66 protein-coding genes, 1 tRNA gene and 2 pseudogenes are annotated in these 53,553 nt (G+C 58.9%); 24 read left to right on the top strand and 45 right to left on the bottom strand.

The genetic code is table 11. The features are described from left to right. Window position 1: 1 nt before the first annotated feature. Window positions 2-172, bottom strand: coding sequence for a NepR family anti-sigma factor (locus O4G74_RS15630; RefSeq protein ID WP_269403472.1), 171 nt, complete (start codon window positions 170-172; stop codon window positions 2-4). Window positions 173-337: 165 nt separating this feature from the next. Between O4G74_RS15630 and O4G74_RS15625 the strand changes: the two genes are divergently transcribed. Both O4G74_RS15625 and O4G74_RS15620 read left to right on the top strand, forming a co-directional pair. After that, window positions 338-1,126, top strand: a complete 789-nt coding sequence (locus O4G74_RS15625) for a response regulator (protein ID WP_119377911.1) — start codon at window positions 338-340, stop codon at window positions 1,124-1,126. Between the two features lie 90 nt (window positions 1,127-1,216). Continuing rightward, window positions 1,217-2,398, top strand: a complete 1,182-nt coding sequence (locus O4G74_RS15620) for a Glu/Leu/Phe/Val family dehydrogenase (protein WP_269403471.1) — start codon at window positions 1,217-1,219, stop codon at window positions 2,396-2,398. 15 nt (window positions 2,399-2,413) lie between these two features. Here the strand turns inward: O4G74_RS15620 and O4G74_RS15615 are convergent, their stop codons facing one another. Next, the gene (locus O4G74_RS15615) at window positions 2,414-3,190 is read right to left on the bottom strand and encodes a Crp/Fnr family transcriptional regulator (protein WP_269403470.1); all 777 of its coding nucleotides are present in this window, start codon (window positions 3,188-3,190) and stop codon (window positions 2,414-2,416) included. 129 nt (window positions 3,191-3,319) lie between these two features. On the opposite strand from O4G74_RS15615, the gene O4G74_RS15610 reads away from it, so the two are divergent. The 4 genes from O4G74_RS15610 to O4G74_RS15595 all read left to right on the top strand — a co-directional run bounded on the left by O4G74_RS15610 (window position 3,320) and on the right by O4G74_RS15595 (window position 5,223). Next, window positions 3,320-3,664: a DUF883 family protein gene (locus O4G74_RS15610; RefSeq protein WP_269403469.1), complete on the top strand. Its 345-nt coding sequence runs from the start codon at window positions 3,320-3,322 to the stop codon at window positions 3,662-3,664. Window positions 3,665-3,676: 12 nt separating this feature from the next. Beyond that, a complete protein-coding gene (locus O4G74_RS15605) occupies window positions 3,677-4,075 on the top strand; it encodes a phage holin family protein (RefSeq protein WP_269403468.1) in 399 nt (132 codons plus the stop codon). 59 nt (window positions 4,076-4,134) lie between these two features. Further along, the gene (locus O4G74_RS15600; protein ID WP_269403467.1) at window positions 4,135-4,791 is read left to right on the top strand and encodes a hypothetical protein; all 657 of its coding nucleotides are present in this window, start codon (window positions 4,135-4,137) and stop codon (window positions 4,789-4,791) included. Window positions 4,792-4,893: 102 nt separating this feature from the next. Continuing rightward, window positions 4,894-5,223, top strand: a complete 330-nt coding sequence (locus O4G74_RS15595) for a hypothetical protein (RefSeq protein ID WP_269403466.1) — start codon at window positions 4,894-4,896, stop codon at window positions 5,221-5,223. 12 nt (window positions 5,224-5,235) lie between these two features. Here O4G74_RS15595 and O4G74_RS15590 read toward each other — a convergent pair. The 5 genes from O4G74_RS15590 to O4G74_RS15570 all read right to left on the bottom strand — a co-directional run bounded on the left by O4G74_RS15590 (window position 5,236) and on the right by O4G74_RS15570 (window position 8,510). Next, a tRNA-Leu gene (locus tag O4G74_RS15590) sits at window positions 5,236-5,322 on the bottom strand. A 69-nt stretch (window positions 5,323-5,391) separates the two neighbouring features. After that, complete coding sequence (locus O4G74_RS15585; RefSeq protein WP_269403465.1) at window positions 5,392-6,606, bottom strand: acetyl-CoA C-acetyltransferase; 1,215 nt, start codon at window positions 6,604-6,606, stop codon at window positions 5,392-5,394. Between the two features lie 98 nt (window positions 6,607-6,704). After that, complete coding sequence (locus tag O4G74_RS15580) at window positions 6,705-7,250, bottom strand: hypothetical protein (protein ID WP_269403464.1); 546 nt, start codon at window positions 7,248-7,250, stop codon at window positions 6,705-6,707. Window positions 7,251-7,286: 36 nt separating this feature from the next. Then, the gene (locus O4G74_RS15575; protein ID WP_269403463.1) at window positions 7,287-7,634 is read right to left on the bottom strand and encodes a hypothetical protein; all 348 of its coding nucleotides are present in this window, start codon (window positions 7,632-7,634) and stop codon (window positions 7,287-7,289) included. A gap of 99 nt (window positions 7,635-7,733) precedes the next feature. Continuing rightward, complete coding sequence (locus tag O4G74_RS15570; RefSeq protein ID WP_018146839.1) at window positions 7,734-8,510, bottom strand: enoyl-CoA hydratase; 777 nt, start codon at window positions 8,508-8,510, stop codon at window positions 7,734-7,736. Window positions 8,511-8,591: 81 nt separating this feature from the next. Between O4G74_RS15570 and O4G74_RS15565 the strand changes: the two genes are divergently transcribed. Beyond that, on the top strand, window positions 8,592-10,277 hold the full coding sequence (locus O4G74_RS15565; protein ID WP_269403462.1) for an FAD-dependent oxidoreductase: 1,686 nt from the start codon (window positions 8,592-8,594) through the stop codon (window positions 10,275-10,277). On the opposite strand, the gene O4G74_RS15560 is transcribed toward O4G74_RS15565, so the two are convergent. From O4G74_RS15560 to O4G74_RS15550, 3 genes are all read right to left on the bottom strand, one after another. After that, window positions 10,264-10,755 carry a hypothetical protein gene (locus O4G74_RS15560; protein WP_269403461.1) on the bottom strand — a complete coding sequence of 164 codons (492 nt, stop codon included), beginning with the start codon at window positions 10,753-10,755 and terminating at the stop codon, window positions 10,264-10,266. The genes O4G74_RS15565 and O4G74_RS15560 overlap by 14 nt on opposite strands. Beyond that, window positions 10,752-11,519: a competence/damage-inducible protein A gene (locus tag O4G74_RS15555; RefSeq protein ID WP_269403460.1), complete on the bottom strand. Its 768-nt coding sequence runs from the start codon at window positions 11,517-11,519 to the stop codon at window positions 10,752-10,754. Before O4G74_RS15555 ends, O4G74_RS15560 begins: the two co-directional genes overlap by 4 nt. A gap of 71 nt (window positions 11,520-11,590) precedes the next feature. Next, window positions 11,591-12,958, bottom strand: coding sequence for a serine hydrolase domain-containing protein (locus tag O4G74_RS15550; RefSeq protein ID WP_269403459.1), 1,368 nt, complete (start codon window positions 12,956-12,958; stop codon window positions 11,591-11,593). A 154-nt stretch (window positions 12,959-13,112) separates the two neighbouring features. Here O4G74_RS15550 and O4G74_RS15545 point away from each other — a divergent pair, with 154 nt between their 5' ends. After that, the gene (locus O4G74_RS15545) at window positions 13,113-13,547 is read left to right on the top strand and encodes an OsmC family protein (protein ID WP_269403458.1); all 435 of its coding nucleotides are present in this window, start codon (window positions 13,113-13,115) and stop codon (window positions 13,545-13,547) included. 52 nt (window positions 13,548-13,599) lie between these two features. Here O4G74_RS15545 and O4G74_RS15540 read toward each other — a convergent pair whose 3' ends face one another. After that, window positions 13,600-14,451 (bottom strand): TauD/TfdA dioxygenase family protein, encoded by an 852-nt coding sequence (locus O4G74_RS15540; RefSeq protein ID WP_269403457.1) that lies wholly within the window; start codon window positions 14,449-14,451, stop codon window positions 13,600-13,602. Window positions 14,452-14,570: 119 nt separating this feature from the next. Between O4G74_RS15540 and O4G74_RS15535 the strand changes: the two genes are divergently transcribed. Then, window positions 14,571-14,783 carry a hypothetical protein gene (locus O4G74_RS15535; RefSeq protein ID WP_269403456.1) on the top strand — a complete coding sequence of 71 codons (213 nt, stop codon included), beginning with the start codon at window positions 14,571-14,573 and terminating at the stop codon, window positions 14,781-14,783. A gap of 93 nt (window positions 14,784-14,876) precedes the next feature. After that, window positions 14,877-15,698, top strand: a complete 822-nt coding sequence (map, locus tag O4G74_RS15530; RefSeq protein WP_269403455.1) for a type I methionyl aminopeptidase — start codon at window positions 14,877-14,879, stop codon at window positions 15,696-15,698. A 5-nt stretch (window positions 15,699-15,703) separates the two neighbouring features. Here map and O4G74_RS15525 read toward each other — a convergent pair whose 3' ends face one another. Beyond that, the gene (locus O4G74_RS15525; protein WP_269403454.1) at window positions 15,704-16,357 is read right to left on the bottom strand and encodes a cupin domain-containing protein; all 654 of its coding nucleotides are present in this window, start codon (window positions 16,355-16,357) and stop codon (window positions 15,704-15,706) included. A 116-nt stretch (window positions 16,358-16,473) separates the two neighbouring features. On the opposite strand from O4G74_RS15525, the gene radC reads away from it, so the two are divergent. The 11 genes from radC (at window position 16,474) to rnhA (ending at window position 27,954) form a co-directional block, all read left to right on the top strand. Next, entirely contained in the window at window positions 16,474-17,211 is a 738-nt protein-coding gene (gene radC / locus O4G74_RS15520) for a RadC family protein (protein ID WP_419715409.1), read from the top strand. Between the two features lie 153 nt (window positions 17,212-17,364). Further along, window positions 17,365-19,353 (top strand): DEAD/DEAH box helicase, encoded by a 1,989-nt coding sequence (locus tag O4G74_RS15515; RefSeq protein WP_269403452.1) that lies wholly within the window; start codon window positions 17,365-17,367, stop codon window positions 19,351-19,353. 104 nt (window positions 19,354-19,457) lie between these two features. Beyond that, a complete protein-coding gene (locus tag O4G74_RS15510; protein ID WP_269403451.1) occupies window positions 19,458-19,928 on the top strand; it encodes a hypothetical protein in 471 nt (156 codons plus the stop codon). 87 nt (window positions 19,929-20,015) lie between these two features. Next, window positions 20,016-20,990, top strand: a complete 975-nt coding sequence (locus O4G74_RS15505; protein ID WP_269403450.1) for a glutathione S-transferase family protein — start codon at window positions 20,016-20,018, stop codon at window positions 20,988-20,990. A gap of 73 nt (window positions 20,991-21,063) precedes the next feature. Then, entirely contained in the window at window positions 21,064-22,011 is a 948-nt protein-coding gene (locus O4G74_RS15500) for a cyclase family protein (protein WP_269403449.1), read from the top strand. A 132-nt stretch (window positions 22,012-22,143) separates the two neighbouring features. Further along, window positions 22,144-23,658: a spinster family MFS transporter gene (locus O4G74_RS15495; RefSeq protein ID WP_269403448.1), complete on the top strand. Its 1,515-nt coding sequence runs from the start codon at window positions 22,144-22,146 to the stop codon at window positions 23,656-23,658. 193 nt (window positions 23,659-23,851) lie between these two features. Continuing rightward, window positions 23,852-25,336 (top strand): spinster family MFS transporter, encoded by a 1,485-nt coding sequence (locus O4G74_RS15490; protein WP_269403447.1) that lies wholly within the window; start codon window positions 23,852-23,854, stop codon window positions 25,334-25,336. Window positions 25,337-25,346: 10 nt separating this feature from the next. Continuing rightward, window positions 25,347-26,312, top strand: coding sequence for a homoserine kinase (gene thrB, locus O4G74_RS15485; RefSeq protein WP_269403446.1), 966 nt, complete (start codon window positions 25,347-25,349; stop codon window positions 26,310-26,312). Between the two features lie 175 nt (window positions 26,313-26,487). Then, window positions 26,488-26,871, top strand: coding sequence for a hypothetical protein (locus O4G74_RS15480; protein ID WP_269403445.1), 384 nt, complete (start codon window positions 26,488-26,490; stop codon window positions 26,869-26,871). Then, a complete protein-coding gene (locus O4G74_RS15475) occupies window positions 26,868-27,452 on the top strand; it encodes a hypothetical protein (protein ID WP_269403444.1) in 585 nt (194 codons plus the stop codon). Before O4G74_RS15480 ends, O4G74_RS15475 begins: the two co-directional genes overlap by 4 nt. Before the next feature lie 49 nt (window positions 27,453-27,501). Next, complete coding sequence (gene rnhA / locus O4G74_RS15470) at window positions 27,502-27,954, top strand: ribonuclease HI (RefSeq protein WP_269403443.1); 453 nt, start codon at window positions 27,502-27,504, stop codon at window positions 27,952-27,954. Window positions 27,955-28,020: 66 nt separating this feature from the next. On the opposite strand, the gene O4G74_RS15465 is transcribed toward rnhA, so the two are convergent. The 4 genes and pseudogenes from O4G74_RS15465 to O4G74_RS15455 all read right to left on the bottom strand — a co-directional run bounded on the left by O4G74_RS15465 (window position 28,021) and on the right by O4G74_RS15455 (window position 34,191). Next, window positions 28,021-29,016 carry an NAD(P)H-dependent flavin oxidoreductase gene (locus tag O4G74_RS15465; protein ID WP_269403442.1) on the bottom strand — a complete coding sequence of 332 codons (996 nt, stop codon included), beginning with the start codon at window positions 29,014-29,016 and terminating at the stop codon, window positions 28,021-28,023. 102 nt (window positions 29,017-29,118) lie between these two features. Next, a pseudogene (locus O4G74_RS16500) lies at window positions 29,119-29,886 on the bottom strand (sulfotransferase family protein); the annotation flags it as partial. 654 nt (window positions 29,887-30,540) lie between these two features. Continuing rightward, window positions 30,541-30,951, bottom strand: a pseudogene (locus tag O4G74_RS16495) (tetratricopeptide repeat protein); the annotation flags it as partial. A 75-nt stretch (window positions 30,952-31,026) separates the two neighbouring features. Next, complete coding sequence (locus O4G74_RS15455) at window positions 31,027-34,191, bottom strand: TonB-dependent receptor domain-containing protein (protein WP_269403440.1); 3,165 nt, start codon at window positions 34,189-34,191, stop codon at window positions 31,027-31,029. Between the two features lie 191 nt (window positions 34,192-34,382). Between O4G74_RS15455 and O4G74_RS15450 the strand changes: the two genes are divergently transcribed. Together O4G74_RS15450 and O4G74_RS15445 are read left to right on the top strand one after the other, a co-directional pair. Next, window positions 34,383-35,111 (top strand): alpha/beta fold hydrolase, encoded by a 729-nt coding sequence (locus O4G74_RS15450; RefSeq protein ID WP_269403439.1) that lies wholly within the window; start codon window positions 34,383-34,385, stop codon window positions 35,109-35,111. 69 nt (window positions 35,112-35,180) lie between these two features. After that, complete coding sequence (locus O4G74_RS15445; RefSeq protein ID WP_269403438.1) at window positions 35,181-36,389, top strand: acyl-CoA dehydrogenase family protein; 1,209 nt, start codon at window positions 35,181-35,183, stop codon at window positions 36,387-36,389. A gap of 79 nt (window positions 36,390-36,468) precedes the next feature. Here O4G74_RS15445 and rplQ read toward each other — a convergent pair whose 3' ends face one another. The 27 genes from rplQ to rpsJ all read right to left on the bottom strand — a co-directional run bounded on the left by rplQ (window position 36,469) and on the right by rpsJ (window position 50,446). Continuing rightward, entirely contained in the window at window positions 36,469-36,897 is a 429-nt protein-coding gene (gene rplQ, locus O4G74_RS15440) for a 50S ribosomal protein L17 (RefSeq protein WP_269403437.1), read from the bottom strand. Window positions 36,898-36,933: 36 nt separating this feature from the next. Continuing rightward, on the bottom strand, window positions 36,934-37,953 hold the full coding sequence (locus O4G74_RS15435; protein WP_419715408.1) for a DNA-directed RNA polymerase subunit alpha: 1,020 nt from the start codon (window positions 37,951-37,953) through the stop codon (window positions 36,934-36,936). Window positions 37,954-38,016: 63 nt separating this feature from the next. Next, complete coding sequence (gene rpsK / locus O4G74_RS15430) at window positions 38,017-38,406, bottom strand: 30S ribosomal protein S11 (protein WP_119377944.1); 390 nt, start codon at window positions 38,404-38,406, stop codon at window positions 38,017-38,019. Window positions 38,407-38,418: 12 nt separating this feature from the next. Then, entirely contained in the window at window positions 38,419-38,787 is a 369-nt protein-coding gene (gene rpsM, locus O4G74_RS15425) for a 30S ribosomal protein S13 (protein WP_269403435.1), read from the bottom strand. Window positions 38,788-38,925: 138 nt separating this feature from the next. Further along, the gene (locus O4G74_RS15420) at window positions 38,926-39,495 is read right to left on the bottom strand and encodes an adenylate kinase (protein WP_269403434.1); all 570 of its coding nucleotides are present in this window, start codon (window positions 39,493-39,495) and stop codon (window positions 38,926-38,928) included. Next, window positions 39,492-40,865 carry a preprotein translocase subunit SecY gene (gene secY / locus O4G74_RS15415; protein WP_419715407.1) on the bottom strand — a complete coding sequence of 458 codons (1,374 nt, stop codon included), beginning with the start codon at window positions 40,863-40,865 and terminating at the stop codon, window positions 39,492-39,494. The genes O4G74_RS15420 and secY overlap by 4 nt, the downstream gene beginning before the upstream one ends. Before the next feature lie 86 nt (window positions 40,866-40,951). Beyond that, window positions 40,952-41,431, bottom strand: a complete 480-nt coding sequence (gene rplO, locus O4G74_RS15410) for a 50S ribosomal protein L15 (protein WP_269403433.1) — start codon at window positions 41,429-41,431, stop codon at window positions 40,952-40,954. 44 nt (window positions 41,432-41,475) lie between these two features. Continuing rightward, the gene (gene rpmD / locus O4G74_RS15405) at window positions 41,476-41,673 is read right to left on the bottom strand and encodes a 50S ribosomal protein L30 (protein WP_182482107.1); all 198 of its coding nucleotides are present in this window, start codon (window positions 41,671-41,673) and stop codon (window positions 41,476-41,478) included. Between the two features lie 17 nt (window positions 41,674-41,690). Continuing rightward, the gene (gene rpsE, locus O4G74_RS15400) at window positions 41,691-42,278 is read right to left on the bottom strand and encodes a 30S ribosomal protein S5 (protein ID WP_269403432.1); all 588 of its coding nucleotides are present in this window, start codon (window positions 42,276-42,278) and stop codon (window positions 41,691-41,693) included. A 9-nt stretch (window positions 42,279-42,287) separates the two neighbouring features. Beyond that, window positions 42,288-42,650 carry a 50S ribosomal protein L18 gene (gene rplR / locus O4G74_RS15395; RefSeq protein ID WP_119377950.1) on the bottom strand — a complete coding sequence of 121 codons (363 nt, stop codon included), beginning with the start codon at window positions 42,648-42,650 and terminating at the stop codon, window positions 42,288-42,290. Window positions 42,651-42,654: 4 nt separating this feature from the next. Continuing rightward, window positions 42,655-43,266, bottom strand: coding sequence for a 50S ribosomal protein L6 (rplF, locus tag O4G74_RS15390; protein WP_269403431.1), 612 nt, complete (start codon window positions 43,264-43,266; stop codon window positions 42,655-42,657). 17 nt (window positions 43,267-43,283) lie between these two features. Then, window positions 43,284-43,679, bottom strand: coding sequence for a 30S ribosomal protein S8 (gene rpsH, locus O4G74_RS15385; RefSeq protein WP_018146803.1), 396 nt, complete (start codon window positions 43,677-43,679; stop codon window positions 43,284-43,286). Window positions 43,680-43,695: 16 nt separating this feature from the next. Continuing rightward, window positions 43,696-44,001 (bottom strand): 30S ribosomal protein S14, encoded by a 306-nt coding sequence (rpsN, locus tag O4G74_RS15380; protein ID WP_119377952.1) that lies wholly within the window; start codon window positions 43,999-44,001, stop codon window positions 43,696-43,698. Between the two features lie 19 nt (window positions 44,002-44,020). Further along, window positions 44,021-44,575 (bottom strand): 50S ribosomal protein L5, encoded by a 555-nt coding sequence (gene rplE / locus O4G74_RS15375; protein WP_269403430.1) that lies wholly within the window; start codon window positions 44,573-44,575, stop codon window positions 44,021-44,023. Further along, window positions 44,568-44,885 (bottom strand): 50S ribosomal protein L24, encoded by a 318-nt coding sequence (gene rplX, locus O4G74_RS15370; protein WP_269403429.1) that lies wholly within the window; start codon window positions 44,883-44,885, stop codon window positions 44,568-44,570. Before rplX ends, rplE begins: the two co-directional genes overlap by 8 nt. Window positions 44,886-44,887: 2 nt before the next feature. Then, a complete protein-coding gene (rplN, locus tag O4G74_RS15365; protein ID WP_018146799.1) occupies window positions 44,888-45,256 on the bottom strand; it encodes a 50S ribosomal protein L14 in 369 nt (122 codons plus the stop codon). Next, window positions 45,253-45,498, bottom strand: a complete 246-nt coding sequence (gene rpsQ / locus O4G74_RS15360) for a 30S ribosomal protein S17 (RefSeq protein ID WP_119377955.1) — start codon at window positions 45,496-45,498, stop codon at window positions 45,253-45,255. The genes rplN and rpsQ overlap by 4 nt, the downstream gene beginning before the upstream one ends. A 10-nt stretch (window positions 45,499-45,508) precedes the next feature. Then, entirely contained in the window at window positions 45,509-45,712 is a 204-nt protein-coding gene (gene rpmC, locus O4G74_RS15355) for a 50S ribosomal protein L29 (protein ID WP_269403428.1), read from the bottom strand. Window positions 45,713-45,714: 2 nt separating this feature from the next. Then, a complete protein-coding gene (gene rplP / locus O4G74_RS15350) occupies window positions 45,715-46,131 on the bottom strand; it encodes a 50S ribosomal protein L16 (RefSeq protein WP_269403427.1) in 417 nt (138 codons plus the stop codon). Between the two features lie 3 nt (window positions 46,132-46,134). After that, entirely contained in the window at window positions 46,135-46,869 is a 735-nt protein-coding gene (rpsC, locus tag O4G74_RS15345; RefSeq protein ID WP_119377958.1) for a 30S ribosomal protein S3, read from the bottom strand. Then, window positions 46,869-47,258 carry a 50S ribosomal protein L22 gene (gene rplV, locus O4G74_RS15340; protein WP_119377959.1) on the bottom strand — a complete coding sequence of 130 codons (390 nt, stop codon included), beginning with the start codon at window positions 47,256-47,258 and terminating at the stop codon, window positions 46,869-46,871. Before rplV ends, rpsC begins: the two co-directional genes overlap by 1 nt. A gap of 3 nt (window positions 47,259-47,261) precedes the next feature. Then, complete coding sequence (gene rpsS / locus O4G74_RS15335) at window positions 47,262-47,540, bottom strand: 30S ribosomal protein S19 (protein ID WP_119377960.1); 279 nt, start codon at window positions 47,538-47,540, stop codon at window positions 47,262-47,264. Window positions 47,541-47,554: 14 nt separating this feature from the next. Then, complete coding sequence (gene rplB, locus O4G74_RS15330; RefSeq protein WP_269403426.1) at window positions 47,555-48,385, bottom strand: 50S ribosomal protein L2; 831 nt, start codon at window positions 48,383-48,385, stop codon at window positions 47,555-47,557. Window positions 48,386-48,394: 9 nt separating this feature from the next. Next, window positions 48,395-48,694 carry a 50S ribosomal protein L23 gene (locus O4G74_RS15325; protein ID WP_269403425.1) on the bottom strand — a complete coding sequence of 100 codons (300 nt, stop codon included), beginning with the start codon at window positions 48,692-48,694 and terminating at the stop codon, window positions 48,395-48,397. A gap of 3 nt (window positions 48,695-48,697) precedes the next feature. Then, window positions 48,698-49,327, bottom strand: coding sequence for a 50S ribosomal protein L4 (gene rplD / locus O4G74_RS15320; RefSeq protein WP_269403424.1), 630 nt, complete (start codon window positions 49,325-49,327; stop codon window positions 48,698-48,700). Beyond that, window positions 49,327-50,124, bottom strand: coding sequence for a 50S ribosomal protein L3 (gene rplC, locus O4G74_RS15315; RefSeq protein ID WP_269403423.1), 798 nt, complete (start codon window positions 50,122-50,124; stop codon window positions 49,327-49,329). Before rplC ends, rplD begins: the two co-directional genes overlap by 1 nt. Window position 50,125: 1 nt before the next feature. Then, entirely contained in the window at window positions 50,126-50,446 is a 321-nt protein-coding gene (gene rpsJ, locus O4G74_RS15310) for a 30S ribosomal protein S10 (RefSeq protein ID WP_018146788.1), read from the bottom strand. 142 nt (window positions 50,447-50,588) lie between these two features. Here rpsJ and cdd point away from each other — a divergent pair, with 142 nt between their 5' ends. After that, window positions 50,589-51,128 carry a cytidine deaminase gene (gene cdd, locus O4G74_RS15305; RefSeq protein WP_331283530.1) on the top strand — a complete coding sequence of 180 codons (540 nt, stop codon included), beginning with the start codon at window positions 50,589-50,591 and terminating at the stop codon, window positions 51,126-51,128. On the opposite strand, the gene O4G74_RS15300 is transcribed toward cdd, so the two are convergent. Further along, window positions 51,115-52,803 (bottom strand): alpha/beta hydrolase, encoded by a 1,689-nt coding sequence (locus tag O4G74_RS15300; protein WP_269403421.1) that lies wholly within the window; start codon window positions 52,801-52,803, stop codon window positions 51,115-51,117. The two genes, cdd and O4G74_RS15300, sit on opposite strands and share 14 nt — an antisense overlap. 210 nt (window positions 52,804-53,013) lie before the next feature. Beyond that, window positions 53,014-53,553: EF-Tu/IF-2/RF-3 family GTPase (locus tag O4G74_RS15295; RefSeq protein ID WP_269402836.1), on the bottom strand; the 540-nt coding region annotated here is incomplete at its 5' end.

The following is a 53,553-nucleotide window of genomic DNA, read 5'->3' as shown; positions in this document are numbered from 1 at the left end:
TCTATTGCTTGTTCTTGGAATTGTCGGCCTGTTCGAGAAGATTCAAGAACTCCTCAGGAACAGCTTCCTCGGTGACCTCATCGTAGAGGCGGCGGAGCTGATCGCCGATCCGTTTCTGACGCAACTTGCGTGCACGGTCGTCGTCTGCGCTCCCTCCTGTCTGTTGGTCCATCGGTGTATGACTCGCTTTTTCGCTCATAAGTCCCCGGTGCTTATCTGAACAGCAGTAAAGCCTTCGGAAACGCAAAGTTCCATTCGACACAAACTTTTTTTCATTGGGTTGCAACTTTCCTGCTCAGCACAAGTTATAGACCGAACGTAATGTGCGAGGGTTAGCATGAGTCTTGTTGAACAATTTGGTCCACACCTGCCGTTTCTGCGCCGCTATGCGCGCGCGCTCACCGGCAGTCAGGAAAGTGGCGATTCGTATATCCGCGCCTCTCTGACGGCATTGGCTGAGGATCCGAGTCAGGTCAGTGACGAGCTGCCAGCGCGCCAGGCGCTTTACCGCTTCTTCCACGTCATCTGGGGGTCCACCGGTGCACGCTTGGAACGTCCGGGCGGTGCAATGACACCGGAAACACGCCTGCAGGCGCTCGCGCCGATTGAGCGACAGGCCTTCCTTCTCACCGCACTGGAAGGATTTCAGGTCAGTGAAGCTGCGACGATCCTGGGCAAGACGGTCCAGCAGGTTGAAGAGCTGATTGCCAAAGCCCACACCGACATCGAAGACACGCTTTCAACCAAGGTTCTGATCATCGAAGACGAACCCGTCATTGCAGCTGACCTCGAGAGCCTTGTCGAGGAACTCGGCCACGAAGTGACCGGCAATGCTACCACGCACACTGAAGCGGTCGCCATGGCCCGTGCCAATCCACCTGGACTGATCCTTTGCGACATTCAGCTAGCAGACAATTCTTCAGGTATTGAAGCTGCACATGAAATTCTTGAAGAACTCGATGTGCCGATCATCTTCATCACCGCCTTCCCTGAGCGGCTGCTGACAGGTGAGCGTCCTGAACCGACCTACCTTATTCCGAAACCGTTCCAGGAAAATACGGTGAAGGCGGCAATTGGACAGGCCCTTTTCTTCCACCCATCTTCGGAATCTGTGGCCGCAGAGTAAGCTCTGTCGCGAATGAAATTCAGTTTGTTTCAGCAAGGGTGACACATGACAGGCTTGCTGGAGCAGGCGGTCCACCGACTGGACCGTATTATGGGAATTGATAAGGAGCTGGCAGATATCTGTCGGCTCCTTAAACTTCCTGCAGAACTTATTGAGCGTGAGCTCGCAATCAGTCGCGACGATGGCAGAACGGACCTCATGCGCGCCTGGCGGTGCCGCTACAACACGCTGAAAGGCCCCACCAAAGGCGGCGTCCGCTTTTCAGCGAGCGCTGACGCCGATGAAGTCAAGCGGCTCGGCTTTCTCATGACACTGAAATGCGCTCTTCTCGACCTGCCTTTCGGCGGTGCGAAAGGCGCTGTCCGTATCGATCCACAGACATTGACGGACGCTGAGCGGCGCCAGCTCGCCATGGCTTATGGTGAGCTGTTCTCTGACACGCTGCGCGAAGACAATGACATCGCTGCGCCGGACGTCGCCACCACGCCTGAGGATATGGGAAATCTGGTCAAAGGCCTGGAGCCAGCGCACAATAGCGGTTCGGCTGGGGCTGTAATGGGGAAGCCCGTGGACATTGGCGGCCTTTCCATTCGCGAGGGCGCAACCGGTCGCGGCGCGGTGTTTCTGTTGCAGAGGCTGGCCGAAGATCTCGGGATCGATTTGTCCAGTGCGCGAATTGCCGTTCAGGGCATGGGCACGGTAGGTCTCGAATTCGCTCGGAATGCCACCAAAACCGGCGCAATCATTGTCGCTATGTCGGACAGCAGCGGCGCGGTCTTAAACGCAGATGGTCTCGATATCGAACAGCTGAGCCAGCAGAAAGCTACCGGCAGGCTGAACTACAACAACGACTGCGATGCCATCCTGAAGGTCGACGCAGACATACTTTGCCTCGCGGCTACATCTGACGTGATCGACGCCAGTAATGCTGGTGGCCTGTCCTGCAGGATGATCGTCGAGATTGCCAACGCTGCCATATCCGTCAACGCCGATGAAGTGCTCTCAAAGAACGGTATAATTGTCGGGCCTGACATCCTGTTTAATTCTGGTGGCGTCGCGGCCTCGCATCTTGAATGGCTCGCCTATCGGAAGGGCGGCAAAGACAAGCTCGGTGATATCGAGGCGATGTGGAAGGACCGACTTTCCGCAGCGGCTGGTTCGGTCTCGTCTACCATCCATGAATGTGACGGAAACTGGCGAAACGCTGCGTTGCTATACGCCCTGCGAGACCTGAACGCGGTCGCAATCGGCCAGGGCCTGTTTGAAAATTGAGGCTTCGCCGATCAGTTAGTCCGCCAGCCCTCTCTGGGGTTCGCCTGGCTCCATTACGCGTCGACCAGCACCGATGATCTGCAACTTCTTGAGGTGAAGATAGTCAGTATCGAAATGTGACAGGCGGGCCAGCTTGTTACGATCGACGATGGTGATTTCGCCGCCCCTTCCTTCCGTTATGAGGTCTGCCCGTCGCATTGCGGACATCGTTCGCGAAACATGTACTGGCGTCAGGCCGAGCGCATCTGCAATGTCGGCGCGGGTGAGAGGCACGGTGAGCCGCTCGACGTCCAGTCCCGTGGCACCCACGAAACGGCGCTGCAACTCGAGAAGCAGATGCCCAATACGTTCACGTGCAGATCGCCGGCCGATCCTGACGATCTGTTCGCGAAGAATCGATTCTTCCTGCACTGCCGACCACCAGAAGGCAGAAGCAAGACTTGCAGAACACTGAAGCATGTCGACGAAGACGTCTGACGCGATGACGAGCACCTTGCATTCAGTAATCGCCGTCAACGAATGGTCTGCCTTCAGATCGGCCAGAGACTGCAGGTCGAACACATCGCCCGGCAGCATGAAATTGACGATCTGCCGGCGACCGTCCTCGAGCAGCCTGTAACGGATCGCCCAGCCTTCCATGACGATGAACACATGGCGAATTGCATCCCCTGCCCGCACGATATCGTCACCTGCCAGAAAGACCTGTTCCTTATGGTCGAGCGCGTCGAACGGTCCCCACTCCTCATCGTCGAGGGTCACGTATTGTCCCAGCCGCTTCTTAAAAACGCTCATGAAAACAGCCTTCTTCCTACCAGTCTCGAAATACAGAAAATCAAAAAGGCAAATTCCATGGGTCGTGGAACGTTTGCAAGGACTTGGCGTTGATTAAATGAGATTAATTAGTAATGCCGGGAGTTACCAATGGCTGGACGAACTGCAACTAAGACAAATGGCGTAAAAGACGTCACCGCGAACGCTGCCGCCAAGGCGGCAGAATCTGACTTCGAGTCCCTCAAAGATGATGTCGCAAAGTTACGCTCCGACATTCAATCGCTCGCGTCGAATTCAGGCAAGTACATTCGCGAACGCACATCCAAAGAATATGACCGCGGCGTGCAGGTTTCAAAGGAATACGCTGACAAGGCTGGCGGCGAGGCAGAAAAAGCGCGCGACTATATCGAGGATAAAGTCCGTTCAAATCCGATTGCCTCAATCGGCATTGCATTTGGTAGCGGCGTTCTGCTTGCCATGCTGAAGCGCAAGTAACACCTTACCTTCATGGATGTCGCAAAACTTAGAATAATTGCAGGCGCTGGCGCGGTCTTTTTTGGCTTCGCCGGCGTCACCACGTTGACGGTCGCTGCCGTTATCGCCCTGATGTCGGTCATAGGTCTCCTCTGGGCAACAGTGTGCGTCGCAAGCGTCTTTCTGTTCATTGCCTGTGTTTGCACAGTCGTGTTTCTCAAACCTGGCAAATCGACGGAAGAGGAACTTGACCAGTTTGAGTCAGCAACCGCCGACATGCTGGCTGATCTGCCTTTCGACGCCATTGAGGCATTAGTCGAAAAGCGTCCAGTTGTTGCGGCCACTGTCGCGCTCGCGGCTGGCTACTTCCTCATTTCCAGCCCCGACAACGCGTCGAAAAGCTTGCAAAAACTGTTCGATCAACTGATCTAGCGGCCTATGGCCCGTCCTTGCAGAACTACAATCAGGCAGCAATTCCGTTCCGTCCTCGCATGTTGAGGACGGCTTTTCTTGTCGTATCAGCCCTTACGACAGGCGTGAGTCTGGGCCGTAAGGCGATTGGCGATGCGGTCAGCCGCAAGAAGCAGAAGATTATTCGCCAGGCTGCCATCGAAGCGCGCGAGCGGATCAGGAGCCATGCAGTCGCGTTCTTTCACGAGAACCTGGTTCACTTTGTGCAATCGGTGTTTATCAAGGCCCTGCTGCTCGTCCTGACATGGCTCGGCTTCCGTATTGGCCTCTATTCCCACACGGTCATGTCGGTCGTGACGGTCCTGCTGTTGATCGCCTTCATTATACGCGATGCGATCGTCATCTTCCCGACCGCAAAACTGGTGCTCAGCAAATTGCATGAACACCACTGGCGCCCAAAACAGGCACTGGGGGAGACTGTGGCCGCTCTTGTCTTTGAGCAGGTCCTTGAAGAAGCGGACACTTTCGACGCCAAGCGTACAACAAAGATCATCCTGTCCCTGTCGGGGCACAAGATGGACAGCATGACCCGCGAGATCGCGTCCGAAGTTGCAGATATTGCCCGTCAGACAAGCTGGCAGGATCTCCGTCCCTTCGTACTGGCAGCGGTAGGCAAGTTCGCGATCCTTTCGGCGCTCTACTCCTTGTTCGTTTTCATCCTGGTGAACACGGGTTAGCCGGCCAGAAAATCTACACTTTCCACCGTCTGTTCGGCAGCCTGTGCGGAACCGCTCTCGCGCGGCGGCGTTTTCCTCTCAATCGAGGAAAGCGGACACACCATGCGCACACCCATCAGATCACTGGCAATAGTTGCAGCAACCACGCTCTTCGCCGCGCCTGCAGTTGCAGACCGCGTGCATCTGACAGCCGTAGAAATGTCTGACGCGGAGACAGCATGCCGTTCAGGCCTGCCGATCATTCCGGTTGAAGTCGATTCTGGTGTCGAGACTGGCCAGTATGCGCTTCCGCTCAAGGGCGAAAGCGGTGAATTCAATTCCGCGCTCATCCTCGACGAAGAAACCCTCGATGCACTTCCGGAATGCCGCGCACGTGTCGAGCAGGCAGACTTCCTGCCAGAGCGCCCAAGACGCCACACGGCGCTCTCCTAAATTAAAGGAATATGGTGCGGGCGGCCGGGCTTGAACCGGCAAGACCATACGGTCGAGGGATTTTAAGTCCCTTGCGTTTACCAATTTCGCCACGCCCGCGAGGCGCGTCTCAGCTGTTTAGTTTGCACCGGCGGCTTGAGGCAAGCACGCTTGCCCGTCAGCTACATTCTAATCTGTGACACGCTCGAAGATGGCAGCAAGACCCTGCCCGCCGCCAATGCACATCGTTTCGAGACCATAGCGCGCATCACGGCGCTCCATCTCATACAGCATCGTCGTGAGAATGCGCACGCCTGTCGCGCCAACCGGGTGACCAAGCGAGATGCCGGACCCATTAGGGTTGAGGCGCTCATAATCTTCTTTCTCAAAGCCAAGCGCCTTGGTGCAGGCGAGGACCTGCGAGGCGAACGCTTCATTGAGCTCGATCACGTCGAGATCAGAGATTTTCAAGCCGGCACGGTCCAGCGCCTTCTGCGTCGATGGCACAGGGCCAATGCCCATGACTTCCGGACCAACGCCGGCCACCGACCACGAAGTGAGGCGCGCCAGCGGCTTCAGGCCATATTTCTCAGCCGCTTCGCGCGTACAGACGATACAGGCGGCCGCGCCATCATTCTGGCCGGAGGCGTTGCCCGCTGTCACGGTCGCATCCGGGTCGACCTTACCGCGTAGCGCGCGCAGCGTCGACAGCTTCTCAATCGAGGAGTCGGCGCGGATATGCTCATCCTTGTCGACGATCGTGTCGCCCTTGCGGCCCTTCACGGTGAACGGCACGATTTCCTGGTCGAACTTGCCGGATTTCTGCGCGGCCGCCGCCTTCATGTGGGAGTTGTAAGCAAACTCATCCTGCGCTTCGCGCGTAATGCCATAGTCGCGGCGCAGGTTCTCAGCCGTCTCGATCATGCCACCCTCTACCGGGTAGAACTTGCCGCCCGCCGTATAGCGCCCGCGTGTCAGGCCATCATGCAGCATCAGGCCGTCGCCCTTGATCTGCCAGCGCATATGCGTGGAAAAGAATGGCGCGTTTGACATGCTCTCTGCGCCGCCAGCAATCATCACATCGCTCGCACCGGTCGCAATCTGCATGATGGCGTAGATCACGCCCTGAAGGCCGGACCCGCAACGACGATCGATCTGGATCCCGCCCGTCCCGGTGGTGAGGCCAGCATCAAGCGCGACCACCCGGCCCAGCGCAGGTGCCTCCATGGACGGATAGCACTGCGCGAAAACGCAATCGTCGACCGCTTCGGCCGGCACATCATTGCGGCTCATCAGTTCGCGAACGAGGAAGGAAGCCAGGTCATGCGCCTGCTCTGATTTCAGGCTGCCGCCGAAGCCGCCGACAGGCAGACGAAGCGGTGAACAGATGACGACATCACGCATGGTATTTCCTCCCGAAACTGGTCCACGCCATACAGCCAATCTCGGCTCTGCGTGCAACCCATGCCGTGGAGAAATGCGTGGGCGCGGGCCACGCGCCGTTATCCAGTAATGATGACACGTCCGCTTTCGATATCGAAGCGCTCGCGCGTCAGCTGGACAAGGTCCGTCGCTGTGCCGCTGGTGATACGTACCCATACAGCATCAACCCGGCCATCCTCTGACTGGACCATCGCCACGGACCCGATCTCGTCGCCATACGCGTCCACAACGCGCATACCTGCTTTCGGTCCAGTCGGCTGAACAGGCGCTGCGCTGCCGCCATCCATTGCATTTGTTGCACTTGCGAGACGCAGCTCAGAACGGATCGCCCCGACTTCCGCGACGGCCGCTCGGCCAAAGCGCGGCTCACCGGGCTTTGCGACAGGTCCGCCGAGCAGTTCGTCGGAGGCCATGTATTGCTGTTCGAGATAGTTCGTCTGGCGTGCCCGCTCGCTATCGGGCCAGGTGCCAACTTCATAGTCGCTCGCATAGCGCCCGTTCGCCACGTAGGTCTCAGCGCTTTGCGCCAGAACCGGAGCGGTCACGGCAAAGCCGGTAGCGAGTATCAGAGCGATTTTTATGGGACGGGAGCGCGGAACAGACATGCCGGATCAACGGCAGGCCGGTCGCCAGAGTTCCCTTTAGTCTTCGACGCGCTCGACTTCGCTGTCAGCGAGGTCTTCTTCGGTGACCGGGTCCGGCAGACCCGTATCGATCAGCGTGCCGGTTTCCTCGGCGCTTTCAGTGTCGCGCATACGCTGCTGACGCTGGCGCAGGCGCTCTTCGGCTTCGCGGTCCCGGTCCACATTGGCGCGCAGATCATCCAGCGCGCTACGCGGGCCAAAGCGGCTCTCGGAGGTAAAGGACGAGTCGATATCGTTTGAATACGCGCCCGTCGCCCCATTCTCGTTACTGGTCGCAATCTGACCGGTCGCCGTCATGGAGAGGGCGAACGGAAGTGAAGCAAGAACAAAAATACGGGCGAGCATCTGTAACTCCGAAAAAAGAACCTTCACGCAGGAACTGGAGCATTTGCAGCATTTTCCAAGATAATGCCAGCAAATTTGCCCTGCTCGCCCGTATGTGGCCTAGCCGTTCTGGCCGCGTCCGCGTTCGGTCACCGCCTTGCGTGCCTGTTCGACACTGTCGGCTGTGACCGACTGGGCATGTTCGGCCGAGCGCTTCACTTCCATCTTCATCGCATCGCCGAATGTCGAGGCGAAACCGTCATCGATCAGCGCCTTGTACTTGCGCAGCAGCACAGCGTCACAGCTTGCCATCTCGTGGCCCATCTTGATCGCCGCAGGCAGCAGCGCATCCGCCTTGTAGACGCGGTTGACGAGGCCCCAGCGCTCTGCGGTCTCTGCATCGAGGAAGTTGCCGGTAAAGGACAGTTCCTTGGCGCGGCTCATGCCGATCATGCGCGGCAGTTTCTGGCTGAGCCCCCAACCTGGCACGATGCCGACGCGCGCATGTGTGTCAGCGAACTTCGCATTCTCTGATGCCAGCAAGACGTCGCACATCAGGGCGAGTTCAAAGCCACCGGTAATCGCAAACCCGTTGATCGCGCCAATGATCGGCCACGGGAAAGCGGCAAGACCTTTTGAAAGGTCAATATCGCCGCCATCAGCCCCGAGCGCGAAGCCTGTCTGCCCCGCTTCCTTGAGATCCACCCCCGCGGTGAAGGCGCGGCCCTCCCCCGTCAGCACGGCCGCGCGGACCGTATCGTCCTTTGCCAGCTCCGTGAACACTTTCACCAGCTCGGCACGCAGCGCGCGGCTGAGTGCATTCAGCGCATCCGGCCGGTTCATCGTTACAATGGCCACGGGGCCGTCTCTCTCCACGCGCACGATATTCTCGGACATCTCGCTTCCTCTCCATGGTCTTTGTTCTGCTTCGTCGCTAGAGACTTAAACTGCCCCACCGACAAACGCCAAGGCCAGACCATGGGTAAGCCTCCTGCCGACATAAACTTCACCTTTTCGGACGAGGAGCTCGAAGCGCTGAAGCCTTTTGGCGAAGTGCGCACCCATACGGCAGGCGCCCCTCTCGTGGATGAGGGCGATGCAAATGTAGATTGCCTCATCACCCTCTCAGGGCACACCGACATCCTCGTTGAGACGCCCGACGGCGAAAAGCGTCTTGGCTGGATGGAGCGCGGCCAGTTTGCTGGCGACATTTCCATCCTGACCGGTCAGGCGTCGCTTTCGCGCGTCGTGATGGGCAAGGGTGGTGAGGTCCTGCACATCTCGCATGACAGCTTTCAGCGCCTGCTGGTCGAGAACTCGCACTTCTCTGACATCTTCGTACGGACGCTGACGGCGCGGCGGATCTTCTCGCACAACGCCGCCCATGGCGCCGTCATCGTGATCGGTGATGCGCATGACCGCGACGTGTTCGTCGCACGCGACACCCTTTCCAAACACATGATCGCCCATCGCTGGCTCGACCCGGACAAGGACCCGCTGGCCAAGCGGATCATGGAGGCGCGGGAGATTCAGCCAGACGACCTGCCTGTCGTCATCCGCGGGCGTTCCCGCATCATGTCGCGTCCCGGCGTCAGTGAACTGTCCGAAGCTTTCGGCCTCGACCTCGTGCCCGACAATAGCTGCACGGACCTTGTCGTCGTTGGCGCAGGGCCTGCCGGACTTGCGGCATCTGTCTATGCTGCCTCCGAGGGCCTGACCGTCGTCACGCTCGACAGTGATGGCCCCGGCGGACAGGCCGGCACATCGTCAAAGATCGAGAACTATCTCGGCTTCCCGATGGGCGTGTCTGGCCGCGAGCTCGCTTCGCGTGCCTCCATCCAGGCGCAGAAATTCGGCGCACGCATCGCCTCGCCTGCGACTGCCGTCGACCTCGCCCGCGATGGCGACAATTACTGCCTGTCCCTGAAGGACGGCCGCCGCCTGAAGGCGCGCGCCGTGGTCATCGCAACAGGCGCACAGTACAGCCGCCTGCCGATCGAGAACCTCGAACGGTTTGAAGGACGCGGAATTTATTACGGCGCAACGCCGATGGAGGCGCAGCTTTGCGGCGGCCAGGATGTTTGCATCGTCGGTGCAGGCAATTCCGCCGGTCAAGGGGCGGTCTTCCTAAGTCAGGCCGCCCGCAATGTGCACGTCCTGTTCAGACGACCCAATATTCGAGACACAATGTCGGAATACCTCGTTCGCCGGCTTGAAGAGACGCCGAACATCCACCTCCACGCGGAAACAGAAATCGAGACACTTCACGGCACGGGCAGCGAAGATCAACTCAATGACCGGCTCACCCGGCTCAGCTTTCGCCACCGCACCACAAAGGATATAAGCGAGCACGATATCGGCTTTGTCTTCCTCTTCATCGGCGCCCAGCCATTCACTGACTGGCTGCCCCAGCATATGAGCTGCGATGAGAAAGGGTTCGTGAAAACAGGTCCGGACCTCTCCAATCTCGACCTCGTTCGCGCAGGCTGGACGCTGGACCGGATGCCGACCCGCTATGAAACCTCATGGCCGCGCGTCTATGCCGTCGGCGATGTTCGGATCGGATCGGTCAAACGGGTCGCTTCGGGCGTTGGCGAAGGCTCAGTCGTCGTGAGCGACATTCACAAGGCTCTTGCAGAAGCAGACCCGCCTAGCGGTTCCTGAGCGCAAACCGCGCAAGCGCGACGAGGCCGAGGACGCCGGCAAGTAGCGCCGCAAAAGCGAACATGCCGAACTTCGCCGGCGTGAGATACGTCTTTAGCCAGAGGTAATTGCCTGCGTCCTGTAGCGCGATCATCTGGACCGTGTTCTCTGCGAGATCCAGAATGACGATCAGGAAGGCCGGGACCATGGCGAGCCGAGCAAACCGCACCGGCGCGAAGCGCGCAGCCAGCCCAGCCAGGAATGCGCCATAAGCCAGCGGGTACGCCGTATCGATGATCAGTGTCGTCCAGAAGTGCACCGTCCGGGCGTCGGCATTCATTTCAGCAAGGCGGGCTTCCGCCGCCGGGCCGGACCAGATCATGTCGAGAAGTTCGCCATCAATGACCGGTGCGACGAGGCTGAAACAAAAACCGATGGCGACCATGGCGATCCCCGACAGGATGATCACCGGCGTCCTTGAGAGAGTGGGCCTGCTCAACTTGCTTCTCCTTCTATGACTTCGCCGTCACCACCGACGGAGGCGGCCAGTTCGACAAGCTTCTGCGCTGCAATGGTCAGCGCGGCTTCATCAGCAGAGCGAGCGATCAGCGACACACCATGATCGTTCACTGACCTGAACCAGGGATAGGAGCCGAAGCTCACCTCTTCGAATGATTTGTCGAGTTCGCTGAGCGCCTCGGCGATATCGCCTTCGCGCAGGCCCGGTACACGTACCGTCCGTGCATGGACCACCCTGCCATGCTCCAGCCTGTGACCGACATCCTGAAGCATGCCCTGAACAATGGAAGGCACACCCGCCAAAGTGAAGACATTCCCGGTCTGAAAGCCTGGCGCCCCCGATACCGGGTTCTCGATCAGGCTTGCGCCGTCGGGAATGCGCGCCATGCGCTGGCGCGCCTCGGTGAATTCGGTGCCGATCTCGTCATAGCGTTCCTGTAACATCGCCATCACATCGGGATGCTTGTCGATCCCGATGCCGAAGGCGGCGGCAATCGCATCCGCCGTAATATCGTCATGGGTCGGCCCGATCCCGCCCGTCGTGAAGACATAAGCATAGCGTTCCCGAAGCGCATTGACCGCCTCGACGATGCGCGCCTGAACGTCGGGTACGATCCGTACTTCTTCGACTGGAATGCCGAGCGGACGCAGATATCCCGCAATCTGCTGGACGTTGATGTCCCGCGTGCGTCCTGAAAGAAGCTCGTCCCCGATGAGGCAGATAGCGGCGGTAGGTGCTGTCATAGATATGTCCTGCGAATGACTGACCTGTCTCTCTAGCCGATAGGCTAGCGAGGAGTTGGCCAAATTATGTACTATTTCTGCAAGGCATCGTAGACCAGCGCCATTGACTGGGCGCGCGGCTCAAACGGCATATCGGGATTATCTCCAAATCGCTGGATCATTCCAATAAAGTACAGATCGTTCACCGGATCGATCCAGAACCATGTCCCGGCTGCGCCGCCCCAATAATAGGTGCCAGCCCCTGCAGGGCTCGCCATGCCTTCAGGGTCTGAGATAACGCCCCAGCCCAGACCAAACTTGTGCGGCTCTGCCGTCATGGTGGCCCGCGCCGTACCGTTGAACCCAATGCCCAGATCTTCGGGCAGCTGGTCGCTCGTCATCAGGTCGACTGTCTCTGGCAAAATGATCTCTGCGCCATCGAGGCTCCCTGCATTCAGCATCATCTGGCTGAAGCGGGCATAGTCATCAATTGTCGCGACAAGCCCGTGCCCACCCGACTCGAACGGTACGGTCTCCTCACGATAGAGGTAAGGCAGTGCCCCCTGGCTTTCTCGGGTCTCCGGAACCGGCACGAAGCGACCTGCTTCGGACGACCAGACCATCAGGTCAGCGAAGCGCTCATAATCGCCGTCTGGAACAAAAAAGCCGGTGTCATCCATTCCCAGCGGGGTGAAAATGTTGGCGTCGAGATACTCGCCAAGGCTCACCCCGGAGAAGTGCTCGATCAGATAACCCTGGATATCGACGCTGACTGAGTAAGACCATTGCTCGCCCGGCTGGAACAGAAGCGGCACGTCGGCGACCTTGTCGACCAGCATGTCGAGATCCTGCGAACGAAGGATGCCGGTCTCCCGGAACTGGCGGTTCGCATAGTCCTGTCCGAACAGACCATAGGCGAACCCTGCCGTATGGCGCATGGCATCGCGAATAGTCGGCTCGCGTTCCAGCTGTTCAAGGACAGGCGTGCCATCCTCATTCTCACCGGCCAGCACCTGCAGGTTCTCGAACTCTGGGATATAGTCACTTAGCGGATCGTCGAGGTCGAACTTGCCGTCTTCATAAAGCTGCATCAGAGCTACACTGGTGACCGGCTTCGTCATGGAATAGATGCGCCAGATCGTGTCCTCGCCGAGAGGGGTCTGCTCTTCGACATCGCGCAGTCCATGGGCAGCGGAATAGACGACCTCGCCATCCTGAACGAGCAGGGCTTCGATGCCAGCCACCTGCCCTGCCCCGACATAGCCTGCGAGAAGATCGTCGAGCGCGGCGAGCCCCTCTTGGCTGAACGAAGCACCCGCTTCTGCGGCGGCATCTTCGCTTTCGGGCGACGATGCAGGCACGTTTTCTGCCGGATCAGCTGCATTTGTGCAGGCCGCCGCCAGAAACACCGCCAGTACACCGCCCATACACCGTGACAGCACCATGATTTCGTTCTTCACGACGATTTCCTCCCAGGACTTTCCGACTTTAACAAGCGCTAGTTTCCGCCTGCAGGCAACCTCTTCGGTCGGCCCAACGTTTCAGACTTGACCCGACACCTCGCCGCTCAAGGTGAGAGGTATCAACAGCTTCCCCAAAGGAAAGGACTTCAGCATGAAACGTCACGCCACAGCCCATTGGTCAGGCCCCCTCAAGGACGGCAAAGGCACCATCGACACCCAGAGCGGCGCGCTCTCAAGCCATGGTTATTCCTTCAAGGCCCGCTTCGAAGACGAAAGCGGCAAGGCCGGGACGAACCCGGAAGAGCTGCTCGGCGCGGCCCATGCGGGCTGTTTTGCGATGCAGCTTTCGGCCTTCCTCGCCATGAACGACACGCCGGCCGAGGACCTTGAAGCGAAATCCGTCGTCACGGTTGAGGAAGTGGATGGCGGCTTTGAAGTGAAGTCGTCCGCCCTGACCCTCACCGGCAAAGTGCCGGGGATCGAGGAGGCGAAATTCCAGGAGCTTGCCAACAAGGCCAAGGAAGAATGCCCACTGTCCAAGGCCCTCGGCGCCATTAAAGTGACGCTCGACGCCAAACTCGCCTGATCTTGTTCAGGGATAGTACAGCGGAAAGCGGGGCCCTCGCGGCCCCGTTTTCTTATGACTCAAAGTATGGTCGGTCGCCTGCAATCGTCACACGCTCCATGACCCGCACATCCGGGAAATAGTCGCTCGCGGCATAATGCTGGCAGGCGCGGTTGTCCCAGAAAGCGATGGAGCCAACCTCCCAGCGGAAGCGGCATTGATACTCTGGTACGGCCGCCTGACTGTAGAGATGCTGTAGAAGCCAGTCGCTCTCTTTTTCCGACAAGTCCTTGATGTGGCTGGTGAAAGCCGTGTTCACATAGATCAGGCGCTCGCCAGTTTCGGGATGCGTGCGGATCACCGGATGCTCCTGCGGCGGGAACTTGGCGTGCAGCTCTTTCGGGTCCTTGCCAAGGCGTTTTGCGAAGACCCGGGCGATGTCGTGAACCGCCGTCAGGCCACAACAGAATTCCTTCATCTTTTCTGACAATCCCTCATAGGCGGAAACCATGTCTGAAAAGAGCGTGTCACCGCCAACCTGCGGAAGCTCGACCGCTCGAAGCACCGAGCCAAGCGAAGGCTCTGTTCGCCAGGTGACGTCAGAATGCCAGGCGTTCTCCTGACCCTTATTGCTGGCATTGTGCGTGATCCGCAGGACTTCAGGGTCTTCCTGGTCCTTTGGTGTGGCAGGATGGATTTCCAGCTCACCAAACTTGCGCGCGAATTCGATATGATGGCTGCGGGTGATGGACTGGTTCCGGAAGAAGATAACCTTGTAACGAAGCAGCGCCTCCCGGATCTCGGTGACCATAACCTCGTCCATCGGCTGTGAGAGATCGATCCCATGCAGTTCAGCGCCAATCGCAGGCGATAACCGCCTTGCCTCGAAGCGTGCAAACGCTTCGGCTCCAACATGTATGTTCATTCCGCGTCCTCCCGGTTCTCTTGTTTTTCGCAGTCTACGCCCAAAGCCACGAAACCGGAAACAAGCGGAACGCGAGGGGCGCCCCAGCATTGTTCTCTAATCAAGTACTGGAGTTCAAAATGGGTATCGAAATTCTCTATTTCGTCGGCGCGATCATTCTGTTCGTCGTCCTGATATGGGCCGTCACACGGTCCAGGCTTAAATCGCCAAAAGCGCGTGCAATCCGCGAAGAGGCCGCGCGCGAGGAGTACAAGAATCCTGAACAATTTGAGCAAGACAAGGACAAGCTCGCCGCGAAAGCCGAGCAGGCAGAGAAAGACGCACGCAAATAGGCCAGCAAGTGCTGCAGTCTGGCACCGGCTCGAGGTGGAAACTCGCGCAGAACGCTGCCATATTGCGGGCCTAGCTAGTCCTGAGGCCGTTCCATGTCCGAAGCAGACCTGATTACACCCGTGCGTAACGGCGAAATCCGCATCCATGATGAGGCGGGCTTTGAAGGCATGCGCAAGGCAGGGCGGCTGGTTGCCGAATGCCTCGACATGCTGGTGCCAGAAGTCAGACCAGGTATTACGACGGCGCGGCTCGATGATCTCATCCGCGAATTCGTCTATGATCATGGCGCGCAGTCGGCGACGATTGGTTATCGCGGCTACCGTCATGCCTCATGCATCTCGCTCAACCATGTCATCTGTCACGGCATCCCGGGCGACCGCCCGCTGAAGGATGGCGACATTGCCAATATCGACGTCACCGTCATCGTCGACGGCTGGCATGGCGACCATTCGCGGATGTACGCCGCCGGCACGCCAAAGCGTAAAGCTGAGCGCCTGATGGACGTCACGTATGAATCGCTGATGGCCGGCATCGCTGCCGTAAAACCCGGTAATCGGTTCGGCGACATCGGCGCCGCTATCTCTAAGGTCGCCGCCAAGAACCGCCTGTCCGTTGTCGAGGACTTCTGCGGCCACGGCCTCGGCCAGCTTTTCCATGATGAGCCGAACGTTGTCCATTCCGCGCGCGCTGGTACAGGCCCGGAGCTGAAGCCCGGCATGTTCTTCACAATCGAGCCAATGCTCAACCTTGGCCGCAAGGATGCAGCAATTCTGCCCGATGGCTGGACCGCCGTCACGCGCGACCGCCAGCTTTCGGCTCAGTTCGAACACTCAATCGGTGTGACGGAAGACGGCGCCGAAATTTTCACGACCTCACCAAAGGGTTGGCACACCCCGCATACGGTCGAGTTTTAGCCTCCCTACTCCGGTTCGGGCGGGGCGTAATAAGGCGCCGCGGCCGCTGGCATCATTTCCATTGAAATCTCGATGCCGTGTTCAGCGGCGAGCTGTCCGATCACAGCGCCGACAGCCTCAGGCGACGTCGGCTTGCCTTCAGCGAGGCGTGGGCTCACACTTTGCAGAAACTGCTCGAATGAAGCCCCGGTGGTAATCATGAGAAGCTGCGTCTCTGTGTCAGAGCCATTCCAGAACATGTGAGCGTTGCCGCGTTTCAGAGCCGCAAAGTCACCGTCAGAGATGCGTTTGACAGAGCCCTCAGAGAGAAGATCGAGCGTACCTTCAAGCACGTAGAAGTACTCATCTTCCTGAGAGTGCGTGTGCGGCGGTGACCCAGGACTTTTGGGCGGCAGGATGAACTCATAAATCGTCACCTCGCCCATGCTTTCTTCAGACGATAGCAGCAGGCGCACTGGGTGAAACGGGTTTTCTACCGTCGCGCCTGTCTCGGCCGACACGAGTTTATCAGTGTGATGATGCTGATGATTGGCGGCGTGCTCCTCATGCTCACTATGCTCGTCATGCGCCTGATGCTGAGCATGCGCGCTATGGTCCTGCGCTGCCGCCGACATGCCGGCCCCAAAAGCAAGCACGCCACCTAGAATAATCCTGAACATAAGCCCCCCTCTTTCTGTTCTGTGCTCAGTTTTATCGGCCTTTCGAAAGTAGACAAGCTTGACGGGATGGCACGACCGGAACATTATAAGAACAAGCAGTATGACGGAGACCCATGATGCGCGCTGTCGAAGAAGCTCCGCTGTTTGGACTTTCTCAGTCCAGGTCAGTTGCAGTTACAGCAAAGCCGCACTGGCAGGGCCACCGTGACCGGCTGCGGACAAAGCTGATCGAGCGCGGCGCGATTGCGCTGGAAGACTATGAGCTTCTGGAAACGCTGCTCTTCGCTTTCATCCCTAGGCGGGATGTCAAACCCATATCGAAAGCCTTACTAGCACGCTTCGGGTCGCTCAGCGCCGTCCTGTCCGCTCGCCCGGCGGACCTTATCAAGGTTGCAGGCGTCGGCGAAACGGTCGCTGCATATCTGAAGGCGACAGCAGAGATCGGTGCGCGTGCCTCGCGCGAAACGCTCGCCGCGCGAACCGTTATTTCGAGCTGGTCCGCCTTGACCGACTATGTAAAGCGCGAGCTCCAACATGAGGGCCGCGAGCAGTTTCGCGTCCTTTTTCTCGACCGAAAGAACCAGCTGATCGTCGATGAGATCATGGGCCACGGCACGGTCGATCACGCCCCTGTCTACCCGCGCGAAATTGCGCGGCGCGCGCTAGAGCTCCAAGCGTCCAGCTTGATCCTTGTTCACAATCACCCTTCAGGTGACCCCACGCCATCGCGCGCAGATATTGATATGACACGGGCCATCATCGATGCGCTCGATGCCCTCGAGATCACGGTTCATGACCATCTTATCGCTGCCAGGGCAGGTGTTACCAGCTTCAAGGCGCAAGGCCTTATCTGACGGCGTTGCATCCCTGCTGCTGCAAGGGATGGCTGTAGCCCCTAAAAAGCGTTATGACCTGCCCATCGGCCCATGATGTGCACAAGGTACACTCGACTGCGGCCGGGCCGCGATTTGGTTGCGGCCGACGATATTGACCGAAAGCCCCCTTAAATGACCGACCAAACTGCCATTGTCCCTGCGCTGGGCCAGGCTCTTGCTGCGCGTGGATATGACCAGCTGACCCCTGTGCAATCTGCCATGCTCGACCCGGAAATCGCGGCGGCAGACCTGCTCGTCTCCGCACAGACAGGTTCCGGCAAAACGGTCGCTTTCGGCATCGCCATGGCCCCTTCCCTGCTGATGGGCGCCGAAAAGCTACAACGTCCCGGGTCACCACTCGCGCTGGTTGTTGCGCCGACGCGCGAACTCGCCGTGCAGGTTCACCGGGAATTGAACTGGCTGTATGCGGAAGCTGGCGCGCGTGTCGTGTCCTGCGTCGGCGGGATGGACCCGCGCGAGGAGCGCTCTGACCTGATGAAGGGCGCGCATATCGTTGTTGGTACGCCGGGCCGCCTCGTAGATCATCTCAATCGCGGCAGCCTTGTGCTCGATGACATTCGCGTCGTCGCCATGGATGAAGCTGACGAAATGCTGGATCTCGGCTTCCGCGAAGAACTGGAAACCCTGCTGAGCGCCGCACCGGAAGACCGTCGCACGCTCCTCTTCTCCGCGACAGTGTCAAAGCCGATCGCGCGCCTCGCAGCGACGTTTCAGCGCGACGCGATCCGCATCAACACCATTTCAGATTCAGACCAGCACGCCGACATTGATTACCGCGCGCATGCTATCGCGCCATCCGATGTCGAGAACGCGATCATCAATGTCCTGCGCTTCCACGAAGCCAAGAATGCGCTCGTTTTCTGCAAGACGCGCGCGAATGTGAACCATCTGCTCGCACGCTTCCACAATCGCGGCCTGAGCGTTGTTGCCCTGTCTGGTGAGCTTAGCCAGAGCGAACGCACGCACGCACTGCAAGCCCTGCGCGATGGCCGCGCCAATGTCTGCGTTGCCACCGATGTCGCTGCGCGCGGCCTCGACCTGCCCGACCTGAACCTCGTCATTCATGCGGACCTGCCAACCAATCGCGAAGCCCTGCTGCACCGCTCTGGACGTACGGGCCGCGCAGGCCGCAAAGGCGTCAGCGTTCTGATCGTCCCGTTTAAGGCCCGCCGCCGCATCGAGCGCCTGCTGCAGGATGCCCGCGTCGAGGCAAGCTGGACCGACGCACCGGGCGCCGATGACATTCGCAAGCGCGATGATGAGCGCCTGCTCAATCATCCATCCCTGACTGAGACAGCAAGCGCCAGCGACCATGAAATGGCGCGGATGCTGATCGACATTCACGGCGCCGAACAGGTGGCCGCCGCCTTTGTTGCACATCATCGCGCCCGCCGGTCTGCCCCTGAAGAACTGATGGCCGTTCCCGAATACCGCCCAACCGACAAGCGCGACCGGCCGCCCCGCGGCGATGGTCCTCGAGGTGATGTGCCACGCCGTGAGCGGAGCGATCGCCGTGAGCCGCGCGCAGAACGCAACGACTTTGACGACAGCGTGTGGATCAACCTTTCGGTTGGCCGCAAATCGGGCGCAGACCCGCGCTGGCTGCTGCCAATGCTCTGCAAGGCTGGCGGCCTTCACCGGACCGACGTGGGCGCGATCCGCATTGAGGACGCCCATACGCGCGTCGAGCTGAAAGCAGAAAGCGCGCAAGGGTTCCTCGAACATGTCGGGCCTGACGGCCGGCTCGAGAAATCGATCTCTGCCTGGCGCGAAGGCGACAAGCCAGCCGGCTGGACTGAAGGCTCTGCCCCCGCCCGCCGGGAACGCCGTGACGACCGCGATTCAGACCGCCCGGCAAAGAAGCGTTCCGGCCCGCCATCCGGCCCACGTTCTGACAAGCGCCCTGGCGGCAAGTTTGCAGGCAAACCGCGCGCTGAAGGCAAGCCAGCCCGCAAGCCGCGGCCAGTCCCGCCATCGCAACTGGAAGACCGCGCACCTGAACGGCCAAAGTCTAAAAAGCCGGGAAAACCAAAAGCTCGCCGCTTTGATCCAACGGCTGAAAAGCCCCCGAAACGCCGTAAGCCAAAACAAGGCGAGTGATGGTCGGGTTGGCGCTGCGCCAATGTGACGGCGCTGGCTTTCTATTGGCTGGGACAAACAAACGGGTTCATAGTCGAAACTGACAGGCAGGCAGGACTTGGCGCATGAACTGGACGGTGTTGGACTTTGTAATTGCCGGACTTCTAATGGCGGCCCTCGGCCTGGCCCTCGTTCTGCTTTTCCGCCTGAAACGTAGCCGCGCCTACAGGGCCGGACTGTTCCTGTTCATTGTAACCTCTGTGCTCCTCATCATCGTAATTGGCGCCGTCGGTATTATCGGCGGATCGGAGAACGACGCGAACATGCTCTATGTCGCCGCACTCGGCGCGGCCTGGCTTGGCGCTCTGATGATGAGGTTTCGCTCCAGCTGGCTAGCCCGATTCTTGAGCGTGCTGGCCCTTGCCTACATTTTCGTCGCCGCGTCGGCGGTGATACTCCGCTGGGGTCAGGCGGGTGCCGCCTGGCCGTGGGATATCCTGATCGCAAGCGCCGTGTATGCCATTCTCTGGCAGGTCAGCGCCTGGCTGTTCGGCCTCGATGCGGACATCCGCACTTTAAAGGGCAACCGTCCCTGAAGCTGCGCTGGAAAACCGGCCCCTGCCCCATAGTTTCCTCTTCGAGACGCGCAGAATGGCGCGCCATATCGATGACAGGAGACACGAATGGGCCTGCTGAATAACGGCATCTGGCAAGACAAATGGTACGACACTGACAGCACGGGCGGACGCTTTGAGCGTCATAAGAGCCAGTTTCGCAACTGGATCACGCCGGATGGCTCTGCTGGCCCTGAGGGCAAGGCGGGCTTCAAGGCCGAAGCAGGTCGCTATCACCTCTATGTGTCCTATGCTTGCCCGTGGGCCCACCGCGCGCTGATCTTCCGCAAGCTCAAGGGCCTAGAGGACATGATCGGTGTCTCCTACACGCACTGGTTCATGGGTGAGAATGGCTGGACGTTCAGAAACGACCCTGACGGCATTGTCGGCGACAAGCTGTTCGGCTCAGACTTCATGTATGAGATCTATCTGAAGGCGGACCCCCACTATACCGGACGCGTGACGGTGCCGACGCTCTGGGACAAGCAGCAGAACACCATCGTCAGCAATGAGTCCGCCGACATCATCCGCATGTTCAATTCAGCTTTCGATGGCGTTGGCGCAGCTGAAGGCGACTGTTACCCAAACGACAAGAAAGCCGAAATCGACGAGGTCAATAAACGCGTCTACCACACTGTAAACAATGGTGTTTACAAGTCAGGGTTTGCGACCGCCCAGGCCGCCTATGAAGAAGCGGTCTTTCCGCTGTTTGAGTCGCTGGACTGGCTGGACGAGAAGCTCGGCAAGTCGCGCTTTCTGACCGGCGACACGCCAACCGAGGCTGACTGGCGTCTCTGGACGACGCTCTACCGCTTCGACCTCGTCTATTACGGGCACTTCAAATGCAATATTAGACGCCTCGTCGACTACCCAAATCTCTGGCCCTATGCGCGCGACCTCTATCAATGGCCGGGTATCGCCGAGACGGTGAACCCGATGCACGCCCAGCGCCATTATTATGAGAGCCACGATATGGTGAACCCGACCCGCGTTGTTCCGGCCGGGCCTGACATCGACTGGGAGAAGCCGCACGGGCGCGCCTGACCCGGCGTCCTGCTGGACAGGGCGAAGGGCAATCGCCACACTTCCGGATATATAAAAACTCCGGGAGGTTCTCATGAAATCGATCTGTCTGGCACTCGGTGCCGTTGCCCTGTCCGCTGCGCCGTCTTTCGCGCAGGAGACAGCTACGGATGCGGATTGGTACCCGTCGGAGTATGGCGCGGATGACCGACTTGGTGCCGTCGCCAATCTTAGCGAAGAGAAGACGGCGGCCGCCGCCAGGCTGATCGAGACCGGCAAGACGTATGCGCTGGGCCAGATCACGAGCCGTGAGACGCCGGCCTATGCGCCGCGCCGCTACGACGTCTATGTCATGCAACCGTCTGACGGATCGGGCACGCCACTGGGCGAGAACAAGGCCGTCGGCAATGACGATCTCGTCCAGACCTTTGTCGGCATCGGAAGCCAGATCGACGGCCTCGGCCATATGGGCATTGATCACCTCTACTATAACGGCCTTCACGTATCCGAATTCGTCACGCCAGCGGGCCTGACGCAATTGGGCACGCAGGACATTCCACCGATCGCGACACGCGGCGTTCTGCTCGACATGACGGCCGTCTTCGGACAGAGCCCGGTGCCTGACGGCACCGCTTTTAACCGCGCCGAAATTGAGCAGGCTGCTCAACGCGCTGGGGTAAACATTGAGAAAGGCGACGTCGTTCTCTTCCACACGGGAGCCATGGAAGCGCATGGCGATTCAACCGAGCTGATGGCGACCCATCCCGGTCTTGGCGTGGAAGGCGCGAACTACCTCGCTGACCTAGGCGTCGTTGCCATCGGCGCCGACTCGACCGCGCTTGAAGCCATTCCTTTTGAGAATCCCGCGCGCCCATTTGAGGTTCACCAGACGCTTCTGGCCAAGCGCGGCGTCTATATTCTCGAAAACATGGTCACAACCGAACTGGCCGCTGATGGCGTGACCGAGTTCTTCTTCTCACTCGGTATTCCGCGCCTCAACGGCACCGTACAGGCCATAATCAACCCGGTCGCCATTCGCTAGATCATGTCCATCTGCAATGCCTGCCGCCGCGGCCATGACGTCCACTCATGGTCCGGCGGCACTTGCATGCACGGTACAACTGCACGACAACACGAATGAAGCGTCCGCACAGAGGCGATACGGGAGGTCTATATGAGCGATACGACAGCAACGGCTGGCCAAGGCCACATTACGGGTTTTGGCACTAAGGGTTACAGGTCCTTCGTCCTGATCTCGCTGATGCTGGTCTATACGCTGAACTTTATCGACCGAACGCTAATCACCGTTGTCGCGCAGCCGATCATCAACGAATTCAATCTGTCGGATACCCAATGGGGCCTTCTTGCGGGGCCTCCTTTCGCTTTCTTCTATGCCTTGATGGGTATTCCCATCGCGATGTGGGCCGACCGGTCCAACCGGGTCATGATCATCGTGATGTGCATCATCATCTGGTCGCTGATGACAGCGCTTTGCGGTGTGGCAAGCGGCTTTATCTGGCTGCTCATATTCCGCGTCGGTGTCGCAGTCGGCGAGGCAGGCTGTACGCCCCCGGCCAACTCGATCATCACAGACTATTTTCCGCCCAAAAGCCGCGCTGGCGCGCTTGGCATCTATTCGATGGGCGTCACAATTGGCGGTGTGCTGGCCCAGCTTTTTGGCGGCACGATCGCGGGCATCTCCGGTGAGGACTTTGGCGCATGGCTTGGATCGATTGGTGTCGGCGGTCTCTTTTCCGGCATCGACTGGAGCACGGTGGGCGGCTGGCGCATCGCGTTTGTCGTCGTTGGTTTGCCAGGCGTTCTGATCGCGCTGATCCTGCTTTTCACCATTAAAGAGCCACCACGCGGCTATTCAGACCCACCTGCGGAAGTGGACACGACGAAAAAGGTCGGCTTTTTCGATGCCTTCCGCGAATTCGGCGTGAAACCCACCTTCTGGTGGCTTTCCATGGGGGCCGCACTCGTGGCTTTCGTCGGCTACGGCCTGATCAGCTTCCAGGCCCCTTTCTTCCAGCGGGTCCATGGTATCGGTGTACGTGATGCGGCCGTCCTCTATGGCGCCCCGCTCGCAGCTGTTGCCGCCGGCGGCACCTTCCTGGGCGGCTTCCTTTCCGAAAAGCTTGAGGGTCGCTTTCCTAGCGCCGCAGCCTGGGTGCCGGGCATTGGGCTGCTCATCTCCGTGCCGACCTATGTCGGTGCATTCTTCGCGCCGACCATTGGCCTGGCTTTCATTCTCTGGATCGTCGCCGCCATTGCGCACTACGCCTATCTCGGCGCGCAATACACGGTGGGCACAGGCATTGTGAGCCCAAAATCGCGCGCGACAACGATCGCTGTCCTGCTGCTCATCGTCAGTCTTATCGGTAACGGTATCGGGCCGCTTTTCGTGGGCTTGATGTCTGACTTCTTCATGTCGGGTCAGATTGCAGCCGCGGGTCTCAGCGATATGGCAGCTGCATTCAATCCGCGCCTTTGCGGGACCGACCCTGCCGCTCTTGGCGAGAATGGCCCGGCGCTTTGTCAGGCCTATGCGGACGGTCTTCGCTACTCGATGGCGGCCACGGCCTGTTTCATGGCCCTGGCGGCGCTCTGCTACTTCATGGCCGCGCGTTACTTCGGGCGCGACCGGTACAATCCTGCTGTACCTGCTGCCGGTATGCATACCTGAGGCTGGCATGCAAAATTCGGGCTGCCCGCTGGCTTGCTGGCGGCCCGAAAAATGCTTCACCTGTGAAATTTCTTCAGCGACTCCTCCGAATTTTCTGGAATCCGGACGCCCATTTTGCTTTTGTGGCGCGAATCGAGAGCAGGCCTGTCCATCTGAATAATGGGGGCAGAGATCAGCGATGAGGGAGAAAGCTATGTCGACAGTTGACCAGGCGGCCGGCGCCGCGAGCGTGCCTAATTCCGGTTTTGGGACAAAGGGTTACCGATCCTTTGTGCTCGGCTCCTTGCTGCTTGTCTATGTTTTCAACTTCATCGACCGCTCAATCATCAACATCCTGACGGAGCCGATCAAGGCGTCCTTCGGCGTTGAGGACTGGCAGATGGGCCTTCTCGGCGGGCCAGCCTTTGCAATCTTGTACACAATGCTGGGTATTCCAATTGCCCGGTTTGCCGAACGCTTCCACCGGGTCTGGATCATCGCGATCGCTGTCTTCGTCTGGAGCCTGATGACCGCTCTCTGCGGCGTGGCAACATCATTCATTGTACTGTTCCTTTTCCGCGTCGGGGTCAGCGTAGGTGAGGCTGGCTGTACGCCGCCTGCGCAATCGCTCATTGCCGATTATTTCGTGCCCAAGAGCCGGGCGACGGCCGTGTCGATCTATGCGCTCGGCGTGCCACTTGGCGGCATGTTTGCAGCTGTTTTCGCTGGGTTCATCGTGGGCAATCTGGACGGTCCATCGCTTGCGGCCCTCTTCGAGGCCTGGGGCTGGAACTGGATGCTTGGTCTTCTCGACTGGCAAGCGGTTGAAGGCTGGCGCGTTGCGTTCATCCTCGTCGGCATACCCGGGATCATCCTTGCCTTCGTGGTGAAACTGGCAATCAAGGAACCACCGCGCGGCTATACGGATCCGGCCAGCGTGCAGACGCTGGCAAAAGCCAGCATGAAGGATGTCTTCAAGATCCTGTCTGAGAAGCCGACCTTCTGGCACATCGTCGCCGGGGCAACGATCGCCTCATTCGTAGGCTATGGGGTGGCACAGTTCACGACCTCATTCCTCGTGCGGACCCACGGCCTGAGCCTTGAAACGGCAGCGATTCTATTCGGCGTGATCATTGGTCTGATGGCGGCGATAGGCGTCTTCCTGTCAGGCTATCTCGCTGACCAGATGGCTGTGCGCCACCCCCGCGCACTTTGCTGGATGCCTGCGCTCGGCATGGGCCTTTCGGTGCCACTCTATGCCATGGGGTATCTCGCCCCAACCGTCTGGCTCGCACTGCCACCCCTTATGGCTGCCGCCACGCTCCATTATTTCTATCTCGGCCCAATGTACGCCATTGTCGGCGGTGTCGTGGACAGCCGGATGCGGGCGACGTCTGTTGCGGTCACACTTTTCATCGTCAACCTGCTTGGCTATGGTCTCGGACCGCCACTGATCGGCGTCCTGTCGACATTCCTCAAAAGCATTTTCCTGTCCGGTAACGACCTCGGCATGACACTTGAGACCTGCAAAGTGTTCACGGAACTGTCTGCTGATGCAGTCGCGACCTGTGCCTACGCAAACAGCGAAGGCCTGCGCTGGTCAATCATCGCTTTCTGCTCGCTCTATGGCTGGGCAGCGATCCACTATCTGCTGGCAGGCAAGACGCTCGTGCGTGACATGATGGCGAAGGAGCTCTAGCCAGCTTGCCATGGCGGTATACACCCAGGTCTCCGACGATGCGCTTGAGGCTTTCCTGGACGGCTATGACATTGGCCGCCCTCGAAGCTTCAAGGGTATCGCGGAAGGGGTAGAGAACTCGAACTACTATCTCGAGACTGACCAGGGCCGCTTCATCCTGACCCTGTTCGAAAGAAGGGCAGATCCCAAGGACCTGCCCTATTTCATTGCCCTGAAGCAGCACCTCGCCGCCCGCGGCTTCCCCTGCCCGGCGCCGGTGCCAGCCCGCGATGGCGCGCCGCTTCAGACGCTTGAAGGGCGCCCTGCCCTTGTCGTCACCTTCCTCGACGGCCTGTCGCCCAGACGCCCCAATGCTGCGCAATGCCGGTCCATGGGCGAGGCCCTCGCCGGTATGCATGCCGCCCTCTCTGATTTTGATCAGGTGCGCGAGAACGCGCTCGGTCCTGCAAGCTGGCCGCTTCTGTGGGAAGGCCGCAGTCAGACCGCAGAAGAGCTGCAGCCTGGTCTCGCAGCGCTCATCGAGGAGGATCTGGCAGAGACAGCAAAGGCGCGGCCGCAAAGCCCGTATCTGCCGCGCGGGACGATCCACGCCGACCTCTTCCCGGACAATGCTTTCTTCCTCGACAACAAATTCTCCGGCGCCATCGACTTCTATTTCGCGTGCACGGATGCCCTCGCCTATGACCTTGCGGTCTGTCTCAACTCGTGGGCCTTCGAGGATGGGCGCGAGTATAACTACTCCAAGGGCGCGGCGATGATCGCAGGCTATGAAAGCGTCCGACCGCTGAAGGAAGCCGAGCGCACCGTTCTTCCGCTCCTCTGCCGGGGCGCCGCGCTGCGTTTCTTCATGACGCGTCTCGTCGATTGGACCGATACGCCGGCCGATGCGCTGGTACGCCCCAAGAATCCGCTCGAATATGCCGACCGGCTGACCTTTCACCGCCAGGCGCAAACGGTCGCCGATTATGGTGGCTGATTCTCAATTCGATGAACTTCGGGTCGTGAGGCATGGCTGAAAATTTACCGTCCAACAGTGTTCAGAGAGCGATCAGCGGGCGTCTTGTGGCCGCCGTTCCAATATCACCCGTGCTTGGCGGCTTGGTCGCAGCAGAACTTGTCGCGATGATCTTCTTCCCCAAGGAGATTTTTTCGTGCTGCTAAGCGACTCGGTCACTTACCGGCCCGCTACGCCTCCTGAAATCTTCGAAACGCTTGGCTCTATAGCGATCTTGGGCAGTACCCTTGGGGCAGTTTTGGGATTTCCAGCAATGTTACTTGTCGGCCTCCCCGCGCATGTATGGCTGATTTCGACGCGTCGAACAGCCTTGGCTTATTATGCGAGTTTCGGCTCCGTGGCTGGAGTTATCGCCAGCTTCGCCTTCGGCTATATCCAAGACCCAAAAATGTGGACCTGGATTTTTTCGGAAATCCACTACGTGCTCGTGGGGATCGTTGCGCCCGGGGCGATGGCAGGCGCTGTATCCGCCATAACGCTCTTTCTCGTCTCTCGACCTGATAAAGCTCTCGCAGAATGAAAAGCGCGGCCTCTGACCTTCATTCAAAAGCAAAGCCTCACCGGTCCGAGTCTCGCGACTATGGCTCGGCAGCGCCAACTAAGATCAAACGCGTTCTCCTGGGCGTCTTTCTGTGCGGGATCGCAGCGAGCCTGCTCGTTGCTCTGATCGCAGGGATCGCTCTCTTCGGGATCACCATTTCCGCCGACATTGCTGGATCGACGACCTATGGCATGTCTTCAGGAGACGGCTTTCTGGCCGGAGCATTCCTGAGCCTCGCATTCTGTAGCCTCAACTGGTTCGTTTTTTACATCGTCGTCCCGGTAACTTGGATCGTGCTCGCTTTCTCCATAGGCCGGTTTCCCAGACGAGCAATTGGGCGGCCAGCCGCCTATCTGCGATGGAGCGCTATCTGGGGCGCTTTGCTGGCAGGCGGCGTCTCGAGCCTGTTCACGCTCAACATCTCGCTCACTGCCTGGATAGGCGCATTGACCACCGGAGGAACCGTCGGTGCCCTCGCCGGTATCATCTGCGGGTGGTTGTTCATTGCAATCGTCCAGCCTGCGCGTCAGTTGGCCGACAGCACAGCGGATGTATTCTAGCGCCACTGGCGGATTGACCGCGCCAGCGAAACACGCAACCCAGAGCGCCATGTCAAAGCTCGTAGAAATCTGGACAGACGGTGCCTGCAGCGGCAATCCCGGCCCTGGTGGTTGGGGCGCTCTGCTTAAATCTGGCGACCATGAAAAAGAGCTGATGGGCGGCGAATATGAGACCACCAATAACAGGATGGAGCTTATGGCCGCGATCGAAGGGCTCAACGCCTTAAAGCGTCCGTCCAAGGTCCGCCTGCACACTGATTCGACCTATGTGAAAGATGGCCTGACCAAGTGGATCCATGGCTGGAAGCGCAATGGCTGGAAGACAGCATCGAAAAAGCCGGTCAAGAACAAGGATCTCTGGCAAGCTCTTGAGACAGCCTGCAAGGCTCACGACATCGAATGGATCTGGGTGAAAGGTCATGCAGGCGACGAGGGTAATGAGCGCGCCGACGAACTGGCCCGCCTCGCCGCACGCCAGAAGAAAGACGCCTCAGCGCTTTAAGCGCTTCAAAGAAAGAGGCGGCACCGGATACCGGTACCGCCTCCAATCCGTTGGCTTTCATGACAATCAGGCGTTCGCCGAAGCTTTCGTGCCGAGGAAGCCGCGCAGGCGGTCCTCAATGATGTCATGCGCTTCCTGCATGATACGGTCGATCAGCTCCTTACAGGTCGGGATGTCGTAGATCAGGCCTGCAACCATGCCGCATGACCATGCGCCGGCATCCATCTCACCTTCCTTCATGATCTTCGGATAGACGCCAGCGACTTCCTCAATGATGTCCTCGAACTTGATGTCGGAGCCGAGGCGCTTTTCCTTCTCGAGGAGGCGCTCAACGCCAGCATTTTTCAGCACGCGCTCTGTGTTGCGCAGCGGGCGCATGACGAGGCGCGTGTCGAGTTCGGTCGCAGCCACGATAGCCTGCTTCACATTCTCATGCACAGGCGCTTCCTTCGTCGCGATGAAGCGGGTGCCCATATTCATGCCCTGCGCGCCCATGGCGAGCGAGGCAACCAGCGAACGGCCATCAGCCTGACCGCCGGACGAGACGAACGGAATTTCCAGCTCATCGGCGGCGCGCGGCAGGAGGATCATGTTCGGCACATCGTCTTCGCCGGGGTGACCGCCGCACTCAAAACCATCAACGGAAACCGCGTCACAGCCGATGGACTGCGCCTTCAGCGCATGGCGGACAGCGGTACATTTGTGGATGACCTTGATGCCATTGTCCTTGAGGATCGGCAGGACCTGCGCCGGGTTGTTGCCCGCCGTCTCGACCGCTTTGACGCCGCCCTCAATGATGGCCTTGATATAGCCAGGATAATCCGGCGGGTTGACCGATGGCAGGAAGGTGAGGTTCACGCCGAACGGCTTGTCGGTCATGTCCTTGCAACGGGCAATTTCATTGGCGAGATCGGCAGGCGTCTTCTGGGTCAGCGCCGTGATGATGCCGAGGCCGCCGGCATTGGAAACGGCTGCCGCCATCTCGGCGAAACCGACATAGTGCATCCCGCCCTGGATGATGGGATGCTCGATGCCGAACATTTCGGTGATGGCTGTCTTCATGGGTGTTTACCTCCGGCAAAATCTGGTTCTCGCAACCTGCCAAATAAGCACGGGCCGCGGCAAGCCTGCCGAAGGGGAAAGACGCAGCCCCTGCAACATTCTTCAACCGAGGCGACTGAACCGCGCCAACGTTTTCTCGCCAAGGCTGTCCTTTAATTCAGTCAGATAACTCTCAACCGCGCGCCACTGCCCGATGCCGGCGCTGTTGAGCGGCTGGCGGACCTGCTCACTGCTTGCTGTGCGGACCGCGCGCTCCGTCTCATGGAAGGACAGGCAGGCTGACTCAAAGCCGAGGCCGATACTTTCGAGCAGGCCGCGGATAACGCGGTCGGGCTCGGTCACCAGTTCCTCATAGTTCACACGGTGCACCCTGCCCGGCAGCACCTTATCCCAATGATCCATCAAGGAGAGATAACCATTATAGTAGGCGCCGATATCTCCAAGGTCGTAACTAAAGCCAACTCCGCTCGCGAAGTACTGCTTGTAGAGGCTGAGGCCGCAATCGAGCGGATTTCGCCGGACGTCGATGATGATGGCGTGCGGCAGCATTTTGTGGATCAGTCCGACATGCTCAAAATTATGTGGCAGCTTGTCGGTAAAGTATGGCGCGCCCTCCGCACGAAACATGGCACTGTCATTGATGTATTGCTGACCAAGTACGGTAAGGTCGGCTGCAGGGATCTGTCCTATCTTGTCGAGATAATCGCCGCCGAGCGTGTCGGCGCACACTTTGTGGGCGCGCCGCTTGATGGATGGCAAAACGGGCAGTTCCATTGTGCCCTCGACCTGTGAATGGCTGGCGAGGATTTGTTCGAGCAGGGTCGAGCCTGAGCGTGGCAGACCAAGAATGAAGATTGGTGTCGGGCCTGCCGCTGTCCGGCCAGCTTGCACCTTAAGCGCCGCCCGATCGAACCCTTGCTCCAATCGCTTGATGGCAGCAGAGAATTGAGCGCGATCGAACCGGGGCCCGAGAGCGCGACCTTCATTCTGTGCGAACGACGCCTGTAGAGTATTCGCGCTGGTGTATGCCTTCATCGCGCGGGCTTGATCGCCGGGCGTATCGGCTGCCCGGGCGAACGCAAATGCCATCTGCGCCTTCTGCTGCCGGTTTATGCCGGATGAGGTGAGAAGTTCGCGCATCGCAGCCTTCTCATTGTCGGTGAACCCATAGGTCTTCAGATCGGCCAGTCCCCACCAGGCCGCTGCCTGCGCTGGGTAAAGACGAAGGCTCTCATGAAACGCCTCAATAGATGCACCCTTGATCCCGAGTATCCTTAGAAGTTGCCCCCGCATCAGAAAGACTTCACTCAACGCTCGCGCGTCGTTTGCCGCGAGCACCTCGGCACGATCACACAAGGCAAGCGCCTCCTCGTTCTGGCCATAGCGCAGGAGGACAGTGAGTAACCGATGGATGGTCCCAAAGCTGTCATCCAGCTGAGCGAGATCGCGTGCCGCCTCTACAGCGGCCGCATAGTTGCCAGAATCCTCCAGCGCACTGATATGAAGCTCACGGAGTACAGGGTTGGCGGGGGCGTGGCTGAAACTGTCCGACAGCTGAGCCGCCGCTTTCTCGTGATCGCCGCGAGCGCGCGCGAGATGCGCGAGCGTGAACACAGCGCGCGGATGACCGGGGACTTTTTCAAGCATGGCTTCAGCCATAGCGCGCGCATCTTCATAGCGTCTGGACTGAATGGCTTGCTGTATTTGCGTAAAGCCTTCCGGCATCGGATCGGCCCGCTCAGCTTTTCGCATAGCGGTCAGGGCATCGCGGAATTCACCCGCCTCGTAATGCAGCCTCGACAGGCGAAGCCATAGAGAGAAGGCGCGTGGCTGACGTGCCAGGGCGGCCTTCAGCTGCGCAATTGCTTCAACCCCCTGACCCTCATGGGCAAGGCGGTCTACAGTCTCCAGCAGCGCTTCATTCGTTTCAGGCATGACATCCCGAATAACAAGAAATGCGGAGGCTTTCGCCTCCGCATCCCGATTTTATCTTCAGATCAAACCTGAACCCTAGTGGGTGTAGGTCAGGCCAAGGAAGAAGAAGCGCCCACGTGGACCGACCGGCCAGGCCGTCTGCGTCGAGAATGGGTCCTTGTCAGCAATGTTGTTCACACCGCCATAGAAAGTGAACTGTTCGCTGAACTCATAGGAGGCGTTCACGTCGAAAATATAGCTTTCATCAAAGAAGCCTGCATTTCCGTAGAGCGCCTGATTGTCGTTGAGGCCAAGCACGTCTTCGATCTCGTCAACGGCCTGACGGCTGAGATACTGGGTCTGGAAGCCAACAGCCAGCGGACCGCGTGCCCAGGTCAGGCTCAGATTGCCCGAAAGCTCTGGCAGGAACAGTTCTTCAATTTCCGGGTCGACATCATCAGGGTCGAGCGGGTTGAAGTAACGGTCCAGCTTCTCCTGATAGGAGCCGACCAGCGTCGCACCGAACGTGTTTTCGCCGACATCGAAGGTGTAATTAGCGGAGAAGTCGACACCGCTTGCTTCCACCTGGGCGAAGTTGATCTGACCGGTTTCGAGACCGTTCAGGCCACCATCTGCACGCCGCGTGTATAGGTTACAGAAGTCGAGGCCCGGATAGTTCGTGGAGTCCAGACAGCCATCGAGGATATCGCCGGAGGCAACAGCAGAGATCGCGTCTTCGATGGACACGTCCCAATAGTCCACGGTCATCGAGAAGCCCGGCAGGAAGCGCGGCGTGAAAACTGCACCAATCGTGTAGGTTTCAGCCGTTTCCACATCGAGATCAGGGTTACCGCCTGACACGCCAGAAAAACGGCCGGTGAGCGGGTTCGTCCAGATATAGTTGCCTGATCCATCAAGGATCTGCCCCTGCGGGACACCCGCTGCTAGCAGGTCCGCCACGCAGTTCGCCTGCCGCACGCTGGAGCCGGCGCCCACATTTCCCGGATCACATGGGTCGGCGGTTGCAGAAACCGTGATCGGTAGACGCGGGTCGAACAGCTCCGAGATGTTCGGCGCACGCACAGCTTCAGAGACGGTACCGCGGAAGCTGATATCTTCGATCGGCGCCCAGGTACCACCCACTTTCCACGTGGTCGCTTCGCCCAGCGTGGAATAGCTGGCGAGGCGAACAGCACCGTCCAGTGTCAGCTCTTTCGCGAAAGGCCGGTCTTCGAAAACCGGCAGACGGACTTCTGCAAACGCATCATAGACGTCATAGCCGCCACCCGTATTGAACTGCTGGGTGTTATCGATGCTCGTGAAGGAGAAAAGCCACGGGCTGATCTGGCTAACCTGCGCGCCCGGCGTAAAGGACGTTGTTGGCGGCAGGATGCCGAGCGTAAGAGGGTCGAGCGTGCTAGTGCTGCGCTCGTCGCGATACTCAAGACCGGCGGCATAGCCGAGCGGGCCGTCGAGGACGTAGTCCATGACGTCGAAATTGCCGGTTGCGATGAGCGAGACCACCGTCTGCTCGAGCTTCAGCTCATCTTTCAGGTTCGATGTAACGAAGTCGCGCGCGGCCTGGCTCGTCGAGTAGGTACCGAACGGGTTGAGCGGCGCACAGGAGCCATCGCCCGGCGTGAACGAGTAATAAGCATTCGACGAATAGAAGCCGTCCGCATAGCCATTGCCACCTGCGAAATAGTCGATTTCGTAGAAGGCATTGGGGTCGAGATCGGACCGACAGACAATGTTGCCATTACCATCGTCGACGGCGTCAATCGCCGCGAAGACGCGATCAAGATAAAGGCCGGTATACTCATCGCGGCGCGTAAACTCACCGCGGTTTATCGAGCCTTCGATGAAGTGGCCGTCTGCAGGCTCCCATTCAAAGCCGGCGACGAAGCGCAGCGTTTCGCGCTCATATGTCGATGGGTTGTCATCACTCCAGTCGAGCGGGTCCTGCGTCAGAAGCAGACCGCCCGTGACTGCCACGACCGGATCAAGCTGGCTCGGGATGAACGGGTTGTCTGGCAGGATGAACAGCGTGTCGTAGAAGCTGTCTTGCTCAGCGAAGGTCGTGGATTCGGCGTTCACATACTTGCCTTCAAAGAAGACAGAGAAAGTCGGTGCCAGCTCATAATTGGCATTCAGGTTCAGAACGACTTTATCCGTGGCCGGATAGAGCGTGTCGCGGTTGAAACTGATCGCACCTCCATCACCACCAATGCCCCAGAGACCGTTAAGTACGATTCCGTCCTGGTTCACGCGCACCGATCCGTCAGGATTGGTCAGCCAGCAACCGGCAAGAAAGCCCACGCGGCCACCTTCCGACTCCTGACAGTCGGGGGTGCCATTGCCATTGATGTCGACATAGAGGGTGTTCCGACCCCCGAAGGTCGGCGCGATGGAGCCCTCCTGCGAGGTCAGCCAGAACCGGGGATCATTGATAACGGCGCGCGGCGGCGCATTCGGATCCGTCAGGGCAGCCGGGTTGGCTCGCGGCTCGACGCTGGCAATGCCGTTGTCGCGGGACCAGTCACGGTCGCCATAGGTGATGGCAGAATCGTCTTCATAGGTAAGCGCAAGGACAACATTACCCTTGCCATTGTCGAAGTTCTGACCGGCCAGAAGGTCAAAGGCGAAGTTCTCGGCATCGCCTTCGCCCGATACACCACCGCGAAGGTCTAGCTGAAGCCCCTCGAAGTCATCCTTGAGTACGAAGTTTACAACGCCAGTCACAGCGTCGGCACCGTAGACTGCGGACGCTCCGCCGGTCGTCACTTCGACGCGCTCTACGAGTGAACGCGGAATTGTGCCGACATCGACGGCCTGCGTACCGCGGAAACCAGCAACATGACGCCGGCCATTCACCAGCGTCAGCGTCCGCTCCTGGCCCAGGCCGCGAAGGTTCAGCGCGTTGGCGCCAGTATCCGACTGTTCGGCCGTCAGAGATGAAACGAGAGCTGGAATGTCATTGACGACATCGGCGAGGTTAAGCTCACCGGAAAGCTTGATCGCGTCTTCACCAAGTGACTGGACCGGAACCGAAGAGATAAGATTGGGGTCGGATGGAATACGCGACCCCGTGACGGTCACTGTCTGCTGGACGGCTGCTTCCTCCTCAGCTTCCGGTACTGTTTCAACTTCATCCTGCGCAAATGCGACGGGACCGGCAAAGGCCAACAGTGTTGTTGCGGCAACTCCAGACAGCAACAGACGTTGGAAACCTGCTTCTGTTCCCTGACGAACAAGTCTCATACTCTCTCTCCTCACACTCTCGAGAGATCGTACGGTGCTCGGCTATATTAATTTCCGTCAATGAAACTGGACAAATTCACGCCCGAAACGGGTTACTGTCCAGATTCTGGTCATTCGAGCCTTTATTATGGACAGTTCAATGCAGCAGTATTGAATGTTTCCTGATATGGTTTCAGCAGGGGAAACTGATCTTGAAGACAATTCTCGTTCACGGCGTGCCTGACACGCCGCAGATGTGGCAGCCATTGATCGACGCGCTTGCGGAGGATGGTCACACAAATTTGTCTGCCCCTGCCCTCCCCGGCTTCACATCTCTTCCGCCCTCCGGTTTTGATTGCAGCAAGGAGGCCTATGTCAGCTGGCTCATCTCCGAGATGGAACGTGCTGGTGCCCCAGTGAACCTCGCTGGGCATGACTGGGGCGCCCTGCTGGTCGTTCGTGCCGCTTCTCTGCGCCCCGACCTCGTCAACAGCTGGGCGGTCGCTAATGCCCTTCCAGAGCGCGATTACAATTGGCATCAGACCGCCCGCATCTGGCAGACGCCGCTATTGGGTGAGTTGTTCATGGCGCTGACAGGCAAGGACAGGCTGGCGTCCTCTCTCTCGTCTGCAGGTATGCCGCAGCCGCTTGCCAGGCATGAAGCTAACCAATGGTCGCCGCATATGCGCAGATCCATCCTGCGCCTCTATCGCTCAGCTAAGAATATTGCCGAAGAATGGACGCGCAATCTGGATAAGCTGCCCGAAAGGGGCCTCGTCTTCTGGGGGGATGACGACCCTTTCGTTCCGGTCGAGACGGCTCAGCGTTTTTGCGCGACCACCGGAACGCCCCTGCATCGGAACGCCAACACCGGCCATTGGTCTGTCGTCGAGAAAGCTCCAGAGTTTGCGGCGCTTCTGAAAGACCTCTGGAAAGGCTGACGCGCGGTCACGGCTTGCACGCAGGTTTCGCCTTGCGAAGATGCCTGTCATCCATGACCGGAGGCTACCATGCAGCTCACTTTCAGCCGTGACGAAGAAGCGTTTCGCCAAGAAGTCCGTGACTTCCTGGCCGAAAAGCTGACGCCAGAGCTGCGTCGCTACGCGTCGCGTATGACCAGCGTCTATGCCGACAAGGAAACAGCGCTCGTCTGGCAAGCGATCCTAGTCGATCAGGGCTGGGCTGCTCCATCCTGGCCTGTCGAATACGGCGGTTGCGACTGGAGCGTCGCCCAGCACTATATTTTCGACGTTGAAATGGCGCGCGCAGGTGCGCCGCCCCTCTCGCCCATGGGTATTGGTATGTGCGGCCCTGCCCTGATCGGCCATGGTTCGAAAGAGCAGCAGGACTACTACCTTCCTCGCATCCTTTCCGGCGAAGATTTCTGGTGCCAAGGGTATTCAGAGCCTCATGCGGGATCCGACCTGGCTGCGCTCACCATGAGCGCAGAGGATGATGGCGACGCCTTCATCTGTTCGGGGTCGAAAATCTGGACCACGCACGCCCACGAAGCGAACATGATGTTCTGCCTGGTGCGTACAGATGCGACGGGTAAACCGCAGTCCGGTATCACCTTCGTGCTGATCGACATGAATGCGCCAGGCGTCACTGTTGATCCGATCATCATGCTGTCCGGCGAGCATATCCAGAACGCCGTCTTCTTCGACAATGTGCGTGTTCCGAAGGCCAGTGTCGTCGGCGAGATCGACAAGGGTTGGACCGTCGCGAAATACCTTCTCGAATTTGAGCGGGGCGGTTCCTCCTATGGCCCGCGCCTTCTTCAGCGCATCTCAAGTCTACGACGGAAGGCGCACGCACTGGAGCGAATGACACCAGACCTCGATGCGCACCTCACCCAGGCCGAGATAGATGCCTCCACGCTTGAGGCGGCCGAACTGATGATGATGGCGGAACTGGCCGGTGGCGGGACGCCGGGTCTAAAGGCCTCAATGATGAAAGTGCGCGGCACCGAGCTTAGCCAACGCCTAACAGAGATTGGTCTCGACCTCGGCGGCCTGCATGTTCAGCCATTCCAGCCAGAACACACAGAAACGGGAGGGCCGGTTGTTACGCCCGCTACCTCGAATCAGGGGCTGGTCGGACCCGAAGGCCTTGTCACTGTGTCTGCGAAATACCTCAACGACCGGGCTGGCTCTATCTATGCCGGCTCAAACGAGATCCAGAGGAACATCCTCTCCAAGGGACAGCTTGGCCTCTAGTCACAGCGATACAATCCGCCAAAGAAAAAACCCCGCCGGCGAACCAGCGGGGTTTTCGTATTTCAAGTGAACGAAAGACCTATTCGTAGTCTTCCATCGCCTCAAGTTCAGCCTCGTGGCGGGCGCGGTCGTCCTTGCCCTTGGCTTCCTCGTCGCGGTCAACCAGTTCGATCACAGCAACCGGTGCGTTGTCGCCATGGCGGAAGCCGGCTTTCAGCACGCGGGTATAACCGCCATTGCGGTCCTTGTAGCGCTCACCGAACACTTCAAAGAGCTTTGCGACGGCATCCTTGCTGCGGACCTGGGCAATTGCCCGGCGGCGCGAAGCGAGGTCGCCTTTCTTGGCAAGCGTCACGAGCTTGTCCATGATCGGCTTCAGCTCCTTTGCCTTGGGGAGCGTCGTCACAATCTGCTCATGCTGGATCAGCGAAGCCGCCATGTTCGCGAACATCGCCTTACGATGCGCGCTGGTGCGGTTCAGCTTGCGGTGTGCAATTGCGTGGGCCATTTGCTTGGTCTCCTGCGCGCCCTCCCGGGCGGACGTTTAGAGGTGATCGTCGTATTTCTTGGCAAGTGCCTCGATGTCTTCTGGTGGCCAGTCCGGCACTTCCATGCCGAGATGCAGCCCCATACCAGCGAGGACTTCCTTGATTTCATTCAGCGACTTGCGGCCGAAGTTCGGGGTGCGAAGCATTTCGGCTTCCGACTTCTGGATGAGATCGCCAATGTAAACAATATTGTCGTTCTTCAGACAGTTTGCCGAACGGACAGACAGTTCGAGCTCGTCGACCTTCTTGAGAAGGACCGGGTTGAAACCAAGATCGGTTTCTTCGCTCGAAGAGGTGCTCTCGGTCTCAGGCTCATCAAAGGTGATGAAGAGCTGGAGCTGATCCTGGAGAATGCGGGCGGCATAGGCCACGGCGTCTTCCGGCGTAATCGCGCCATCCGTCTCAACTGAGAGGGTGAGCTTGTCATAGTCGAGCACGGTGCCTTCACGCGTATCTTCGACGCTGTAGCCAACGCGACGAACCGGCGAATAGATCGCGTCAACCGGGATGAACCCGATCGGGGCATCTTCAGGACGGCTTTGATCGGCAGGCACATAGCCTTTCCCGGTCGCAACCGTGAATTCCATGCGAACAGAAGCACCATCGTCGAGCGTACAGATAACGAGATCCGGGTTAAGGATCTTCACATCGCCAGACGTTTCAATCTGACCGGCTTTCACTTCACCCTTGCCATCAGCCTTGAGGATCATGCGCTTCGGCGTATCCGAAACCATGTCGATGGCGATTTGCTTCAGGTTCAGGACGATCGTCGTGACGTCTTCGCGGACGCCCGGAATGGACGAGAACTCGTGAACGACACCATCGATCTGGACACCGGTAATCGCGGCGCCCTGGAGCGAAGAAAGAAGAACGCGGCGAAGCGCGTTACCGAGCGTCGTGCCGAAGCCACGCTCGAGAGGCTCGATCACCAGCTTGGCGTGGCGGCGCGGGTCGCGGCCTGCCTCGACCTTCGGGCGGTTCGGGCGGATCAGTTCTTTCCAGTTACGGTCATTCACACTGGTCGCAGTATCGGCCATTCATGGCCTCCTTGGTCTTGCTACAGGACAGTCGCTAAAGGCCTAGACGCGGCGGCGTTTAGGCGGGCGGCAGCCATTGTGCGGAATTGGGGTCGTATCGCGGATGGACGTGATGGTCAGGCCTGCAGCCTGCAGCGCACGAAGCGCGCTCTCTCGACCAGAACCTGGTCCACGAACGTTGACTTCAACAGTCTGGAGACCGTGCTCCTGCGCCTTCTTGGCAGCATCTTCAGCAGCAACCTGCGCAGCATAAGGGGTCGACTTACGCGAACCCTTGAAGCCCATCGTACCTGCGGAAGACCAGGAAATAGTATTTCCCTGAGCATCGCTGATGGTGACCATCGTGTTGTTGAAGCTGGAGTTCACATGCACGACGCCCGAAGAAATGTTCTTACGGGCGCGGCGGCGAACGCGGGTCGTATCACGAGCCATATCGGTCCTGTCCTATTTCTTCTTGCCGGCAATCGGCTTTGCCGGGCCCTTGCGGGTACGGGCATTGGTATGGGTGCGCTGTCCGCGGACCGGGAGGCGTTTGCGGTGGCGCAGGCCACGATAGCAGCCGAGATCCATCAGGCGCTTGATATTCATTGAAACTTCACGCCGCAGGTCACCTTCGACGATATAATCGCCGTCAATCGTCTCGCGAATCTGGATGACTTCTGCGTCGGTCAGGTCAGCGACACGGCGATGCGATTCGATACCAATCTTGTCGGTAATTTCGCGTGCCTTCGCCGGACCGATGCCGTGAATGTAACGAAGCGCGATTTCGACACGCTTGTTCGTCGGAATGTTTACGCCTGCAATACGGGCCATTGGGCCTCTCTCCTGAACTGCCGAAAGCGGGTCCGGCGCGAAACGAAAAACAACGCTCCGCGCGCGCGAACCCGACCTCTTAACGAAGTGCGTCGTTATAGACGTGCAATTCCCCGCGTCAACTGGGGAATTGCGGCTTTATGCGGTCTCTTTCAGCGCCTTTTCCACGCCTTCCGTAACCGTCTCTATACTGGCCATTCCATCGACTTCGCGAAGGATTCCGCGCTCTGCATAGAAAGGCAGAAGCGGGGCCGTATCCTCATTGTATTTCTCGAGCCTGGCGGCAAACGTCGCCGGGTTATCATCCTTGCGGCCCTGCTCTTCGAACCGTTTGGTCACGCGGGCCATCAACTGGTCCTCATCGACCACAAGACGGATCACACGATCAAGCCGCGTACCGCGCGAATCAAGAAGCTGGTCGAGCGCTTTGGCCTGCCCGAGTGTCCGCGGGAAGCCATCGAAGATGAAGCCCGCAGCGTCCTTGTTCTGATTCAGCTGATCATCGATCAGGTCGATGACGATCTCATCGGAAACCAGCCCGCCCTCATCCATGATCTTTGCAACCCGGTTGCCGAGTTCTGAACCCGACGCGCGAGCTGCGCGCAGCATGTCACCAGTGGAAAGTTGTACATAGCCATGTTCCTCGACGAGGCGCTTGGCCTGGGTACCCTTGCCCGCAGCGGGTGGTCCGAAAAGAATGAGATTCATCGTCTGCGTTTGCCTCCCAGCCGCGATTTCTTGATCAGCCCCTCATATTGGTGCGCGATCAGGTGCGACTGTATCTGTGTCACTGTATCCATCGTCACCGATACAACGATCAGTAGCGACGTGCCACCGATGTAGAAAGGAATTTCCGGCATATATCGGCGAAGCACTTCAGGCAGCAGACAGACGAAGACGAGATAGATCGCACCGATCGTCGTCAGACGGGTCAGCACATAGTCAAAATAGGCTGCCGTGTTCTTGCCCGGGCGAATCCCGGGGACGAAACCGCCATACTTTCTCAGATTGTCCGCGGTCTCCTGCGGATTAAACATGATCGACGTGTAGAAGAAGCAGAAGAATGCGACCAGCACGCCATAAGTGATGATGTAGGTCCAGCTGCCCGGCGAGAAATTGATCGCCAGCCACTGGAGAATGCCCGGATCACCCGCAGCAACCATCTGACCGTCCGGCCCTACCCCGGTATTACCGCCAACAAGGCCAACAGCGGTCATGGGAAGCATCAGGATCGCGATCGCGAAGATCGGCGGAATAACACCGGATGTGTTGAGCTTCAGAGGCATGAATGACGACTGGCCCTGGCTCATCTGGTTGCCCTGCTGGCGCTTCGGATACTGGATCAGGATCCTGCGTTGCGAGCGCTCAATGAAAACGATGAACAGGACGAGCGCGATAACGAGGACCAGGATGCCGAGCACGAAGACGACGTTGATTCCCTGCTCGCGTCCGCCGGAGAACAAGTTGAAGATGGCCTTCGGCATTTCAGCGATAATACCGGCAAAAATGATCAGCGAGATGCCGTTGCCGATGCCACGTGCCGTGATCTGTTCACCCATCCACATCAGGAACATGGTGCCGCCAACGAAGGTCGATACGGCCGTCAGGATAAAGAACCATTGGGCAATGCCGTCATAGGCAACGCTGGAAAGACCCATTGCAATGCCGAAGCCCTGGAAGAAGGCAAAACCAACCGTGAGATAGCGGGTATACTGGTTGATCTGCTTGCGGCCCGCCTCGCCTTCCTTCTTCAGCTTTTCAAGCGAAGGAATAGCCGATGTCATCATCTGAACGATGATCGATGCGGTAATGTAGGGCATCACGTTGAGCGCAAACACGCTCATCCGCTCAACCGCGCCGCCTGCAAACATGTTGAGCGAGCCCAGCATGCCGCCCGACTGTCTCTGAAAGAGTTGCTCAAACTGGGTAGGGTCGACGCCTGGCACGGGAATGTATGTGCCGAGACGATAGAGGACCAGGATGAAAAGCGTGAACAGGATGCGCGCCTGGAGGTCCTTTGCCTTCGCAAAGGTACCGAAGTTCATATTGCGCGCCATTTGCTCTGCGGCTGTGGCCAAAGGACCCTCCTACCCGAAATGAAATCGCCGCCAACATTGGCGGCGAGATCGTGTTTGTGAAGGTGTATAGACGAAAAAGACCCGCCTTACTCAGCTTTTTCAGCAGCTGCCGCCCCGGTTACCGTAACGGAGCCGCCCGCTTTTTCGATCGCTTCGATCGCCGCTTTGCTAGCGCCTGTGACGGTGATCTTTGCATTCTTGGGCGCATCACCCTTTGCAAGGAGACGGATACCGTCTTTCGTGCGGCGGACAACACCGGACGCAACCAGCGTCTCTTCGGTAATGTCGTCGGCCTTGATCTTGCCGGCTTCGATCGCCTTGGTCAGACGGCCGAGGTTGACCCAGGCATGCGTCTTGGAGTTGCGAGCCGTAAAGCCACGCTTTGGCAGACGCATATAGATCGGCATCTGGCCGCCTTCAAAGCCGTTGAGGGCGACGCCGGAGCGTGCCTTCTGACCTTTGACGCCACGTCCGCCAGTCTTGCCCTTGCCGGAGCCGACGCCGCGGCCAACGCGATGGCGGCTGTGGGTGGAGCCCGCATTTGGAGAGAGTTCGTTGAGTTTCATCGCTCTATTCCTGACTGGCGTTTGAAAGGGTCGCCCCTATACGCCTACTCTTCTACGACTTCAATAAGGTGTGACACCTTGGTGATCATGCCCTGAACGGCCGGGGTATTCACGAGCTCGCGCTCGCGGCCGATCTTGTTCAGGCCGAGGCCGATCAGCGTTGCGCGCTGCTCGGGCTTACGGCGGATCGGGCTCCCGACCTGGCGGACCTTGATCGTGTCTGCTTGCTTCTTGGCCATCATCAGATTCCTTCTCTAAATCAGGCGGTCTCGGAAATGCCGGCTTCGGACGCACCATCGGTGCGGCGGCCAACAATATCCTGAACCTTCAGGCCGCGCTTCGAAGCGACGGAACGTGGGCTAGCCTGTTCCTTGAGCGCCTGGAAGGTCGCACGGACCATGTTGTAAGGGTTCGACGAGCCGTTGGACTTTGCAACGACGTCCTGGATGCCAAGGACTTCCATAACAGCGCGCATCGGACCACCAGCGATCACGCCTGTACCTGGAGGCGCTGCGCGGAGGATCACCTTGCCTGCGCCCCAGCGGCCTTTGCCATCATGATGCAGGGTGCGACCTTCGCGAAGCGGAATTCGAACGAGGTTGCGCTTTGCTTCCTCGGTTGCCTTACGGATCGCTTCTGGCACCTCGCGGGCCTTGCCCTTGCCGAAGCCAGCGCGGCCTTTCTGGTCGCCAACGACGACCAGGGCTGCGAAACCGAAATTCTTACCGCCTTTAACCGTCTTTGCGACACGGTTGATGCCGACGAGCTTGTCAGTAAGCTCGCTCTGCTCGTCTTGGCGGTCGTCTCTGCGCCCGCGTCCGCGGCCGCGTCCTCGTTCTTCTGCCATACTGGCCTCCTAGAACTTCAGGCCGCCCTCACGGGCGGCGTCTGCCAGGGCTTTCACCCGGCCGTGGAACATATAGCCGCCGCGGTCGAAGACGACGTCTTCTACACCGGCCTGCTTGGCGCGCTCTGCGATGAGCTCACCGATTTTCTGTGCCGCTGCAACGTCGCTCGTCGCCTTGAGCTGCTCACGCAGGTCTTTCTCAAGCGTCGATGCTGCCGCAACCGTCAGACCCTTTTCATCATCGATGATCTGGGCAGAGATGTTCTTGTGCGAGCGGGCGACCGACAGACGCGGCTTGCCCTCTGCAACCTTGCGGAGCTTGGCACGAACGCGCTGGGCGCGGCGGAGTGTCTTTTCGCGTGTCGTCTTCATGGCGTTACTTCTTCTTGCCTTCCTTGCGGCGGACGTATTCGCCAGCATAGCGCACGCCCTTGCCCTTGAATGGCTCTGGCTTGCGGAACTGGCGGATCTCAGCGGCAGCCTGGCCAACGGCCTGCTTGTCAGCACCCGACACGATAACCTCGGTCGGTTTCGGCGCTTCGAGCTTGATGCCGTCTGGTGCCTTGAAGATCACATCGTGGGAATAGCCGAGCGACAGTTTCAGGTCATTGCCCTGCATCTGTGCACGATAACCAACGCCGACGAGTTCAAGTGACTTGGTGAAGCCTTCGGCCGCACCGTGGACGACGTTCGCAGCGTTTGCGCGCGCCGTGCCCCACTGGGTGCGAACCTTGGGGTCCAGAGCCTCAGCAAAGGTCATCTTCTTGCGGCCCTTGGCATCGTTCGCCTTGATGCGCTCATTTGCTTCCGCGACATAGTCTTCGCGCGGCATGATCGACAGCTCGCCGTCTTTCAGCTCTGCGGAAACCAGCTCCGAAACCGTGAACGCAAGGTGACCCTTCGGGCCCTTCGCTTCGATCTTGTTGCCGTCCACTGTAACGGTTGTGCCGTTAGGGACAGGAATTGGGAGTTTTCCAATACGGGACATATCAGTTCATCCTCGTCCTAGAAGACCCGGCAAAGGATCTCGCCACCAACATTCTCGTTACGTGCGACAGCGTCAGAGATGACGCCCTTCGACGTGGAGAGAATGGAGATGCCCAGCCCGTTGCGGACCAGCGGCAGATCATTCACCGAAGAATAGACGCGACGGCCAGGCTTCGAGACCCGACGGATCTCGGAGATGACCGGTGCGCCATCGAAATACTTAAGCTCGATCTCGACATTGCGATGACCGTCTTTCTCCACTTCCGTGTAACCACGGATGTAACCCTCGCTCTGCAGCACGTCGAGGACGCGCAGACGGAGTTTAGAGGATGGAGAGACAACCTTCGTCATGCCACGCATCTGCGCATTGCGGATGCGGGTCAGGAGATCGCCAAGGGGATCGGAAATATTCATCTTGGTTCCTCCTTTCCTACCAGCTTGACTTGACCAAGCCCGGGACCATGCCGAGCGAGCCAAGCTCGCGCAGCGCGATACGGGACATTTTCATCTTGCGATAATAACCGCGCGGACGGCCTGTGACCTGGCAACGGTTACGAACGCGGTTCGGTGCGGAGTTGCGTGGAAGTTCCGCCAGCTTCAGGCGAGCCTTGAAGCGGTCTTCCAGCGGCAGATCCTCATCCATCGCCATTGCTTTGAGCTTCGCGCGACGGGCCGCATACTGGGCGACCATCTTGCGACGCTTCTCGTTCTTCTCGATTGCGCTTTTCTTAGCCATATCGTTTCGTCCTCAAGCGCTAGTTACGGAACGGGAAGCCGCAATGCGCGAGCAGCGCCTTGGCTTCTTCGTTCGTCTTGGCGGTGGTGCAGACAATGATGTCCATACCGCGAATGTCCTCGATGTCGTCATAGTTGATCTCGGGAAACACAATCTGTTCCTTGAGACCCATGGCGTAATTGCCGCGCCCATCGAAGCTCTTGCCGTTCAGACCACGGAAGTCCTTCACACGCGGAAGAGCCATGTTGGTCAGACGGTCCAGGAACTCGTACATACGGTCGCGGCGAAGCGTGACCTTTGCACCGATGATCATGCCTTCGCGAAGCTTGAAGCCGGCAATCGACTTGCGAGCCTTCGTTGGCACTGGCTTCTGACCAGAGATCTTCTCGAGCTCAGCGAGCGCGGTCTTGATCTTCTTGGAGTCAGCGACAGCTTCGCCAACGCCCATATTGATCACGACCTTGTCGAGCTTCGGTACCATCATCTCGTTGGAGTATTTGAACTCCTCAAGAAGCTTCTCGCGAATCTCATCACGATACTTGGATTTGAGACGGGGTTTGTAATTATCAGACATCGATCGATTCCCCTGAACGCTTGGCATAGCGCGTCTTGCGGCCATGCTCGTCAGTCTTGAAGCCAACACGGGTAGCCTTGCCGTCGCGCGGGTCCACAATCGCCACGTTGGAGATGTGGATCGGCGCTTCAAATGTCTTGATGCCACCTGGGTCCATTTGCGACGGGCGCTGATGACGCTTTACAACGTTCACGCCCTGGACAACGACACGGTTTTCAGCCGGGATAACCTTGAGCACTTCGCCCTTGGCACCCTTGTTACGGCCTGCCGTGACGATGACGCGATCACCTTTTTTCACTTTGGCAGCCATGACTACAGCACCTCCGGAGCCAGCGAGACGATCTTCATGTGGTTCTTGGCGCGAAGCTCGCGCGGAACCGGGCCGAAGATACGTGTCCCGATTGGTTCGCCATTATTGTTCACAAGCACGGCGGCGTTGGTGTCAAACCGGATGACAGAGCCGTCACGGCGCTTGATGTCCTTGGCGACGCGAACCACGACAGCGCGGCGAACGTCACCCTTCTTCACGCGGCCGGTCGGAATTGCTTCCTTGATCGACACCACGATGATGTCGCCGACAGACGCATAACGACGGCCTGCGCCACCCAGCACCTTGATGCACTGAACACGGCGAGCGCCGGAATTGTCAGCCACGCGAAGGTTGGACTGCATCTGAATCATGAGTCAGCTCCTTCGCTAGCAACAACTTCCCACGTCTTCAGCTTCGAGCGCGGCGGGCATTCACGGATCGTGATGCGCTCGCCCTCGACAGCGACGTTGCCCTCATCATGGGCGTGATACTTTTTTGAGCGGCGCACGATCTTCTTCAGAACAGGGTGAAGAAAGGTGCGGTCGATGCGGACCACAGCCGTCTTGTCCTGTTTCGTGGACACCACAACGCCTTCCATTACGCGCTTTGGCATGTCTCTTCTCCTACGCCTCTGCTTCCGCTTTGGCCTGTTCGGCGAGAAGAGTCTTCACACGCGCGATATCGCGGCGGACTTCCTTCACCCGGGCCGTCTTTTCCAGCTGGCCAGTCGCCTGCTGAAAGCGGAGGTTGAACTGTTCCTTCTTCAGCTGAACAAGCTGCGCTTGTAGCTGGTCGGCACTCTTGGAACGCAAATCACCGGTTTTCATGACTAGATCCCCTCAATGCGTTTGATGATCTTGGTCTTGATCGGCAGCTTTGCGGCGCCGAGTTTCAGAGCCTGGATCGCAACTTCGTCTGGGACACCGTCTATCTCGAACAGGATACGGCCAGGAGCCACCCGAGCGACCCAACGGTCGATCGAACCCTTACCCTTACCCATACGAACCTCAATCGGTTTCGCCGAAACTGGCGTGTCCGGGAAAATGCGGATCCACACCTTGCCCTGACGCTTCATTTCACGCGTCACAGCACGGCGGGTCGCCTCAATCTGACGGGCAGTAACCCGCTCTGGCTCAAGCGCCTTCAGACCGAACGAGCCGAAGTTAAGGCTGTAGCCCCCCTTCGCAGTCCCGCTGATACGGCCTTTGAACGCCTTGCGGTATTTCGTACGTTTTGGCTGCAGCATGTTTTACGCTCCCGCGCCTTGCGGACCGGAAGCCGGGCCACGCTGATTGGTCGAACGCGCACGTGCCTGGCCTGAATCTTCGGCCTTGCGGTCTTGCGCCATCGGATCGTGCTCCATGATCTCACCTTTGTAGATCCAGACCTTGATACCGATGATACCGTAGGTCGTCTCTGCTTCGGCGGTGCCATAGTCGATGTCGGCACGGAGCGTGTGCAGCGGCACGGAACCTTCTGCATACTGCTCGGTCCGCGCGATTTCTGCGCCGCCGAGACGGCCGGCAACCATGATACGCACACCAAGCGCACCGAGACGCATCGAGTTCTGGATCGAACGCTTCATCGCCCGGCGGAAAGAGCCGCGGCGCTCAAGCTGACGCGCAATGTCCTCGGCGACGAGCGTGGCGTCGATCTCCGGCTTACGGATCTCGACGAGGTTCACGCGAACTTCGTCTTCGGTCATCTTCGACAACTTCTTGCGAAGCACTTCGATATCAGCACCCTTCTTGCCGATCACCAGACCCGGACGGGCCGTGTGGATCGTAACGATGCACTTCTTGTGCGGACGCTCGATAACAATGCGGGAAATACCCGCCTGCTTGAGCTCCCGCTTGATCGTGTTGCGGATTTTCAGGTCTTCATGAACCAGACGGCCATAGTCTGCCGTGTCGGCATACCAGCGGCTGTCCCAGGTCCGGTTAACACCTAGACGAAACCCGACGGGATTGATCTTCTGACCCATTACGCGGCCTCCGCTTCAGCTGATGTATCGCGCAGCACGACGGTGAGCTGCGAGAAAGGTTTCACGATACGCGCCGCGCGGCCACGGGCGCGGGCACGGATGCGCTTCATGACCAGGTTCTTGCCAACATGCGCTTCAGCAACGACGAGGCTATCGATATCGAGACCGTGATTGTTCTCAGCGTTCGACATCGCCGAATACAGCACCTTGTAAACGTCCTTGGCAGCTCGCTTGCGCGAGAACTGCATCTGGTCCATCGCCTTCTGCACCGGAAGACCGCGGATCTGCTGAGCCAGAAGGTTCAGCTTCTGCGGGCTCGAACGGTACATGCGCAGTACTGCGCGCGACTCGTTGGAGGCCTGTTTCGGAGGATTCTTTGCCTTACCCATGGCTTACTTCCTCTTGGCTTTCTTGTCGGCGCCGTGGCCATAGTAGGTGCGGGACGGCGCAAATTCGCCGAACTTGTGACCCACCATTTCCTCGGTGACGAGAACGGGAACAAACTTGTTGCCGTTGTGAACCTGAAAGTTCAGGCCCACGAATTGCGGCATGATGGTCGAGCGGCGCGACCAGGTCTTGATGACTTCGCGGCGCTCTGAAGCTTGTGCAGACTCTGCTTTCTTGAGCAGATAGCCGTCGACAAACGGACCTTTCCATACGGAACGTGGCATATCTCTCTCGCTCCCTAGCGTTTCGCGTTACGGCGACGGATGATCAGACGATCCGAAGCCTGTGTCTTACGGGTTTTAGGACCGCGGGTTTTCTTACCCCACGGAGTGACCGGGTGACGGCCGCCCGAAGACTTGCCTTCACCACCGCCGTGCGGGTGGTCGACCGGGTTCATTGCGACACCGCGGACCTTAGGACGCTTGCCGAAATGGCGAGCGCGACCGGCTTTCGACAGCACGGTGTTCATGTTGTCCGGGTTGGACACAGCACCAATGGCAGCAAGGCAGCTATCCGGAACCATGCGAAGCTCGCCAGAGGAAAGCTTGATCTGGGCATAGCCTGCATCACGACCAACGATCTGGACGTAAGTACCGGCAGAACGTGCGATCTGAGCGCCCTTGAGCGGCTTCATCTCGACATTGTGCACAATGGTACCGACCGGAATGTTCTTCAAAGGAAGAACGTTACCTGGCTTGATGTCCGCAGTCTTGGACGTCATCACCTTGTCACCAACAGCCAGACGCTGCGGCGCAATAATGTAGGCCTGTTCGCCATCGGTGTAGCGGATGAGCGCGATGAATGCGGTCCGGTTCGGATCGTATTCCAGACGCTCGACGGTCGCCTCGATATCCCAGCGCTGACGCTTGAAGTCGATCTTGCGGTAAAGACGCTTTGCGCCGCCGCCGATACCGCGAACGGTGACGCGACCACGGTTGTTACGACCGCCGGACTTCGAAAGACCCTCGGTCAGAGACTTCACTGGACGGCCCTTGTACAGCCCCGACTTGTCGACGATGACAAGCTGACGCTGACCGGGCGACGTTGGATTGAATGTCTTGAGTGCCATATCGCTCTCCTACAGTCCGGTCGTGATATCGACGGACTGGCCGTCTTTCAGCGTGACGATCGCCTTCTTCGTGTCAGAACGCTGACCGAGCTTTCCGCGGAAGCGCTTGGTCTTGCCCTTCTGGACGATCACGTTGACCTTGGTCACGTCGACCTTGAAAAGGTTTTCCACGGCGTCCTTGATCTCAGCCTTGTTGGCCGTGACAGGAACCTGGAAGACGATCTTGTTTTCTTCAGCGAGCAGCGTTGCCTTTTCCGTGATGTGCGGAGCGAGCAGCGAGTCGTAGTGGTGTGCTTTCACGTCAGCCATGACCTATTTCCCCTCGAAACGCGCGCCGATACCATCGAGCGCATCCTTGGTTACAACCAGTTGGCGACGGCGCATCACGTCATAGACGTTAAGACCAGCAACTGGCAGAACGTCGATATTCGGAATGTTGCGAGCCGCTTTCGCGAAGTTCTGGTCGACTTCGGAGCCACCGATGATCAGCGCGTTCTCAACGCCGAGTGCCTTGAACTTTGCCGAGAGCTCTTTCGTCTTCGCTTCCGACAGTTTCGCTTCGTCGAGCACGATGAGCGAACCGTCCTTCACCTTGGAAGACAGAGCGTGTGCGAGCGCAAGCTTGCGCACCTTCTTTGGAAGATCATGCGCATGGCTGCGAACGCGCGGGCCGTGCGCGACAGCGCCGCCAACGAAGATGTTCGCGTTACGCGAACCGTGACGAGCGCCGCCCGACCCCTTCTGGCGGATGAATTTCTTGGTCGTAACCGAGACCTCACCACGTTCCTGGGTCTTGTGCGTGCCAGCCTGGCGCTTCGCGAGCTGCCAGCGGACGGTACGGTGCAACAGGTCAGCACGAATATCGGTCAGGCCAAAGATGGCCTCATCGACACTTGCCTTACCAGCCGACTTGCCGTCGAGATTTTTGACGTCGAGTTCCATTATTCACCAGCCTCCGCATTGTCGGCTTCAGCAGATTGGGCTGCAGCGCCCTTGCCACGGAACGAACCTTGAGCAGGCGCATCTTCATGGATCGCCCTTTTCACCGCATCGCGAACTTCGACGTAAGACCCATCGTGACCCGGGATCGAACCCTTGACGAGGATCAGGCCGCGCTCTGCGTCAGTGCGGATGATTTCGAGATTCTGGATGGTCACGCGCTCGGTGCCGTAATGACCCGCCATCTTCTTGCCCTTGAACACCTTACCCGGATCCTGGCACTGACCAGTCGAACCGTGGGCACGGTGAGAGATGGAGACACCATGTGTCGCGCGAAGACCACCGAAGTTCCAGCGCTTCATGGCGCCAGAGAACCCCTTGCCGAGCGTAATGCCCGCAATGTCAACACGCTGGCCAGCTACGAAGTGATCGGCAACCACTTCCGCACCAAGCTCAGGAAGCTCGTTAGAGGTCACACGGAACTCGACCAGCTTGCGCTTTGGTGCAACGCCTGCCTTGGCAAATGCTTCGCGCTGGGCTTTCGCCGTCCGCTTGGCTTTCGCCTCGCCAACACCCATGACGACGGCATTGTAGCCATCATTCCGGGTGACGGTGACTTTCCCTTTCTTCTTGCCGCGATTGACGCTGACGTCGCGGTCAGCATCGGTGCGGTGACCGACAACCTGACAGCCGTCAAGCGACAGAACGGTGACAGGAACGTGACGCCCCTCGTCGTTGAAGATTCGGGTCATACCCAGCTTCTGGGCAACAACCCCGGTACGTGACGCCGGAAGTGCCATCTTAGCGCGCTCCCTCAAGTTTGATCTCGATGCCAACACCAGCCGAGAGGTCGAGCTTCATAAGCGCGTCGACGGTCTGCGGGGTCGGGTCGACAATGTCGAGAATACGTTTGTGCGTGCGGATCTCGAACTGGTCGCGGGACTTCTTGTCGATGTGCGGCGAGCGGTTCACCGTGAAGCGCTCGATACGTGTCGGCAGCGGGATCGGGCCACGCACATCAGCGCCGGTGCGCTTTGCGGTGGACACGATCTCTTTCGCCGACATGTCGAGGGCGCGGTGATCGAAGGCTTTCAGCCGGATCCGGATATTCTGTTTTTCCATCGTACGGTATCCCGTCAACATGAATGTTGCGCCAAGGCGCACGCTTTAGAAGCGCCCGGACGCAATCGGCTCGAATTGTTTCGTTTCGGTGGGAAGCGTTTGCCTGAAACTGGCACTGCCGACCCTTCGAAGGGCGCGGTGTATGGGATTTGCAGGAGGCCGTCAACAGTTCATGACGGAATCTTTGCAGCCGCGATCAGGTCAGTTCAGTCAGCTTCAATATTGCAATGCGGACGGGCATCGACAAAGGTCTTCCTCTGGCTTGACCCTAGGCCCCGTAAAGGACCCATGCCCCGTGACTGATGACCTGTACCACATGGCTCGGGCCGTGCGCGAGAATGCGCATGCCCCTTATTCAAAATTCAAGGTCGGCGCCGCAATCCGTTCGCCCTCCGGTATCCATGTCGGCTGTAATGTTGAGAACGCGGCCTTTCCGGATGGCATCTGCGCTGAAGGCGGCGCTATTACTTCTATGGTGGCTGCGGGCGACACCGAGATTCTCGAAGTACTCGTCTATGCCGAATCCGATTCGCTTGTGACGCCCTGCGGGGGTTGCCGCCAGAAGCTGTCCGAGTTTGCAGGTCCGGACGTAAAGATTACGATGGCCGGGCCAGCCGGTGTCATGGTCACAATGACAATGGCCGAGCTTCTGCCTGCCGCATTCCTGTTCAAGCCAGCCTGACGAGCTCTGCCAGTATTTCATCAGCGGCGGTGTGCAGGATATTCGTCCCATGGCCGGACAATATTCGACTCACCGTGTTTGGCCTTTCTTTGAGATGTTGCGTCACCTGCTCGGCCGAAATCACTGGATCGTCGCCTGCATTCAGCCACACCTGCGGCACGGATACCGAATCGAGATCATCGCTCCAGTCAGCCATGGCAGACGCGCCGTCACGAACCCAGGCCTCGCCGCCCTGCTCAACGGCGTGGTATAGTCCCAAGGCCTGAACCTCGAACAATCTCGGATCTGACAGCGTCGCAAGGTCCGTAGGCGCGTTCGCAAACTGGGTCATCAGGAAAGCTCTCGGCCCCCTCATGCGGTAAACTGGCAAACCAACAGACATCACCATTCTCATCACCGAAGGGGCGTGCCGCGATGCGATGGCTGCGAATCGGGTCTGTCGATCCATATGAGACAGGTGCCGGTCCTCGTCTATCGGAATGCCACCACCGATCAGCAAAAGTCGCTTGGCTCGATCTCCGAGAGCCCTGGCGATCCGGAAACCGTGCGAAGCACCGCCCTGATGAATACACAGCCCAACCGAATCCAGCGAGAGCGAACCGACCAGCGCAAGCGCGTCCTCAACCACGGTCTTCTCGAAACCCTTCCGGCTCTGGCTCGGACACGTATATCCGAAACCCGGCCTGGATGGTGCGATCAGACTTATATCCGCATCGGTCAGCCACCTTTCGAAGTCTGCGGTGAAGAACGGCCCCTGCAAATAGCCATGGACGAACAATACCGGTCGGCGCCCTGCTCCGACCCGGTACCAGGCGAGCTGTCGACCTTCGGCAACATTCAGCGTGTGAAGGCCGTCGCGCGGCGTGACCCACGCCTCTGCCGGACGAACACGGTTCGCTTGCGGTAGTTGCCTCAACAAAAAGGCAATACTTGCGCAAAGCTGGACAACATCGCTTATCCGCGAACACCCTGTTTTCCTCAAAATGCTTTTGGACTGAACCTTTACCGTTTCCAGGGCCCGCATTCTCCGGGCAGCGATGTCCTTTGGTTTAAGATTGGCAAGATACCCTTCCAGCACCTCGCTCTCACTGGCAGTCAGACCAAACGCGTCACGTAGTCGCTCAATCAGGGTCTCGGACCAGTCGATATACGAAAGCGATACGACCACCCTGCCCTCGTGATCGTTTGGTCTCTGGATCAGAGCGAGGCAGGCGCGCAGCTCTAGGCCCGTCTCGACACTGGTGAGGATGATCCGGTCCTGGGCTTTGCGAGGTTCTGGCCGCATGAACCGGCGGATGTCGTGAAGCGCGGAGCGATCAAGGGGAAGCTCAACCAATGTGCACGGAAACTCTCGTGCCATGAGCTGCGCTGCGGCTTTGTTGCCAACAACCTGCTCACTACCCGACGAAATTTCGAGGATCGCATGAAAAGTGTCGCTTGCCGCACCCTCCCGGACCGCAGCGGCGCTGACCAGGGTAGCGATCCTGTTGGCGTGAGCATCAAGGCCATCGTCGATGTCGCTGTATCGTGGCACATCCGGTGCTATCGCGCCGGTCTCATCTCCGTCGAAAAAGTACGCCATTGCGGCATCGAGGAAACCGTCGAACTGGTTCGTCGAAGCCGGCACTTCGTACGCAGCGCCGAGCATCTCGAAATAGCGTTGCTTCAGCGACATCGGGTTCTTGGTCTATCTGCAGTGAATGATACACATATGCACAGCCAATTCTGTCGCGGCAAGCTTACCCTGCCAGCAAGACGCTAATGAGCCGACGCCAGCGATCGGCCTCATCCCCGTCAACCCGGACATCGCGCATAAAAAAGGGCCGCCTCTTACGAGACGGCCCCTCTTGTCTGCATTTCAGCCTCTCTGGGAGGCGAAAAGGTCTTACTTGGAGACGCTGGAGACGACGCCTGCACCGACGGTGCGGCCGCCTTCGCGGATCGCGAAGCGAAGGCCTTGGTCCATGGCGATCGGCGCGATGAGCTCAACTTCCATCTTCACGTTATCGCCCGGAAGGACCATTTCCTTGTCCGCTGGAAGCTTCACAACACCCGTGACATCAGTCGTACGGAAGTAGAACTGTGGACGGTAGTTGGTGAAGAATGGCGTGTGACGGCCACCCTCTTCCTTGGTCAGGATGTAGGCTTCTGCCTCGAACGTGGTGTGCGGCGTGATTGAACCTGGCTTACAGAGAACCTGGCCACGCTCAACGCCCTCACGGTCGATACCGCGGATGAGTGCGCCGATGTTGTCGCCAGCCTGCCCCTGGTCGAGCAGCTTGCGGAACATCTCGACGCCCGTAACGGTCGTCTTCTGGGTGTCGCGGATACCGACGATCTCGACTTCCTCACCAACCTTGATGATGCCCGTCTCGACGCGGCCGGTCACAACCGTACCACGGCCGGAGATCGAGAACACGTCCTC

Origin of the sequence: Henriciella marina, from assembly GCF_027213945.1 — a bacterium.
In the GTDB taxonomy this organism is placed as follows: Bacteria; Pseudomonadota; Alphaproteobacteria; order Caulobacterales; family Hyphomonadaceae; genus Henriciella; species Henriciella marina_A.
Note: the sequence above shows the minus strand (reverse complement) of the source record. Positions and strands in the feature narration are given on the sequence as shown.

Excerpts from the sequence above, each read along its gene's own strand:
- cdd (WP_331283530.1), top strand. The coding sequence starts at position 50,589 with ATGGGATTTGCAGGAGGCCGTCAACAGTTCATGACGGAATCTTTGCAG.
- rplN (WP_018146799.1), bottom strand. The coding sequence starts at position 45,256 with ATGATTCAGATGCAGTCCAACCTTCGCGTGGCTGACAATTCCGGCGCT.
- rnhA (WP_269403443.1), top strand. The coding sequence starts at position 27,502 with ATGTCAAAGCTCGTAGAAATCTGGACAGACGGTGCCTGCAGCGGCAAT.
- O4G74_RS15620 (WP_269403471.1), top strand. The coding sequence starts at position 1,217 with ATGGGAATTGATAAGGAGCTGGCAGATATCTGTCGGCTCCTTAAACTT.
- rpsH (WP_018146803.1), bottom strand. The coding sequence starts at position 43,679 with ATGAATATTTCCGATCCCCTTGGCGATCTCCTGACCCGCATCCGCAAT.
- rplC (WP_269403423.1), bottom strand. The coding sequence starts at position 50,124 with ATGGCACTTCCGGCGTCACGTACCGGGGTTGTTGCCCAGAAGCTGGGT.
- O4G74_RS15525 (WP_269403454.1), bottom strand. The coding sequence starts at position 16,357 with ATGTTCAGGATTATTCTAGGTGGCGTGCTTGCTTTTGGGGCCGGCATG.
- rpsC (WP_119377958.1), bottom strand. The coding sequence starts at position 46,869 with ATGGGTCAGAAGATCAATCCCGTCGGGTTTCGTCTAGGTGTTAACCGG.
- O4G74_RS15500 (WP_269403449.1), top strand. The coding sequence starts at position 21,064 with ATGAAATCGATCTGTCTGGCACTCGGTGCCGTTGCCCTGTCCGCTGCG.
- rpmC (WP_269403428.1), bottom strand. The coding sequence starts at position 45,712 with ATGAAAACCGGTGATTTGCGTTCCAAGAGTGCCGACCAGCTACAAGCG.
- rplO (WP_269403433.1), bottom strand. The coding sequence starts at position 41,431 with ATGAAACTCAACGAACTCTCTCCAAATGCGGGCTCCACCCACAGCCGC.
- rpsQ (WP_119377955.1), bottom strand. The coding sequence starts at position 45,498 with ATGCCAAAGCGCGTAATGGAAGGCGTTGTGGTGTCCACGAAACAGGAC.
- O4G74_RS15475 (WP_269403444.1), top strand. The coding sequence starts at position 26,868 with ATGAAAAGCGCGGCCTCTGACCTTCATTCAAAAGCAAAGCCTCACCGG.
- rpsJ (WP_018146788.1), bottom strand. The coding sequence starts at position 50,446 with ATGGAAAAACAGAATATCCGGATCCGGCTGAAAGCCTTCGATCACCGC.
- O4G74_RS15420 (WP_269403434.1), bottom strand. The coding sequence starts at position 39,495 with ATGAATCTCATTCTTTTCGGACCACCCGCTGCGGGCAAGGGTACCCAG.
- O4G74_RS15300 (WP_269403421.1), bottom strand. The coding sequence starts at position 52,803 with ATGTCGCTGAAGCAACGCTATTTCGAGATGCTCGGCGCTGCGTACGAA.
- O4G74_RS15535 (WP_269403456.1), top strand. The coding sequence starts at position 14,571 with ATGGGTATCGAAATTCTCTATTTCGTCGGCGCGATCATTCTGTTCGTC.
- rpsE (WP_269403432.1), bottom strand. The coding sequence starts at position 42,278 with ATGGCAGAAGAACGAGGACGCGGCCGCGGACGCGGGCGCAGAGACGAC.
- rplV (WP_119377959.1), bottom strand. The coding sequence starts at position 47,258 with ATGGGTAAGGCAAAGAATCCTCCGAAACAGGCCTCCAACGAGTCGCGC.
- O4G74_RS15610 (WP_269403469.1), top strand. The coding sequence starts at position 3,320 with ATGGCTGGACGAACTGCAACTAAGACAAATGGCGTAAAAGACGTCACC.
- O4G74_RS15565 (WP_269403462.1), top strand. The coding sequence starts at position 8,592 with ATGGGTAAGCCTCCTGCCGACATAAACTTCACCTTTTCGGACGAGGAG.
- rplP (WP_269403427.1), bottom strand. The coding sequence starts at position 46,131 with ATGCTGCAGCCAAAACGTACGAAATACCGCAAGGCGTTCAAAGGCCGT.
- rpsN (WP_119377952.1), bottom strand. The coding sequence starts at position 44,001 with ATGGCTAAGAAAAGCGCAATCGAGAAGAACGAGAAGCGTCGCAAGATG.
- rplB (WP_269403426.1), bottom strand. The coding sequence starts at position 48,385 with ATGGCACTCAAGACATTCAATCCAACGTCGCCCGGTCAGCGTCAGCTT.
- rpsK (WP_119377944.1), bottom strand. The coding sequence starts at position 38,406 with ATGGCTCGTGATACGACCCGCGTTCGCCGCCGCGCCCGTAAGAACATT.
- O4G74_RS15625 (WP_119377911.1), top strand. The coding sequence starts at position 338 with ATGAGTCTTGTTGAACAATTTGGTCCACACCTGCCGTTTCTGCGCCGC.
- thrB (WP_269403446.1), top strand. The coding sequence starts at position 25,347 with ATGGCGGTATACACCCAGGTCTCCGACGATGCGCTTGAGGCTTTCCTG.
- rpsM (WP_269403435.1), bottom strand. The coding sequence starts at position 38,787 with ATGGCCCGTATTGCAGGCGTAAACATTCCGACGAACAAGCGTGTCGAA.
- radC (WP_419715409.1), top strand. The coding sequence starts at position 16,474 with ATGCGCGCTGTCGAAGAAGCTCCGCTGTTTGGACTTTCTCAGTCCAGG.
- O4G74_RS15495 (WP_269403448.1), top strand. The coding sequence starts at position 22,144 with ATGAGCGATACGACAGCAACGGCTGGCCAAGGCCACATTACGGGTTTT.
- O4G74_RS15490 (WP_269403447.1), top strand. The coding sequence starts at position 23,852 with ATGTCGACAGTTGACCAGGCGGCCGGCGCCGCGAGCGTGCCTAATTCC.
- O4G74_RS15600 (WP_269403467.1), top strand. The coding sequence starts at position 4,135 with ATGTTGAGGACGGCTTTTCTTGTCGTATCAGCCCTTACGACAGGCGTG.
- rpsS (WP_119377960.1), bottom strand. The coding sequence starts at position 47,540 with ATGCCACGTTCCGTATGGAAAGGTCCGTTTGTCGACGGCTATCTGCTC.
- rplX (WP_269403429.1), bottom strand. The coding sequence starts at position 44,885 with ATGGCTGCCAAAGTGAAAAAAGGTGATCGCGTCATCGTCACGGCAGGC.
- O4G74_RS15615 (WP_269403470.1), bottom strand. The coding sequence starts at position 3,190 with ATGAGCGTTTTTAAGAAGCGGCTGGGACAATACGTGACCCTCGACGAT.
- rplF (WP_269403431.1), bottom strand. The coding sequence starts at position 43,266 with ATGTCCCGTATTGGAAAACTCCCAATTCCTGTCCCTAACGGCACAACC.
- O4G74_RS15575 (WP_269403463.1), bottom strand. The coding sequence starts at position 7,634 with ATGCTCGCCCGTATTTTTGTTCTTGCTTCACTTCCGTTCGCCCTCTCC.
- O4G74_RS15630 (WP_269403472.1), bottom strand. The coding sequence starts at position 172 with ATGGACCAACAGACAGGAGGGAGCGCAGACGACGACCGTGCACGCAAG.
- rplE (WP_269403430.1), bottom strand. The coding sequence starts at position 44,575 with ATGTCTGATAATTACAAACCCCGTCTCAAATCCAAGTATCGTGATGAG.
- O4G74_RS15555 (WP_269403460.1), bottom strand. The coding sequence starts at position 11,519 with ATGACAGCACCTACCGCCGCTATCTGCCTCATCGGGGACGAGCTTCTT.
- rplD (WP_269403424.1), bottom strand. The coding sequence starts at position 49,327 with ATGGAACTCGACGTCAAAAATCTCGACGGCAAGTCGGCTGGTAAGGCA.
- O4G74_RS15465 (WP_269403442.1), bottom strand. The coding sequence starts at position 29,016 with ATGAAGACAGCCATCACCGAAATGTTCGGCATCGAGCATCCCATCATC.
- O4G74_RS15570 (WP_018146839.1), bottom strand. The coding sequence starts at position 8,510 with ATGTCCGAGAATATCGTGCGCGTGGAGAGAGACGGCCCCGTGGCCATT.
- O4G74_RS15515 (WP_269403452.1), top strand. The coding sequence starts at position 17,365 with ATGACCGACCAAACTGCCATTGTCCCTGCGCTGGGCCAGGCTCTTGCT.
- O4G74_RS15580 (WP_269403464.1), bottom strand. The coding sequence starts at position 7,250 with ATGTCTGTTCCGCGCTCCCGTCCCATAAAAATCGCTCTGATACTCGCT.
- rplQ (WP_269403437.1), bottom strand. The coding sequence starts at position 36,897 with ATGGCCCACGCAATTGCACACCGCAAGCTGAACCGCACCAGCGCGCAT.
- O4G74_RS15505 (WP_269403450.1), top strand. The coding sequence starts at position 20,016 with ATGGGCCTGCTGAATAACGGCATCTGGCAAGACAAATGGTACGACACT.
- rpmD (WP_182482107.1), bottom strand. The coding sequence starts at position 41,673 with ATGATGGCCAAGAAGCAAGCAGACACGATCAAGGTCCGCCAGGTCGGG.
- rplR (WP_119377950.1), bottom strand. The coding sequence starts at position 42,650 with ATGAAGACGACACGCGAAAAGACACTCCGCCGCGCCCAGCGCGTTCGT.
- O4G74_RS15445 (WP_269403438.1), top strand. The coding sequence starts at position 35,181 with ATGCAGCTCACTTTCAGCCGTGACGAAGAAGCGTTTCGCCAAGAAGTC.
- O4G74_RS15545 (WP_269403458.1), top strand. The coding sequence starts at position 13,113 with ATGAAACGTCACGCCACAGCCCATTGGTCAGGCCCCCTCAAGGACGGC.
- O4G74_RS15510 (WP_269403451.1), top strand. The coding sequence starts at position 19,458 with ATGAACTGGACGGTGTTGGACTTTGTAATTGCCGGACTTCTAATGGCG.
- O4G74_RS15540 (WP_269403457.1), bottom strand. The coding sequence starts at position 14,451 with ATGAACATACATGTTGGAGCCGAAGCGTTTGCACGCTTCGAGGCAAGG.
- O4G74_RS15605 (WP_269403468.1), top strand. The coding sequence starts at position 3,677 with ATGGATGTCGCAAAACTTAGAATAATTGCAGGCGCTGGCGCGGTCTTT.
- O4G74_RS15455 (WP_269403440.1), bottom strand. The coding sequence starts at position 34,191 with ATGAGACTTGTTCGTCAGGGAACAGAAGCAGGTTTCCAACGTCTGTTG.
- O4G74_RS15595 (WP_269403466.1), top strand. The coding sequence starts at position 4,894 with ATGCGCACACCCATCAGATCACTGGCAATAGTTGCAGCAACCACGCTC.
- O4G74_RS15585 (WP_269403465.1), bottom strand. The coding sequence starts at position 6,606 with ATGCGTGATGTCGTCATCTGTTCACCGCTTCGTCTGCCTGTCGGCGGC.
- map (WP_269403455.1), top strand. The coding sequence starts at position 14,877 with ATGTCCGAAGCAGACCTGATTACACCCGTGCGTAACGGCGAAATCCGC.
- O4G74_RS15325 (WP_269403425.1), bottom strand. The coding sequence starts at position 48,694 with ATGGCTGACGTGAAAGCACACCACTACGACTCGCTGCTCGCTCCGCAC.